Raw genomic sequence first — 55,479 nt, forward strand, 5'->3', positions numbered from 1 at the left:
CCAGTGCCGGTTACGATCTCTGTCCCGCGCGCTCGAACCCTAACAAAGCAAAAGGCGTCTGGCCCTAACGGGCCAGACGCCTTTTCTTTTGCAAAATGTCAGCGCCAACGCAGATATGAAGTCGTGCACCATCATGTTTGCTGCGCGACAGCGCAGCCCCAAGAGGGCTGGGTGATCTCCTACAGGTAATCGTATTGCGCAGGGTTGGGTGATCTCCTGCGCGAGCGAGTGGGTTCGATACGGTCAGTCAGCCGGGTGATCGCGCAGGAACACCAGGTGATCCGCCTTCGACTGCTCGGCACTGTAGTAGTACCCCTGCACATCGAACTGCTTGAGCTGCTGCGGGTCGTTGACCCGCTCCTGGATCACGAAGCGGCTCATCATGCCGCGGGCTTTCTTGGCGTAGAAGCTGATGATCTTGTACTGGCCGTTCTTCCAGTCCTTGAAGTCGACGTTGATTACCCGGCCCTTGAGGGCGCTGCGCTTCACCGCGCTGAAGTATTCGTTGCTGGCCAGGTTCAGCAGCAGGTCGTCACCCTGGTCGGCCAGGGCCTGGTTCAGCCATTCGCTGATGCGCGTGCCCCAGAAGGCGTACAGGTCCTTGCCGCGGGCGTTGGCCAGCTTGGTGCCCATTTCCAGGCGGTAGGGCTGCATCAGGTCCAGCGGGCGCAGCAGGCCGTAAAGGCCCGACAGCATGCGCAGGTGGTCCTGGGCGTAGCTGAAGTCATCGTCGGCCAGGGTTTCGGCGTCCAGGCCGGTGTACACGTCGCCCTTGAACGCCAGCAACGCCTGCTTGGCATTGGCCGGGGTGAAGTCCGGGGTCCAGCTGCCGAAACGCGCGGCGTTCAGGCCGGCGAGCTTGTCGGACAGGTGCATCAGTTCGCTGATCTGCGCCGGCGACAGCTCGCGCAGTTGCAGGATCAGTGCCTGGGAATCGTCCAGATACTGCGGCAGGGTGAAGCGGTCGGTGACCGGCTTGGTGTCGTAATCGAGGGTCTTGGCGGGGGAAATCACCGTCAGCATCGGGTCGGCTCCTGGCATCGTTGGCGGCAATTCTACGGGGTGGGCCCGGCAAGTCCAATCTATGCCGACGATAGTCACAGACCATCGCCTTTCCAGGCGCTATAGTGCCCGTTTGGCTGTCACGGAGAGACTCATCGTGCGTATTGCCGTTGCCTTGCTGGCCACCTTGCTGAGCCTGGCCGCCCAGGCCGCCCCCATTCCCCCCGCCAGCATCGACCGCAGCCTGTGGCCTGAACAGCTGGACAGCCCGGCCTTGTTCGATGTGGCTTCGCGTGCCGAAATCCTCTCCTTTGCCCGGGTGCTGCATGAAAGCGAGCTGCTCAGCGATGGCGCATTGGCTGCGCGCCTGGGCTTGCGCCAGATCAACTTGCAGAAGATCCGCGCCGTGCGGGCCCAGATGTGGCAGCGGCTGTGGCAGGGCTACCAGCAGGCGCAGCTTAGCTGCGAGCAGGATGCCTCGTTCTGCTACCTGGTCGACTCCATGGCGGATTTACGCACCAAAGCCGCCACATTCGCCACCGATGTCGGCGAGTTCTATACCGGGTGGGTCGAGCCCAGCCATCAGTTCCACGTTCGCTACCTGGACGAGCAACTGCGCAAGGCCGCGCTGCTTCCGCAAACCACCAGCGAGGTGGAGCGCCTTTCCAGCCGTGAGCGCAATGGCGATGAATTGAACGACCGCATGTTCCTGCTGACCTTCGTTGGCGGCCCAGGGCCCGATGGCGGCAGCACCGATGCCCTGGCCGAATACCTGCGCAGCCAGAAATTGCAGGGCACCTTCTTCGTGCTGGGCAACCGCGTGCAGCAACGCCGTGACAGCGGCCCGGCCAATGCGTTGGGGCAGTTGTATGCCGGGCAATGCGTGGGGATCCAGGGTTGGGAATACCGCTCGCACGCCCAGTGGCAAGGCTGGCAGGACTCGATCCGGCGCGCCCAGGCGCGGGTCCAGGCCGACTTGCCCGAGCAGTACGTGCCCTTGTTCCGCCCGCCCTACGGGCAGCGCCGGGCCGATGGCGAGGCGTTCATGGCCAGCCAGCAGTTGCAGGTTTCCCTGTGGGATATCGATGCCCAGGACGACGGCCCGCTGACCGCCGAGGGCTCGGCCCAGCGCGTGATCACCCTGATGCTGCTGTGGCGCAAGGGCGTGATCCAGCTGCACGACACCTTGCCCAATGCGCAACCGGCCGTGGAGTGGTTGCTGCGCAACACGGCGCAAAGCGGGATCGGTTGGGAGGACTGCCGCGATTACGCTTATCGCGAATAGGGGTATGACTTCTGACTGTAGACCCCCCAGGGGGCGTCGCCAAGGCCTCTTCGTCATTCGGAAAAATAAACTTCAAAAACACGTAAAAATGCTTTTTCCGGTCATGGCTTTTGCGGTATGAAGAAACCAGACAGCCGATTCCTGCAGCACAGGTGGCGTCATCCAGGCCCACCTCGGCAGGTTCGCTTCCCGCCCGTAACAACGCGGATACGGGAAGACCGGCAGTCACTCTGCGGCGCAACAGACCTCGCCGTGTGGCTTCGACATAAGGTGACCGAGTATGGATGACCAAGGACGCAACCCTTCCTCCAGCAAGCCAATCCTCTATGTGCTCGATACCAACGTCCTGATTCACGACCCCAACGCATTGCTCAACTTCGAGGAGCACCACGTCGCCATTCCCATGACGGTGCTGGAGGAACTCGACAAGCTCAAGACTGGCAAACAGACCATCGCCGCCGAATGCCGCCAGGCCATCCGCCTGATCGACCAGACCCTCGGTGACGCCTCGCCCAGCGATGTCGAGCAGGGCGTGCCGATCCAGCGGGGCAAGAGCGGGCCCAAGGGCTTCCTGTCGATTCTGATGAGCCCGCGCAACGAACCCAGCAAGTTGCTGCCCGAACACCTCAACGACAACATCATCATCAACACCCTGCTCGAAGTCCGTAGCCGGCGCACCGACCTGGACGTGGTGCTGGTCACCAAGGATATCAACATGCGCCTGAAGGCGCGTGCCTGCGGGATCGCCGCCGAGGACTACAGCACTGACCAGCTGGTTGACGACGTGTCCTTGCTGTCCAAGGGCTATCACTCGGTCAGCGGGTCGTTCTGGGACCGCGTGAGCAAGGTCGATACCCGCCAGGAGCGTGGCCGCACCTGGCATCGGGTGCAGATGATCGACAACCTGCCTGCGGTGCACATCAACGAGTTCATCATTGACGAGCAAGGGTTCGTCGGCTGGGTAAAAGGTATCCGCAACGACGAACTGCTGCTGCTCGACCTGCACCAGGAACCGCTGCTGCACCAGGAGGCCTGGGGCCTGAAACCTCGGGACATCCACCAGAGCCTGGCGCTGTTCGCCCTGCTTGACCCGGATATCCACCTGGTCAACCTGACCGGCGCCGCCGGTTCCGGCAAGACCATCCTGGCCCTGGCCGCGGCCATCGAGCAAACCATGGTCAGCAAGCGCTACCGGCGCATCATCGCCACCCGCAGCGTGCAGGGGCTGGACCAGGAAATCGGCTTCCTGCCGGGCACCGAGGCGGAGAAAATGGAGCCTTGGCTGGGCGCCATCACCGACAACCTCGAAGCCTTGCACATGGATGACGAGAGCACCCATGGCAGCGTGGAATACATCCTTGAGCGGGTACCGCTGCAGTTCAAATCGCTGAACTACATTCGCGGGCGCAGTTTCCAGCAGAGCCTGATCCTGATCGACGAGTGCCAGAACCTGACACCGCACCAGATGAAGACCATCATCACCCGGGCCGGCTCGGGCTCCAAGGTGGTGTGCCTGGGTAACCTGGCACAGATCGACACGCCGTACCTGTCCGCGACCAGCTCGGGCCTGACCTACCTGACCGAGCGCTTCAAGGACTTCCCCCATGGCGTGCACATCACCCTGCAGGGTGTGCCACGTTCGGTGCTGGCCGAGTACGCCGAGTCTCACTTGTAACCGCCTCTGGCCTCTTCGCGGGGCAAGCCCGCTCTTGTAGGAGCGGGCTTGCCCCGCGAAGAGGCCGGACCTGCCGATACATATCTCTGCGCAAACCTGACCCACGGGTTTACACTGCGGACTCCCTCCACAGGAGCAGAGCAGTGCTGACACATCTTGATTCCCAGGGGCGCGCCAACATGGTCGACGTCACCGAAAAGGCCGTGACCGAGCGCGAGGCCGTGGCCGAGGCGCGGGTGCGGATGTTGCCGCAGACCTTGCAGATGATCGTCGATGGCGAGCACCCCAAGGGCGATGTGTTCGCCGTAGCCCGCATTGCCGGCATCCAGGCGGCGAAGAAGACCAGCGACCTGATTCCGCTGTGCCATCCGCTGATGCTGACCAGCGTCAAGGTCGAGCTTGGCGCCGATGGCCAGGATGCGGTGCGCATCGTCGCCCGTTGCAAGCTGGCGGGGCAGACCGGGGTGGAGATGGAGGCACTGACAGCCGCCAGCGTAGCCGCGCTGACGATCTACGACATGTGCAAGGCGGTGGACAAGGGCATGGTCATCGAGCAGGTGCGCCTGCTGGAAAAAGTCGGTGGCAAGAGCGGCCACTACAAGGTGGAGGCGTGATGAAGGTCAAGGTGATGTATTTCGCCCGTTACCGGGAGTTGCTGGGCATCGATGCCGAGCGCCTGGACGGCGAGTTCAAGGTACTCGACGATGTGCGCCAGGCCCTGCTGGCCAAGGGTGGGCACTATGCGGTGCTGGCCGAACAGAACCTGATGTGCGCGCGCAATGAAGAGCTGTGCCGGCTTGACGAGCCGCTGGAGGAGGGCGACGACGTGGCGTTCTTCCCACCGGTGACCGGGGGTTGAGCATGGCCGTTCGAGTGCAAGAGGCGCCGTTCGACCCGGGGGCTGAAACCAATGCCATGCATGCGGCGAACGTGGGTGTGGGCGCCGTGGTCGGTTTCGTTGGCTATGTGCGCGATTTCAACGATGGCCGGGAAGTGGCGGGGATGTTTCTCGAACACTACCCGGGCATGACCGAGAAGGCCTTGGGCAAGATCGTGGCCGAAGCCGAGCAGCGTTGGCCGTTGCTCAAGGTCGAGGTGTTGCACCGCATCGGGGCGCTGGAGCCGGGTGAGCCGATCGTGTTCGTTGGCGTGGCCAGTGCTCACCGGCAGGCCGCGTTCGAGGCCTGCAACTTCATCATGGATTACCTGAAAACCCGCGCGCCGTTCTGGAAGAAGGAAACGACCCAGGAAGGGCCAAGGTGGGTGGAAGGCAGGCAAAGCGACCAGGACGCCGCTGGGCGTTGGTAGCCCCTGACAGGCAGACACAGATTCCGTAGGAGCGAGCGCAGCTCGCGATACGCCGCCAGGCGTTCAGCGCCGCTGCGCGGCGCATCGCGAGCTGCGCTCGCTCCTACCAGGCCAGGTAAGGCCGGGCTTTCAGTGGTGCTTGCGCGGTACTGGCTTCAACAGCTCGTCCGGCGGCATTTCGCACTTGATCTTGCGTCCCAGCAACTCCTCGATCGCCGGCAGCTGGTACGAGTCATCCTCGCCGGCAAAGCTGATCGACACACCGCTGCTGCCCGCACGGCCGGTACGGCCAATGCGGTGCACGTAGTCATCCGGGTCTTCCGGCAGGGTGAAGTTGATCACGTGGCTGATGCCATCGATGTGAATCCCACGCCCGGCCACGTCGGTGGCCACCAGCACCGTAATGCGCCCCTCGCGGAAGTTCTCCAGGGTACGAATACGCTTGTGCTGCGGCACGTCGCCCGACAGTTGCGCGGCATTGATGCCGTCGCGCACCAGCTTTTCCTCGATGCGCCGCACCTCGTCCTTGCGGTTGGCGAACACCATCACCCGTTCCCACTTGTTCTGGGTCACCAGGTTGTACAGCAGCTTGTACTTGTCGCTGCCGGCCACCGCATACACGTGCTGTTCCACGGTTTCGCTGGCAACGTTCTCCGGCTCGATCTCGACGATGGCCGGGTTGGTGGTCCACTGCTTGGCCAGGTTCATCACGTCATCGGTGAAGGTGGCGGAGAACAGCAGGGTCTGGCGCTCGCTCTTGGGCGGGGTCTGGCGGATGATCTGCCGCACCTGGGGGATGAAGCCCATGTCGAGCATGCGGTCGGCTTCGTCCAGCACCATCACCTCGACCATGTCCAGGTGCACCTCACCGCGCTGGTTGAAGTCCAGCAGGCGGCCCGGGGTGGCTACCAGGATGTCGCAGTGGCGCGCTTCCAGGGCCTTGAGCTGCTTGTCGAAGTCCATGCCGCCCACGAAGCTCATGACGTTCAGGCCGGTGTACTTGGTCAGGGCCACGGCGTCCTTGGCGATCTGGACCACCAGCTCGCGGGTTGGCGCGATGATCAGCGCCCGCGGCTCGCCCATGTAGCGTTCCTTGGGCGGTGGCGTCTGCTGCAGCTGGGAGATGATCGAGATCAGGAACGCGGCCGTCTTGCCGGTGCCGGTCTGGGCCCGGCCGATGGCGTCCTGGCCACGCAGGGTGAAGCCCAGCACCTGTGCCTGGATCGGCGTGCAGTACGGGAAACCGAGGTCGTGGATGGCGTGCATCAGCTCATTGGACAGCTTGAAGTCGTGGAAGCGGGTTTTCCCTTCCTGGGGCTCGACCACGAAATCTTCAGGCTTCCACAGGCTGGCCTGTGGCTTGGGCTTGCGTTCGCGGCGCGGTTTGTCCTTGGCTGGTTTTTCCACCGGGGCCTCGGCAGCGACCGGCACTTCAGCCTGGGCGGCGGGTTTGGCGCGAGGCGTGGCCGGCTTGGGGGCGGGGCTGGGCTCGGGCTGTGCGAGGGGCGCGGGCGCCGGTGGCGGCGTCACGCTGGCAGCAGGAGCGACGGCCTGCGGCGCGGCGTCTCCCTTGCCGAATATTTTCTTGAGTGCCTTGAGCACGATCGTCTCATCAACTGGTTAAGGAATGTACGCCGGGCAGTGTAATGCAAGAAATGGGCGCGGCGTAGCACAAAGCGCCCACAACGACAGGTGAACCGGCTTATTGCAACTGCTTGCTCAGCCAGTCATGGATGTCACCCAGTTCCTCGACCACCACTTCGTGCTCCATCGGGTATTCCTGCCAGCGCGCGGCCACGCCCCAGGTGTTCAGGTATTCGAACGCCGTGCGGCCCATGGACGGGATCACCACCGGGTCGTGCACGCCATGCAGGCACAGCGCCGGGGTGCGTTGCTGGCAGGCGCTGAGCTGGTGGCTGTCGCTGAAGGTCGGGGCATAGGTGGACAGGGCGATCACCCCGCCCAGCGCTTCCTGCCACTTCACGAAGGCAGTGTGCAGCACCACGGCGCCGCCCTGGGAGAAGCCGGCGAGGAAGATCCGCGACAGGTTGATGCCCTTGGCCTGTTCGGCCTTGATCAGGGCGATGACCTGCTCGGCCGATTCCTCCAGCTGCGCCTCGTCGATGGCACGGGCCGGGGTCATGGCCTTGATGTCGTACCAACTGGGCATGGCGTAGCCGCCGTTGATGGTCACCGGGCGGGTTGGGGCCTGGGGCATGATGAAGCGGGTGCTGAGCAGGCGTTCCTGCATGAATTCGGCCACAGGTAGGAAGTCGTAACGGTCGGCGCCCAGGCCGTGCAACCAGATCACACAGGCGTCTGCGGTTTTCTGTGGTTCGAGAATCAGCGGTTGGGTCATGACTGCTCCGAAAGTGTGCGTGCCTATATAAGGAGTGCGTGAAAAGAAGGCAGGGGATCTGATTGTCAGAAAAAGAATGTCGCAACGATACAACTTTTCCTACTTGACGAAAGCTTAAACGCTACAGCCGACAAATGTGGTATGCGCTTTGCTATTCAACCTTCGATGCACAGGGCGATTGCCGACGGTAACACCCTTTGCACGCGAAGGCTGTCATAGAACAGCCCATTGCGCCAATTGACCCAAGAACAAGCCAACAAGGGTCGGATGCGCCTCATAAGGGTGCGGTGCAATTCCGGCTCGTACAACAAGAGCGATTTGGAGGTTGTAGATGAAGATGTTGAAAACCACCCTGGCAGTCCTGACCGCTGCCGCCGCGCTGGGCGCCGTGAGCAATGCCCAGGCCGGCGCCACCCTGGATGCGGTAAAGAAGAAGGGCTTCGTCCAGTGTGGCGTGAGCGACGGTCTTCCAGGCTTCTCGGTACCTGATGCGCAAGGCAAGATCGTCGGCATCGACGCTGACGTGTGCCGCGCCGTGGCCGCCGCCGTGTTCGGCGACGCGACCAAGGTCAAGTTCAGCCAGCTCAACGCCAAGGAACGCTTTACCGCGCTGCAATCGGGTGAAGTCGACGTGCTGTCGCGCAACACCACCTGGACCAGCTCGCGCGATGCTGGCATGGGCCTGGTGTTCGCCGGTGTCACCTACTACGACGGCGTGGGCTTCCTGGTGAACAAGAAGCTCGGCGTTTCCAGCGCCAAGGAGCTCGATGGCGCGACCATCTGCATCCAGGCCGGTACCACCACCGAGCTGAACGTGTCGGACTTCTTCCGCGCCAACAACCTGAAGTACACCCCGATCACCTTCGACACCTCCGACGAGAGCGCCAAGTCGCTGGAATCTGGCCGCTGCGACGTGCTGACCTCGGACAAGTCGCAGTTGTTCGCCCAGCGCTCCAAGCTGGCTGCGCCGGCCGACTACGTGGTGCTGCCGGAAACCATTTCCAAGGAACCGCTGGGCCCGGTGGTGCGCAAGGGCGATGAAGACTGGTTCAGCATCGTCAAGTGGACCCTGTTCGCCATGCTCAACGCCGAGGAGGCCGGCATCACCTCGAAGAATGTCGAGGCCGAAGCCAAGGCCACCAAGAACCCGGACGTCGCCCGCCTGCTGGGGGCCGACGGTGAGTATGGCAAGGACCTCAAGCTGCCCAAAGACTGGGTAGTGCAGATCGTCAAGCAAGTCGGCAACTACGGCGAAGTGTTCGAGAAGAACCTGGGCCAGAGCACCGACCTGAAGATCGACCGTGGCATGAACGCCCTGTGGAACAACGGCGGCATCCAGTACGCGCCCCCTGTGCGCTGATGGTTGCACCTGCGGCGGCATTCCGCCGCCGCAGGTTGTTCGAATCCCTACTTTTCGGGGCACTTCATGCAAAATCAAATCGGCGCACGAAAGGGCTTGTCCCTGAGCGATCCACGTGTGCGCGCGTGGCTGTTCCAGGTTCTCACGATCATCTTCGTGGTGGGCCTGGGCTGGTACCTGTTCCACAACACGCAAACCAACCTGCAACACCGGGGCATCACCTCGGGCTTCGACTTCCTTGAACGCAGCGCCGGCTTCGGCATCGCCCAGCACCTGATTCCCTACGTGGAATCCGACAGCTATGCGCGGGTGTTCGTCATCGGCCTGCTCAACACCCTGCTGGTAACCTTCATCGGCGTGATCCTGGCTACCCTGCTGGGTTTCGTCATCGGTGTGGCGCGCTTGTCACCGAACTGGATGATCAACAAGCTGGCCACGGTGTATGTGGAAACCTTCCGCAACATTCCACCGCTGCTGCAGATCCTGTTCTGGTACTTCGCGGTGTTCCTGACCCTGCCGGGGCCACGGGGCAGCATCAATATCGACGACACCTTCTTCATCAGCAACCGCGGCCTGAACATGCCCGGTGCTTCCATGGCCGAGGGCTTCTGGCCGTTCGCGGTGGCCGTGCTGGTGGCGCTGGTGGCCGTGGTGGCGATGGTGCGTTACGCCAACCGGCGCTTCGACGAAACCGGTGAGCCGTTCCACAAGTTCTGGGTGGGGCTGGCGCTGCTCGTGGTGATTCCCGGCGCCTGCGCGCTGCTGTTCGGCAGCCCGCTGCACTGGGAAGTGCCGCAGTTGAAAGGCTTCAACTTCGTCGGTGGCTGGGTGCTGATTCCCGAACTGCTGGCGCTGACCCTGGCGCTGACCATCTACACGGCAGCCTTCATTGCCGAGATCGTGCGCTCCGGTATCCGCTCGGTGAGCCACGGCCAGACCGAAGCGGCCCACTCGCTGGGCCTGCGCGAGGGCCCAACCCTGCGCAAGGTGATCATCCCCCAGGCACTGCGGGTGATCATTCCGCCGCTGACCAGCCAGTACCTGAACCTGGCGAAGAACTCGTCGCTGGCAGCCGGTATCGGCTACCCAGAGATGGTTTCGCTGTTCGCAGGAACCGTGCTCAACCAGACCGGCCAGGCCATCGAGGTGATCGCCATCACCATGAGTGTCTATCTCGCCATCAGCATCAGCATTTCGCTGCTGATGAACTGGTACAACAAGCGCATCGCGCTGATCGAGCGGTGAGGATACGCCCGTGAATGCCCATGTTTTCAAACCCGACATGCCGCCACCGGTGAAAACCGTCGGCGTGCTCGCATGGATGCGTGCAAACCTGTTCTCCAGCTGGCTCAACACCCTGCTGACCCTGTTCGCCGTGTACCTGGTGTGGCTGATCGTGCCGCCGCTGGTGCAGTGGGCGTTGATCGACGCCAACTGGGTCGGCACCACCCGCGCCGACTGCACCAAGCAGGGCGCCTGCTGGGTGTTCGTGCAGCAGCGCTTCGGCCAGTTCATGTATGGCTACTACCCGGCCGAACTGCGCTGGCGCGTCGACCTCACCGTGTGGCTGGCGGTACTCGGCGCTGCGCCGCTGTTCATCAAGCGCTTCCCGCGCAAGGCCATGTATGGCCTGGGCTTTCTGGTGCTGTACCCGGTGCTGGCCTATACCCTGCTGCACGGCGGGTTGCTCGGCCTGAGCAACGTTGCCACCAGCCAGTGGGGCGGGCTGATGCTGACCCTGGTGATCGCCACCGTGGGGATCGTCGGCGCCTTGCCACTGGGCATCTTGCTGGCCCTGGGCCGACGTTCGCGAATGCCCGCGGTGAAAGTGGTGTGCGTGACCTTCATCGAGTTCTGGCGCGGCGTGCCGCTGATTACCGTGCTGTTCATGTCGTCAGTGATGCTGCCGCTGTTCCTGCCCGAGGGCATGAGCTTCGACAAGCTGCTGCGGGCGATGATCGGGGTCATCCTGTTCCAGTCGGCCTATGTGGCCGAGGTGGTGCGCGGCGGCTTGCAGGCCATTCCCAAGGGCCAGTACGAAGCGGCCGCGGCCATGGGCCTGGGCTACTGGCGGGCGATGGGCCTGGTGATTCTGCCGCAGGCGCTCAAGCTGGTGATCCCCGGCATCGTCAACACCTTCATCGCCCTGTTCAAGGACACCAGCCTGGTGATCATCATCGGCCTGTTCGACTTGCTCAACAGCGTCAAGCAAGCCGCTGCCGACCCGGCCTGGCTGGGCATGGCCACCGAGGGCTATGTGTTCGCTGCCTTGGTGTTCTGGATTTTCTGTTTCGGTATGTCCCGCTACTCCATGCACCTGGAGCGCAAGCTGGACACTGGCCACAAGCGTTAGGAGTTTGCAAATGAGTGAAGCGATCAAACAAGCGGCCGGCCCCGAAGGCATCATCCAGATGCAGGGCGTGAACAAATGGTACGGCCAGTTCCATGTGCTCAAGGACATCAACCTCAACGTGCGCCAGGGCGAGCGTATCGTGCTGTGCGGGCCGTCGGGCTCGGGCAAGTCGACCACCATCCGCTGCCTCAACCGCCTGGAAGAGCACCAGCAGGGGCGTATCGTGGTCGATGGCGTGGAGCTGACCAACGACCTCAAGCAGATCGAGGCGATCCGCCGCGAGGTGGGCATGGTGTTCCAGCACTTCAACCTGTTCCCGCACCTGAGCATTCTTGAGAACTGCACCCTGGCGCCGATGTGGGTGCGCAAGATGCCCCGGCGCAAGGCCGAGGAAATTGCCATGCACTACCTGGAACGCGTGCGCATTCCGGAGCAGGCGCACAAGTTTCCGGGGCAGTTGTCCGGTGGCCAGCAGCAGCGCGTGGCAATTGCCCGGGCGCTGTGCATGAAGCCGAAGATCATGCTGTTCGACGAGCCAACCTCGGCGCTGGACCCGGAAATGGTCAAGGAAGTGCTCGACACCATGGTCGGCCTGGCCGAAGACGGCATGACCATGCTCTGCGTGACCCACGAGATGGGCTTTGCCCGCACCGTGGCCAACCGGGTGATCTTCATGGACAAGGGGGAGATCGTGGAGCAGGCGGCACCGGATGATTTCTTCGACCGGCCGCGCAGTGACCGGACCAAGCTGTTCCTTAGCCAGATCTTGCATTGATGTGATTGGGGCCGCTTTGCGGCCCTTCGCGAGCTTTGCTCGCTCCTACCCTGGGGCGCCTACCCCTGTAGGAGCGAGCGTAGCTCGCGATAGCTTTACTTGTCTTCCGGGTTGGCAGCCGGTGCCGGCGGCGGGCGCAGCCCCACCTCGGCAATCAGCTTCAACTGCTGCCCGTTGCGCATCACTTCGATGCTGATCTTCTCGTTCGGCTTGATCCGCGCCACCTGGTTCATCGACTTGCGCCCGTCACCAGCCGGCTCGCCGTTGATGCTCAGAATCACGTCACCGAGCTGCAACCCGGCCTTCTGCGCCGGGCCATCGCGGAAGATGCCCGCCACCACGATACCCGGGCGGCCCTGCATGCCGAACGACTCAGCCAACTCCTGGCTCAGCGGCTGTACCTCGATGCCCAGCCAGCCACGGATCACCTGGCCGTGCTCGACAATCGATTTCATCACCTCAAGCGCCAGCTTGATCGGGATGGCGAAGCCAATGCCCTGGGAACCGCCGGACTTGGAGAAAATCGCTGTGTTGATGCCCACCAGGTTGCCGTTGGCATCGACCAGCGCGCCGCCGGAGTTGCCCGGGTTGATTGCCGCGTCGGTCTGGATGAAGTCTTCGTAGTTGTTCAGGCCCAGCTGGTTGCGGCCGGTGGCGCTGATGATGCCCATGGTCACGGTCTGGCCAACGCCGAACGGGTTGCCGATGGCCAGCACCACATCCCCGATATGGATGTTGTCGGAACGGCCGATGGTGATGGCCGGCAGGTTCTTCAGGTCGATCTTCAGCACCGCAAGGTCGGTTTCCGGGTCGCTGCCGATCACCCGGGCCAGGGTTTCGCGGCCATCTTTCAGGGCCACGACGATCTGGTCGGCGCCGCTGGTGACGTGGTTGTTGGTCAGCAGGTAGCCCTCGGGGCTCATGATCACCGCCGAACCCAGGCTCGACTCCCAGCGCCGCTGTTTGGGCAGGTTGTCGCCGAAGAAACGGCGGAACTGCGGGTCTTCGAACAAGGGGTGGGAGCTTTTGTTCACCACTTTGGTGGTGTACAGGTTGACCACCGCCGGGGCGGCCAGGGTCACGGCGTCGGCATAGGACACCGGGCCCTGCATGATGCGCGTGGTTTGCGGGGCTTGCTGCAGGTTGACGTCCTGGCTGGGCAGGCCGACCCACTCCGGGTAGCGCAGGATGATCAGCATGGCGATCAGCACGCCGGTGAGCAGGGGCCAGCCAAAGTAACGCAAAGCCTTGAACATGAACGAATCCTGGAAAAGAGCCGGCGCCTGTGGCCGCGCAGTGGGGCATGAACGCGCGCGACTATACACCGGTTCCCCCGATGCCGACGACGGCCCATAATGGCCGGCATTATACGGGCGTTCTTCAGGCGTTGCGCCCGAGAAAAGCGCAGTTTTCGAGGAGATTTTCATGGCCGTCGCTCTCAACACCCTGGTCGAGGAAGCCGAGCGCTACCTGGGCAGCGCGAAGATCCAGGACTATTGCCCCAACGGCCTGCAGGTCGAGGGCCGCCCGCAGGTCAGCCGCATCGTCAGCGGCGTCACGGCCAGCCAGGCGCTGCTGGACGCCGCGGTCGAGGCCCAGGCCGATCTGATCCTGGTGCACCATGGGTACTTCTGGAAGGGCGAGAACCCGTGTGTCACCGGCATTCGCCAACGCCGCCTGAAGACCCTGCTCAAGCACGACATCAGCCTGCTGGCGTTCCACCTGCCGCTGGATGTGCACCCTGAGGTCGGCAATAACGTGCAGCTGGCGCGCCAGCTCGACATCACCGTGGAAGGCCCACTGGACCCGGCCAACCCCAAGGTGGTCGGGCTGGTCGGTTCGCTGGCCGAGCCGGTCACCGCCCGTGACTTCGCCCGCCGCGTGCAGGAAGTGCTGGGGCGCGAGCCGCTGCTGGTCGAGGGCGATGAGATGATCCGCCGGGTTGGCTGGTGCACCGGGGGCGGGCAGGGGTATATCGACACGGCGATTGCCGCAGGCGTGGACCTGTACCTGACTGGCGAGGCCTCCGAGCAGACCTACCACAGTGCCCGCGAAAACGGCGTGAGCTTCATCGCCGCCGGGCACCATGCCACCGAGCGCTATGGCGTGCAGGCCCTGGGGGATTACCTGGCGCGGCGCTTTGCCCTGGAGCACTTGTTCATCGATTGCCCTAACCCGATCTGAGAGCGGCGTCGCCTGCTTCGCGGGGCGAGCCCGCTCCTACAAGGTTCGGTGTCAATCTTCAGGATGGCGCGGGCCTCTGTGGGAGCGGGCTTGCCCGCGAAGGGGGCGGGCCTGCAAGCCCAAACCCCTAGTCATATCGTTAGACCTTTTCGATCTAGCCCCCCGCCTAAATAGAATCAGCCGCTGTGATAAAGTGGCTCGCTCGAACACGGCCCGCAGGCCGTCCATAAGATCGTTTTTCGTGAGTAGCCATGGTCGACAAACTGACGCACTTGAAACAGCTGGAGGCGGAAAGCATCCATATCATCCGCGAGGTGGCCGCCGAGTTCGATAACCCGGTGATGCTGTACTCGATCGGCAAGGATTCCGCCGTGATGCTGCACCTGGCGCGCAAGGCCTTTTTCCCGGGCAAGCTGCCGTTCCCGGTGATGCACGTCGACACCCAGTGGAAATTCCAGGAAATGTACCGCTTCCGCGACAAGATGGTCGAGGAAATGGGCCTGGAGCTGATCACCCACGTCAACCCCGAGGGTGTGGCGCAGGGCATCAACCCCTTCACCCATGGCAGCTCCAAGCACACCGACATCATGAAGACCCAGGGCCTGAAGCAGGCGCTGGACAAGCATGGTTTCGACGCGGCCTTCGGTGGCGCGCGCCGCGATGAAGAGAAGTCGCGGGCCAAGGAGCGCGTCTACTCGTTCCGTGACAGCAAGCACCGCTGGGACCCGAAGAACCAGCGCCCAGAGCTGTGGAACGTGTACAACGGCAAGGTCAACAAGGGCGAGTCGATTCGCGTGTTCCCGCTGTCGAACTGGACCGAGCTGGACATCTGGCAGTACATCTACCTCGAAGGCATCCCGATCGTGCCGCTGTATTTCGCCGCCGAGCGTGAAGTCATCGAGAAGAACGGCACCCTGATCATGATCGACGACGACCGCATCCTCGAGCACCTGTCCGAGGAAGAGAAGGCGCGTATCGTCAAGAAGAAGGTGCGTTTCCGTACCCTTGGCTGCTACCCATTGACGGGCGCTGTCGAGTCGGAAGCCGAAACGCTCACCGACATCATTCAGGAAATGCTCCTGACGCGCACTTCCGAGCGCCAGGGCCGGGTCATCGACCACGATGGCGCCGGTTCCATGGAAGACAAGAAACGTCAGGGCTACTTCTAATTTTCAGGGTTACTCCATGTCGCACCAATCCGATTTGATCAGCGAAGACATCCTCGCTTATCTGGCTCAGCACGAGCGTAAAGAACTGCTGCGTTTCCTCACCTGCGGTAACGTGGATGACGGCAAGAGCACCCTGATCGGGCGCCTGCTGCACGACTCGAAGATGATCTACGAGGACCACCTCGAGGCCATCACTCGCGATTCGAAGAAGGTCGGCACCACCGGCGAGGAAGTCGACCTGGCGCTGCTGGTCGACGGCCTGCAGGCCGAGCGCGAGCAGGGCATCACCATCGATGTCGCCTACCGCTACTTCTCTACCGCCAAGCGCAAGTTCATCATTGCCGACACTCCGGGCCACGAGCAGTACACCCGCAACATGGCCACCGGTGCGTCCACCTGCGACCTGGCGATCATCCTGGTCGATGCCCGCTATGGCGTGCAGACCCAGACCCGCCGCCACAGCTACATCGCCTCGCTCCTGGGCATCAAGCACATCGTGGTCGCGGTCAACAAGATGGACCTCAAAGGCTTCGATGAAGGCGTGTTCGAGTCGATCAAGGCCGATTACCTGAAGTTCGCCGACGCCATCGACCTCAAGCCAAGCAGCCTGCACTTCGTGCCGATGTCGGCGCTCAAGGGCGACAACGTGGTCAACCACAGCGAGCGCTCGCCGTGGTACGCAGGCCCGACCCTGATGGAAATTCTTGAGACCGTCGAAGTCTCGGCCGACCGCAACTTCACCGACCTGCGCTTCCCGGTGCAGTACGTCAACCGCCCGAACCTGAACTTCCGCGGCTTTGCCGGCACCATCGCCAGCGGCGTGGTGCACAAGGGTGACGAAGTGGTGGTGCTGCCGTCGGGTAAGAGCAGCCGGGTCAAGTCCATCGTCACCTACGAAGGTGAACTGGAAAACGCCGGCCCAGGCCAGGCCGTGACCTTGACCATGGAAGATGAGATCGACATCTCCCGTGGTGACCTGCTGGTGCATGCCGACAACGTACCGCCAGTGACCGACCAGTTCGACGCCATGCTGGTGTGGATGGCCGAGGAGCCGATGCTTCCGGGCAAGAAGTACGACATCAAGCGCGCCACCAGCTATGTGCCGGGCTCGATTGCCAGCATCACCCACAAGGTTGATGTGAACACCCTGGAGCAGGGCGCTGCCAGTGCCCTGCAACTGAACGAGATTGGCCGGGTCAAGGTTGCCCTGGACACCTCGATCGCCCTGGACGGTTACGACAGCAACCGCACCACTGGCGCGTTCATCGTCATCGACCGCCTGACCAACGGCACCGTCGGCGCCGGCATGATCATCGCGCCGCCAGTGCTGCCCCATGGCAGCACCGGCCAGCATGGCAAGCAGGCTCACGTGGCCACCGAAGAGCGCGCCCTGCGCTTCGGCCAGCAGCCGGCCACCGTGCTGTTCAGCGGCCTGTCCGGCGCTGGCAAGAGCACCTTGGCCTACGCCGTGGAGCGCAAGCTGTTCGACATGGGCCGTGCGGTGTATGTGCTCGATGGCCAGAACCTGCGCCACGACCTGAACAAGGGCCTGCCCCAGGACCGCGCCGGCCGCACCGAGAACTGGCGCCGCGCCGCCCATGTGGCGCGCCAGTTCAACGAAGCCGGCCTGCTGACCCTGGCGGCCTTCGTTGCCCCGGACGCCGAAGGCCGCGAGCAGGCCAAGGCGCTGATCGGCAAGGACCGCCTGGTGACCGTTTACGTACAGGCCTCGCCACTGGCCTGCCGCGAGCGCGACCCACAGGGCCTGTATGCCGCCGGTGGCGACAACATCCCGGGTGAGAGCTTCCCGTTCGATGTGCCGCTGGATGCTGACCTGGTGATCGATACCCAGAACACCAGCGTTGAGGAAGGCGTGAAACAGGTGCTGGATGTGCTGCGTCAGCGTGGCGCGATCTAAGCATTGCTGAAGATGAAAAACCCCGCTTCGGCGGGGTTTTTTGTACCTGTTGAATGACTGCCTGGTTTACGTTTAGACAAATTGACAAGTTGACAGGTATCGCAAGGCATCCTAGCCTATCCGCACAGGGGCTATTCAGGCCCTGAGGAGGCCCCATGAGTGTGATCACCCACGATGCCATGCATCCTGCGCTCGCGCATGTCGAGGCGGCCAAGGCAGCCTTGCGGGAGCGCTTCGAGGAGCATCTTGAACGAGCGTCAGCGGTTGTGGTGTTGAAGGCCGTGGCGCTCGCTGACGAAAAGGCATTTGCAGCCCTCGCCAAGGTGGAGGTCGAGGCCAAGCGCAGTATCGCAACGCGCAATCAAGAGGCTGTGGCCCGGATGAAGGCGCGGGCCTTCGAGCGGGTGGCCAGCCGTTGTGAACTGCTTGATGCCAAAGCGGCTTGCGAGATCCTGGGTATTACCAAGCAAGCATTGAGTCAGAAGGCCAAGGCTGGGAAGCTGCTGGCATACACCAACACAGGCAATCGCAGAAAGTTCTACCCATCGTTTCAATTTTCGGGAAACAAGCCAAGGCCGGTTATCGAGGCATTGATTTCATCGTTGGATGTCGATCCTGCTGATACCGAAGCGATGAATACGCTTGTTCAGCATCTGGTGGGCAGGATGGACTATTCCGACCCAGGCGAGCCGAGTAACGTTATGCCGCGTTTCGAAGTGCTGGATGACCCTGTGGCGTTGGAAATCATCACGCGTGATTACCGCAATGCGCTGATGGCGGGGCAGTGAAGGCGGGCTTCGTGGGAGGTCCGCCAGGTGCTCACTCCAGCACTACACCTAGGCTTTCCAAAAGCTCTATGGCTGTTTCGCCATTGGATAGCAACGCTTCCATTACCCGCTGGTGGCTAACTGCTTCGACTTGACGCTTCCGGCCCTCGAACAGGACAAGATTGCATCCGTCCAGCGAACCGGTCACGGTGTAGACTGCTGACTGGTAAAGAAGACCATCGACCTCGGCGATCGCCATGCACGCTTGGCTTAAGTTTTGGGTAAGTGCGTATCCCTCACGCCCCTGTCCCTTGGCTTGCACGATATCTCGCACTTTATGGTAAGTGGCTCTGTTTGCCAGCGCTGCCACGTCGACCACGTTCAGCACGCGTGCTGTCTTGAGCCGATGCAGAGACGTTTGCTGAAGTTGCCGAAGGCTGACGGACTGGTCGTCGACGCCTTGCCCAGGCTGGAAAGATTCGGCGATCGCAACTGCTTCGGTAAAACCCAGATAGTAGACCCCAACCTGCTTGGTGGGATCGGCATAGCGCGTATCGGAGTCAGCGCGATAGTGCACGGGGTTGGCATCGTAGCGAGAGGGCTGAACGCGGTGCAGTACTGTACCTCCGGCTAACTGACGCACCAGTTCCGGATAGCATTTCAGGGTTTCCAGTACTTGCCTGGCGATTGTGTTTTCGGGCTGCATTGCCGTCTTGCTCATGCGATACCTCCGATCAATCGCGGCGGTGTCGGCAGAGTGTGCGAATTGAATGACATAGATTACCTAGCCCTTCTTGCCCTCGACGGACTTGAAGTGCCGATCATAGTCACTTCGCCGTTCGCACCCTTGTTTGTAGGGGTCCATGTCGCAGGCAAATTTCAGGTCCTGCTGGCTGGGCAACAGAAAGAAATCGCCATTGGTACAACCCGAGAGAAGCAACAGCAGCATCCATACCGGCGTTTTCATTGCGCGTCCTTGAACAGGGGAAGGCCCTTTGATTTTCGCCAGGCAATGATACGTGCGATCACACCCATGGCGCAGCCCTCCAGTTCATTGGCTGGGTAATAGAGCAGGTCCGAGCCACCCGGGTGCTCGGTGATGTCGATGAAGTGCTCAAGCAGCCGATCCTGCCAGGCCGAGGTACCAGAGGCCTGGAGCAGTTCCTCGATCACCACCTTGAACTCGGCGCAGGTGTAATCGGCAAGGCTGTACTTTTGACTGATCACCACTGCACCTCCGACGACAGCGCGTACTGCAGGGCGCTCATGATTCGCAGGTTTTCAGCGCTGTACATCGCACCGCCGAAGGCGGGTGGGTCCAGGTGGCAGACCTGATAGTTGCGCACGCCTTTGGCGGTTTCACCGAACGGCGCGCGGGGTGGCCAGCCTTGCTTGAGGCGGTTGAGTTGCGAGGTGACGAATTGCTTGGAGTAGACCGGGTCCTCGGCGAGGGCCATCCAGAAGGACTGGGAGAAATCGTCGAAACTGGCGAAGGTTTGCTCTGCCAGCTTGGTTGCGATGTGCTCTGGGAGGTGCATGGCCATGACCGCGGTTCTCTCTTGAAGTGATGCATGGATCATGGCTTTGCTGGTTTGGGATGGGAATATTCACCGTGCTGCATTTGGCGTAAGGTTTTTTTGATGACATTGTAGGAATGTTCCTTCAGCTGAAAGCACTCCGCCAAACTCAAGGCCGCAGGATCGATGATGTCGGGCATTTATTATTGTTGTTTATCGCGATGTTTTAATCAGTAAAGGTATCCTCACTGCATCGGATAGTTCGATTCAAATATGCGTTTCAGACACAGGAATCACCCGTTTTTCCTTAACCGCCTTGTAGGAAAAACTTGAGTAGATCTCTTTCACCCCCGGCAGCCGCTGCAGCACTTCGCGGGTAAATTCCCCAAACGATTCCAGGTCCCGTGCCAGTATCTCCAACAGAAAGTCATACCGCCCGGAGATGTTATGGCACGCCACGATTTCGGGAATTTCCATCAGCCTGCGCTCGAACGCCAGGGCCATGTCCTTGGTATGTGAGTCCATCATGATGCTGACGAACGCCGTCACCCCAAACCCCAGCGCTTTGGGCGACAGGATGGCCTGGTAGCCGGTGATGTAGCCGTTGTCTTCCAGCAGCTTGACCCGCCGCCAGCAGGGCGAGGTGGTCAGCGCGACCTGGTCGGCCAGTTCCGATACGGTCAGGCGGGCATTGTTCTGCAGGGCTGCGAGCAGGGCGCGGTCGGTGCGGTCGAGGCTTGAAGGCATGCTTTGCCCTCCTGGGGCGGTTTTTATTGTGTTCTTTCCAAGGCAAGCCAGAAACCGTGGGCAAGTTTGGAAAAATTCTGCTGGCCTGGTGGCATAAGCTTAGAACAAACCACCAGAGGCTGTTGCCATGCGCGACTCCCATAACAACACCGGTTTTTCCACCCGCGCCATTCACCACGGCTACGACCCGCTTTCCCATGGCGGCGCCCTGGTGCCACCTGTGTATCAAACCGCAACCTATGCCTTCCCAACCGCCGAGTACGGCGCTGCCTGCTTTGCCGGGGAGGAGGGTGGGCACTTCTATAGCCGCATTTCCAACCCGACCCTGGCGTTGCTGGAGCAGCGCATGGCGTCGCTGGAGGGTGGCGAGGCGGGCTTGGCGCTGGCCTCGGGCATGGGGGCCATAACCTCGACCTTGTGGACCCTGCTGCGCCCGGGTGATGAATTGATTGTCGGGCGGACGGTGTATGGCTGCACCTTTGCCTACATGCACCACGGCATCGGGGAATTCGGGGTCAAGGTGCGGCATGTGGACCTCAACGATGCCGAGGCGCTGAAAGCTGCGATCACCCCAAAAACCCGGATGATCTACTTCGAAACACCGGCGAACCCGAACATGCAGTTGGTGGATATCGCGGCGGTTGCTCAGGCCGCGCGGGGGCACGACCTGCATATTGTCGTCGACAACACCTACTGCACGCCGTACCTGCAACGGCCACTGGAACTGGGGGCTGACTTGGTGGTGCACTCAGCCACCAAGTACCTCAACGGCCATGGTGACATCACCGCAGGCCTGGTGGTCGGGCGCAAGGCGCTGATCGACCGGATTCGCCTGGAGGGGCTCAAGGACATGACCGGCGCGGTGCTCTCGCCCCACGATGCGTCGCTGTTGATGCGCGGGATCAAGACCCTGGCCCTGCGCATGGACCGCCATTGTGCTAATGCCCAGCAGGTGGCCGAGTTTCTGGCCGGGCAGCCACAGGTGGAGCTGATTCATTACCCGGGGCTGGCATCGTTTGCCCAGCACGCGCTGGCGCAGCGGCAGATGCGCCTACCGGGCGGGATGATCGCTTTCGAGCTCAAGGGCGGGATCGAGGCGGGGAGGCGCTTCATGAACGCGCTGCAGCTATTTGCCCGTGCCGTAAGCCTGGGCGATGCCGAGTCGTTGGCGCAGCACCCGGCGAGCATGACCCATTCCAGCTATACGCCTGAACAACGGGCGCATCACGGGATATCCGAGGGGTTGGTGCGGTTGTCGGTGGGGTTGGAGGATGTGGAGGATTTGTTGGCGGATGTGGCGCAGGCGTTGGCGGCTTGCCTGTAGGAGCGGGCTTGCCCCGCGAAGCAGGCGACGCGGTGGCTGGCACCGGCTGCGCCGGTGTTTGCGGGGCAAGCCCGCTCCTACAAGGGGCGAGGATCGTGCGCAAGAAAAAGGCCTCTTTCGAGGCCTTGTTCATTTCAGCGAATCAGCGCTTGAGCCCGTAGCTCTCGTCGAGCATGCCCGGCGAGTTCGGCGCTTTTGGCGCGTAGTCACGGGGTACTTCGGCGGTGTCCTTCGGCGGGGTCAGGCGATCACGCGGGCCCTGGGTGCCTTCGGAATGCAGCGCGGCCAGCAGGCGCTGGCGGGTCAGGTCGTCGAGCGCCAGGTGGTTGGCGCCGTCGGCCAGGTGGTCCTGCACGTCCTGGTAGCTCTGGGTCAGCTTCTTGACCAGTACCGCGGTGCTGTTGAAGTGGGTAACCACCTGGTTCTGGTAGTTGTCGAAGCGCTGCTGGATGTCATCCAGCTGACGCTGGGTGCTGCTGGGCGCCGCGTTGGGCAACAGGCGGGCCACGATGAAACCGACCGCCACACCGATGACCAGGGCCAGGGTTGGCAACAACCAAACAAGGAGCGAGAGTTCCACGAGTCCTTCCTCTATAAACGGCTTTGCTTTACGTTAACGGCTCAGACCTGCGCTGTATACCGCGAGCGATCGCAAATCAGAACAGAATTCCTCACCTAGACGAATCGACCCCCTTCGAGGTCACGGAGTAGTGCCTTGCTTGTCCGCGAAACCCCCTTGTTCATCGACGGCCCGATGGGCCAGCTGGAAGCCTTGTACCTGGACGTGGCCGATGCCCGCGGTGCGGTGCTGATCTGCCACCCCAACCCGGTCCAGGGCGGCACCATGCTCAACAAGGTGGTTTCGACCCTGCAGCGCACCGCCCGCGATGCCGGCTACGTGACCTTGCGCTTCAACTACCGCGGCGTCGGCGCCAGCGCCGGCAGCCATGACATGGGCGCCGGCGAGGTGGCCGATGCCGAGGCTGCCGCGGCCTGGCTGCGCGACAAGCACCCGCAGTTGCCGCTGGTGCTGATGGGCTTCTCGTTCGGCGGCTTCGTCGCGACCAGCCTGGCCGGGCGCCTGGAAGCGCAAGGCGCGCAGTTGCAGCAGCTGTTCATGATCGCCCCAGCGGTGATGCGCCTTGGCGCCGAATTCCCGTTGCCGCAGCAATGCCCGATCACCGTGGTGCAGCCCGACGCCGACGAAGTCGTCGACCCACAGCTGGTTTACCAATGGTCTGAAACACTGGGCCGCCCCCATGAGCTGCTGAAAGTGGCAGAATGCGGACACTTCTTCCATGGCAAGCTGACCGATCTGAAGGATCTGCTGCTGCCGCGCCTTTCGAACTGAGCCAAGCCTGAATAAGCGAACACCCATGACCACGCGCATCCTCACCGGTATCACCACCACCGGCACCCCGCACCTGGGCAACTACGCCGGCGCCATTCGCCCGGCGATCGTCGCCAGCCAGCAGCCCGGTGCCGACTCGTTCTACTTCCTGGCCGACTACCACGCCCTGATCAAGTGCGACGACCCGCTGCGCATCCAGCGTTCGCGCCTGGAAATCGCCGCCACCTGGCTGGCTGGCGGCCTGGACCCGGCGAAGGTGACCTTCTACCGCCAGTCCGACATCCCTGAGATTCCTGAGCTGACCTGGCTGCTGACCTGCGTGGCGGCCAAGGGCCTGCTCAACCGCGCGCACGCCTACAAGGCCTCGGTGGACAAGAACCTGGAAACCGGTGAAGACCCGGATGCCGGCGTGACCATGGGTCTGTACAGCTACCCGGTGCTGATGGCTGCCGACATCCTGATGTTCAACGCCAACAAGGTGCCGGTTGGCCGTGACCAGATCCAGCACGTGGAAATGGCGCGGGACATCGGCCAGCGTTTCAACCACCTGTTCGGCCAAGGCAACGACTTCTTCGCCCTGCCGGAGGCGGTGATCGAGGAAAGCGTGGCGACCCTGCCGGGCCTGGACGGGCGCAAGATGTCCAAGAGCTACGACAACACCATTCCGCTGTTCACCAGCGCCAAGGACATGAAAGACGCCATTTCGCGCATCGTCACCGACTCGCGCGCACCCGGCGAAGCCAAAGACCCGGACAACGCCCACCTGTTCACCCTGTTCCAGGCCTTCTCGACGCCGGCGCAATGCGCCGAGTTCCGCGAAGAGCTGCTGCAGGGCCTGGGCTGGGGTGAAGCCAAGCAGCGCCTGTTCCAGCTGCTGGACGGCCAGCTGGCGGAAAAACGCGAGCACTATCACCAACTGATCTCGCGCCCGGCCGACCTGGAAGACATTCTTCTGGCCGGCGCCGCCAAGGCCCGCAAGATTGCCACCCCGTTCCTTGAGCAGCTGCGCGAGGCCGTTGGCCTGCGTTCGTTCCGCAGCAGCGTGCAGGCCACCACCGAAGTGAAGAAAAAAGCCGCCAAGAGCGCGCGTTTCGTCAGCTTCCGCGACGAGGACGGCAGCTTCCGCTTCCGCCTGCTGGCCGCCGATGGCGAGCAGTTGCTGCTGTCGCGCAGCTTTGCCGATGGCAAAAGCGCCGGCGCTGTAAGCAAGCAGCTGCAGCAGGGCGTAGACGCCGATGTGCGCGTCGAAGGCCTGGGCTTCAGCCTGTGGCTGAACGACGAGCAAGTGGCCGAAGGCCCGCAGTTCGACAGCGCCGAAGCCCGTGATTCGGCCATCCAGAGCCTGCGCGAAGCCCTGGCACCCCAGCAGGACTGAAGGCCAAAATCTCCAGGCCGGCACCACCCCGGTAGGAGCGAGCGTAGCTCGCGATGGGGCGCGCAGCGGCCCTTGGGTTTCAGCATTGCGGCCCATAACAGCGGGGCTGCTTTGCAGCCCATCGCGAGCTGCGCTCGCTCCTACAGGTGCAGCGTGTGCGCTGGCAAAGCCGGCGCCATACAGCGCAAAACGGCCTTGAATGAGGCATATTGACGCAAGTCGCATTGCCATTAAGCGGGCCTGTCGCTACAGTGACGGCCCGTTTTTTGTTGCCTCGCTAACGAAATCATGACGCCCCTAGAACGATATCAAGCAGATCTGAAACGTCCCGACTTCTTCCATGACGCGGCGCAGGAAACGGCGGTGCGTCACTTGCAGCGCCTGTACGACGACCTCGTGCACGCGCAGAACAACAAGCCGGGCGTGTTCGGCAAGCTGTTCGGCAAGAAGGAGCAGACGCCGGTCAAGGGCCTGTACTTCTGGGGTGGAGTAGGGCGAGGCAAGACCTACCTGGTCGATACCTTCTACGAGGCGCTGCCGTTCAAGCAGAAGATGCGCACGCACTTCCACCGCTTCATGAAGCGTGTGCACGAGGAGATGAAAACCCTCAAGGGCGAGAAGAACCCGTTGACCATCATCGCCAAGCGCTTCAGCGAAGAAGCCAAGGTGATCTGCTTCGACGAATTCTTCGTTTCCGACATCACCGATGCCATGATCCTCGGCACCCTGATGGAAGAGCTGTTCAAGAACGGTGTGTCGCTGGTGGCTACCTCCAACATCGTTCCCGACGGCCTGTACAAGGACGGCCTGCAGCGCGCACGCTTCCTGCCGGCCATCGCCATGATCAAGCAGTACACCGACGTGGTGAACGTCGACAGTGGTGTGGACTACCGCCTGCGCCACCTGGAACAGGCCGAACTGTTCCACCACCCGCTCAACGATGCCGCGCACCAGAGCATGCGCGCCAGCTTCAAGGCGCTGACGCCCGAATGCACCCAGGCGGTCGAGAACGACACGCTGATGATCGAGAACCGGCCGATCCAGGCCCTGCGCACCTGCGACGACGTCGCCTGGTTCGACTTCCGCGCCCTGTGCGATGGGCCGCGCAGCCAGAACGACTACATCGAGCTGGGCAAGATTTTCCACGCCGTGCTGCTGAGCAACGTCGAGCAGATGGGCGTTGCCACCGACGACATCGCCCGCCGCTTCATCAACATGGTGGACGAGTTCTACGACCGCAACGTCAAGCTGATCATCTCGGCTGAGGTGGAGCTCAAGGACCTGTACACCGGCGGGCGCCTGAGCTTCGAGTTCCAGCGCACCCTGAGCCGGTTGCTGGAAATGCAGTCCCACGAATTCCTGTCGCGGGCGCACAAGCCGTAGGGATTTCAGGGCCGCTTTGCGGCCCTTTCGCTGTGTGGGCCCTCAGGCCTCCTGCATGAACTGCTGCCGATACTGGTTCGGCGACAATTCCGTGTGCTGGCGGAACAACCGGGCAAAGAAACTGGCATCGTCATAGCCCACCTCGTAGCTGATGGTCTTGATGCTCTTGCGCGTGCTCGACAGCAGCCCCTTGGCCGTCTCGATACGTAGCCGCTGCAGATAGTGCAACGGCTTGTCGCCGGTCGCGCCCTGGAACCTGCGCATGAAGTTGCGGATGCTCATGCCGTGGTTGCGGGCCACGTCCTCGAAGCGGAACTTGTCGGCGAAGTGCTCCTCCAGCCAGTGTTGGATCTGCAGGATGATCAGGTCCTGGTGCAGCTTCTGGCCGCCGAAGCCCATGCGCCCCGGGGTGTAGTTGCGCTGCACTTCGTAGAGGATGTCGCGGGCCACGGCGCGGGCCACGTTGGCCCCGCAGAAACGCTCGATCAGGTAGATGTACAGGTCGCAGGCCGAGGTGGTGCCGCCGGCGCAGTACAGGTTGTCGGCGTCGGTCAGGTGCTTGTCCTGGTTCAGGCGCACCTTCGGGAAGCGCTCGGCGAAGCTGTCGAAGAAGCGCCAGTAGGTGGTCGCTTCCTTGCCGTCGAGCAGGCCTGATTCGGCCAGCCAGAACACCCCGCTGGCCTCGGCGCACAGCACCGCGCCACGGGCATGCTGGGCGCGCAGCCAGGGCAGCACCTGGGGGTAGCGTTGCTGGAGGTTGTCGAAATCGTCCCAGAAGGCCGGGAGGATGATGATGTCGGCATCGTCGAGGGCGCCCTCGACCGGCAGCTGCACATTGCTGAAGCTGTCCACCGGCTTGCCGTCGGGGCTAACCAGGCGGATCTCGAACATTGGCTGCAAGCCAAGGCCCAGTTGCTTGCTGTAACGCAGGCTGGCGAGGTGGAAGAAGTCCTTGGCCTGCATCAAGGTCGAAGCAAAGACCTTGTCAATGGCCAGGATGCTGACGCGCCGCAGCGACGCGGAGGGTTGGGTAAACATCATTGTCATTGTTCTTATAGGGTAGAGTGGTCAATCACCGGCTGGATCGTCTTATTTTTTGGCGATTGTGTCTACCCCGCAGCACCGGGTCGCATTGTTCGCCGGCAAGCCCGCTCCCACAGGCAGTGAGATCCCTGTAGGAGCGGGCTTGCCCCGCGAAGCCGGCGACGCCGCACCTAGCTCAAGGCGCCGGGTTCGGCTGCTCCTGGTGCAGCGCCTCGATGGCCGCCAGCAGCTCGTCGCTGAGGTTCAGCTGCAAGCTGTCGAGGTTGCTCTGCAGCTGCGCAGTATCGGTGGCGCCAATGATGTTGCTGGTCACGAACGGCTGGCGTGTGACAAAGGCCAGGGCCATCTGCGCCGGGTCCAGGCCGTGTTCCCGCGCCAGCTGCACATACCGGCTACAGGCGGCCACGGTCTGTGGGTTGGAATAGCGGGCGAAGCGGCTGAACAGGGTCAGGCGGCCTTTCTCCGGGCGGGCGCCGTTCTCGTACTTGCCCGAAAGCATGCCGAACGCCAGCGGGGAATAGGCCAGCAGGCCGCACTGCTCGCGAATCGCCACTTCCGCCAGGCCCACCTCGAAGCTGCGGTTGAGCAGGTTGTAGGGGTTCTGGATCGACACCGCACGCGGCCAGCCACGGGCCTCGGCCAGTTGCAGGAACTTCATGGTGCCCCACGGCGTTTCATTGGACAGCCCCACATGGCGGATCTTGCCGGCGCGAACCTGCTCGTCAAGCACCTCAAGGGTTTCTTCCAGCGGCGTGAACAGGTCGCTGGCCTGGTGCTGGTAGCCCAGTTTGCCGAAGAAGTTGGTGCTGCGCTCTGGCCAGTGCAACTGGTACAGGTCGATACGGTCGGTCTGCAGGCGCTTGAGGCTTTCGTCCAGCGCCGCCACGATGTGCTGGCGGTTGTGCCGTAGCTGGCCGTCGCGGATGTGGCTGATGCCGTTGCCGGGGCCGGCCACCTTGCTGGCCAGTACCCAGTCGTCGCGGTCACCGTTGGCGCGGAACCAGTTGCCGATGATGCGCTCGGTGGCTGCGTAGGTTTCCGGGCGCGGTGGCACGGGGTACATTTCGGCGGTGTCGATGAAGTTGACGCCGCGGGCCTTGGCCAGGGCAATCTGCGCGAAGGCTTCGTCCTGGGTGTTCTGCTCACCCCAGGTCATGGTGCCCAGGCACAGGGCGCTGACGTCGAGATCGGTACGGCCGAGCTTGCGGTATTCCATCGAAAAGACACTCCTTGGCAAAGACGCCCATAAAAGCAGGTTGAAATTTTTCGCGCAATCTGGATAATTCGGCACCTCTCCGTGTGGCGGAAGTGATGCACCACCACTCAGGAAGAACCCCGTCGAACATTGGCGTGCCCGACCCGAGCCCCCAAAAGCGTCAGCGTTCGGCTGCGCGTTTGCCCTTGGCAAGCTGTGCACTATCCAGTAAGATTCGCCGTCTATTTTTCGCTGGGCGGCCTCTGAGGCTTTAGAGAATGAAAACTTTTACTGCTAAACCGGAAACAGTAAAGCGCGAGTGGTTCGTAGTCGACGCCGCTGGCCAGACCCTGGGTCGTCTGGCTACCGAAATCGCTACCCGTCTGCGTGGCAAGCACAAACCAGAATACACCCCTCACGTTGACACCGGCGACTACATCGTCGTCATCAACGCCGAGCAGGTTCGTGTAACTGGCGCCAAGTCTTCCGACAAAATGTACTACTCCCACTCCGGTTTCCCAGGCGGCATCAAGGAAATCAACTTCGAGAAGTTGATCGCCAAGGCCCCTGAGCGTGTTATCGAAACCGCGGTCAAAGGCATGCTGCCTAAGAACCCGCTGGGTCGCGACATGTACCGTAAGCTGAAAGTGTACGCGGGTGCTGCTCACCCACACACTGCTCAGCAGCCTCAAGAACTGAAGATCTAACGGGAAAGTTCATTATGTCGGCGACTCAAAATTACGGCACTGGCCGTCGCAAGACCGCAACCGCTCGCGTTTTCCTGCGTCCGGGTACTGGTAACATTTCCATCAACAACCGTTCTCTGGACGTGTTCTTCGGTCGCGAAACCGCTCGCATGGTTGTTCGCCAGCCGCTCGAGCTGACCGAAACCGTTGAGAAGTTCGACATCTACGTCACCGTTTCCGGTGGCGGTGTCAGCGGTCAGGCCGGTGCGATCCGTCACGGTATCACCCGCGCTCTGATGGAATACGACGAAACCCTGCGTGGCGCTCTGCGTCGTGCTGGCTACGTCACCCGCGACGCTCGTGAAGTCGAGCGTAAGAAAGTGGGTCTGCGTAAAGCGCGTAAGCGTCCTCAGTACTCCAAGCGTTAATACCGCTTCGGCAGTCGAAAAAAGCCCGGTTCCTTGGAACCGGGCTTTTTTTATGGCTTGAACTAACCTGTCAGCATGTCCGTGGCGGCATGGCACATAGACGCAGATCAAGCAAAGCGCGGGTTGTGGCCCTTGGAGGGGCTAATCACCTTGTCACTGTGTGGATTTGTTTCTTACCATGGCGGCCAATTTTTAACGCCACAGACACAACCTAAGTACAGGCCAGATACAACTGGCCAAGCAAGCTGATGGGAGAGGACTGAATGAGCAATGACGGCGTCAACGCAGGCCGGCGCCGCTTCCTCGTAGCCGCGACATCCGTGGTCGGGGCGGCGGGGGCAGTGGGGGCTGCGGTACCGTTCGTGGGGTCATGGTTTCCCAGTGCCAAGGCAAAGGCTGCCGGTGCACCGGTGAAGGTGAACATCGCCAAGGTGGAGCCTGGGCAGCAAATGGTCGCCGAATGGCGTGGCCAGCCGGTGTTCATCGTGCGGCGAACGCAGGAGATCCTCGGCAATCTAAAGAAGATCGAGGGCGACCTGTCCGACCCGCAATCGAAAAACTCGGTGCAGCCGGCCTATGTCGACCCCGAGGTTCGCTCGATCAAACCGGAAATTCTCATTCTCGTCGGCCTGTGCACGCACCTGGGCTGCTCGCCGACCTTCCGCCCGGAAGTTGCGCCCGCTGACCTGGGGCCCAAGTGGGTCGGTGGCTATTTCTGCCCCTGCCACGGCTCCCACTACGACCTCGCCGGGCGCGTCTACAAATCCCAGCCGGCGCCGCTCAATCTGCCAGTGCCGCCACACTCTTACGAGACGGACGACCTCATTGTCATCGGCGTCGACCAGGAGAAAGCATGATGAGCAAGTTCATGGACTGGATCGACGCGCGCTTCCCCGCCACCAAAATGTGGGAAGACCACCTCAGCAAGTACTACGCGCCCAAGAACTTCAACTTCCTGTATTTCTTCGGCTCGCTGGCCCTGCTGGTGCTGGTCAACCAGATTGTCACTGGCGTGTGGCTGACCATGAGTTTCACCCCATCGGCCGAAGAGGCGTTCGCCTCGGTCGAATACATCATGCGTGATGTGGAGTACGGCTGGATTCTGCGCTACCTGCATTCCACCGGTGCTTCGGCGTTCTTCATCGTGGTCTACCTGCACATGTTCCGTGGCCTGCTCTACGGTTCGTACCAGAAGCCCCGTGAGCTGGTATGGCTGTTCGGCATGCTGATCTACCTGGCGCTGATGGCCGAGGCCTTCATGGGCTACCTGCTGCCCTGGGGCCAGATGTCGTACTGGGGCGCCCAGGTAATCATCTCGCTGTTCGGCGCCATTCCGGTGATCGGCGGCGACCTGACCCAGTGGATCCGTGGTGACTACCTGATTTCCGGTATCACCCTGAACCGCTTCTTCGCCCTGCACGTGGTGGCCTTGCCCATCGTAATCCTTGGCCTGGTGGTGCTGCACATCCTGGCCCTGCACGAAGTGGGTTCAAACAACCCCGATGGCGTGGAAATCAAGAAGCACAAGGACGAGAACGGCATCCCGCTCGACGGTATTCCGTTCCACCCTTACTACACCGTGAAGGACATTGTCGGGGTGGTGGTATTCCTCTTCGTGTTCTGCGCCGTGGTGTTCTTCTTCCCGGAAATGGGCGGTTACTTCCTGGAAAAACCCAACTTCGAACAGGCCAACGCCTTCAAGACGCCGGAGCATATCGCCCCTGTGTGGTACTTCACGCCGTTCTACGCGATTCTGCGTGCGGTGCCTGACAAGCTGTTCGGCGTCATCGCCATGGGCGCGGCAATCGCCGTGCTGTTCGTGCTGCCCTGGCTCGACCGCAGCCCAGTGCGCTCCATGCGCTACAAGGGCTGGATCAGCAAGGTCTTCCTGCTGGTGTTCTGCATTGCCTTCGTGATCCTCGGCATTCTCGGCGTGCTGGCCCCCACCCCTGAGCGCACCTTGGTGTCGCAGGTGTGCACGGTGCTGTATTTCGCCTACTTCCTGCTGATGCCGTTCTACACAAGGCTTGAGAAGACCAAACCGGTTCCGGATAGGGTGACTGGCTGATGAAAAAGTTGATTGCAGTATTTTTGCTGGCAGTGATGCCTGCCTTTTCCTTCGCTGCCGAGCATGGTCTGGAGCTGGACAAGGTCGATATCGACCTCACCGACAAGGCCGCCATGCAGGACGGTGCGCGCACCTTCGCCAACTATTGCATGGGGTGCCACAGCGCCAAGTTCCAGCGTTACGAGCGGGTGGCCGATGACTTGGGCATCCCCCACGAGCTGATGCTTGAGAAGCTGGTGTTCACCGGTGCCAAGATCGGCGACCACATGCAGATCGGCATGCAGCCCAATGACGCCAAGACCTGGTTCGGCGCCGCTCCGCCTGACCTGACCCTGGTTGCCCGGGTGCGTGGCACCGACTGGCTGTACACCTACCTGCGCAGCTTCTACGAAGACCCGTCGCGCCCGTACGGGGTCAACAACCGGGTATTCCCGAACGTCGGCATGCCCAACGTGCTGGTCGGCCTGCAGGGTAACCAGGTGGTTGGCTGCAAGCAGGTGCAGATGGTGGTCGATGGCAAGAAGCAATTCGACCCGTTGACGGGCAGCCCGTTGACCCATGAGGCCTGCGACCAGCTGACCATTACGCCGAATTCCGGTACCCTGACCACTGAGCAGTTCGACGAGAAGGTCAAGAACCTGGTGACCTTCCTGGCCTATTCGGCCAACCCGGTCAAACTGGAAAGCCAGCGCATCGGTACCTACGTGTTGCTGTACCTGGCTTTCTTCTTCGTGTTCGCCTATTTGCTCAAGCGCGAATACTGGAAGGACGTGCACTGATCACGCAGTAGTTCTGGTAGTTGAACGCGCCCGGGGCGCCCGGCCATGTTGGCCGGGGCGCCCCGGGCGCGTTTTCATTTAGAGTTTTACAAGCATCCCTGCGAGGAGGCGCTACATGGGCGCAACCAACCGGTTAGCCTGCTATTCCGACCCTGCTGACCATTATTCTCATCGGGTACGCCTCGTGCTCGCCGAGAAGGGGGTCAGCGTGCAGGTCATCGACGTCGACCCTGCGCGTTTGCCGGCCAAGCTGGCCGAAGTGAACCCGTATGGCAGTGTGCCGACCCTGGTCGACCGTGACCTGGCGTTGTATGAATCGACCGTGGTGATGGAATACCTCGAGGAGCGTTACCCGCATCCGCCGCTGATGCCGGTGTACCCGGTGGCCCGTGGCAACAGCCGCCTGTTGATGCACCGTATCCAGCGTGACTGGTGCGCGCTGGCCGATACCATTCTCGACCCGCGCAGCAAGGATGCCGCCCGCGCCGAGGCGCGCAAGGCGCTGCGCGAGAGCCTGACCGGTGTTTCGCCGCTGTTTGGCGAGTTCGCTTGCTTCATGAGCGAGGAGCAAAGCCTGGTCGACTGTTGTCTACTGCCCATACTATGGCGTTTGCCGGTACTGGGTATCGAATTGCCGCGGCAAGCCAAGCCGCTGCTGGATTACATGGAGCGGCAGTTCGCCCGCGAGCCTTTCCTGGCGAGCCTGTCCTCCGTTGAACGTGAAATGCGCAAGCTTTAAGGAGCCGTTGATGAACTCCAGTCGCCCCTATCTGGTTCGAGCACTGTACGAGTGGATCGTCGACAACGATTGCACGCCCCATATGCTGGTCAATGCCGAATACCCGGCTGTCCAGGTGCCACAAGGTTTTGCCAGTGATGGCCAAATCGTTCTGAATATTTCGCCAAGCGCCGTGCGCAACCTGCACATGGACAACGACGCGGTCAGCTTCGAGGGGCGCTTCAGTGGCGTTGCCCATTCGCTGTTCGTGCCGGCCGGCGCCATTCTGGGCATCTATGCCCGTGAGAATGGCCAGGGCATGGTCTTTGAGCTGGAGCCGCCGTTGATGGAGGACGAGGAGCTTGAAGACGAAGCGGTCGAGCCCGATGACGATGGCCCGCCGGAAGGCGGTGGCCAGCCGCCACGCCCAAGCGGGCGGCCGAGCCTGAAGGTGGTCAAGTAACGAAAAAGGCGATCCAACTGGATCGCCTTTTTTGTGCGCCGCTCCCCACGCGATGCGCGCCTCGTAGGAGCGAGCGCAGCTCGCGATGAGGCCAGCCCAGGCTAGTCGATATACTCGAACAGCTTAACGATCTTCTGCACCCCGGAAACGCCCTGAACCACGGCAGTAGCAGAGTTAGCCTCCTGCTGGGTCACCAGGCCCAACAGGTAAACGATGCCGTTCTCGGTAATCACCTTGATGCGCGAGCTGGGCACGGCATTGTCGGTGAGCATCTGGGTCTTGATCTTGGTGGTCAGCCAGGCGTCGTTGTTGCGTGCGAGGATGGAGGAGGGCTGCATCACCTGCAGCTCGTTATGCACCTTCTTCACCCGCTGTACCTGGCCAGCGGTTTGTTCGGCCAGGCTCTTGAGGTCGGCGCGCGGGGTTTGCCCGGCGAGCAGGACAATGCCGTTGTAGCTGCTGACGACGATGTGCGAACCCTGGTCCAGGTCGGGGCTGGCCTTGGCGATGTTCACCGAAGCCTTGGTTTCGATCAGCGAGTCGTCGATCTTGCTGCCAATGGTGCGCGTGCCGCGATCGTCCTCGATCGGCGAATTGCGAGTCGAGGTCAGCACCGAGCTGCAACCGGTGACGCTCAGGCACAGGGTCAGGGCCATCAGGCCGAGGCGGATGGGGGTCATTCTTCACTCCCGAACAGTTGGCTGTCGATCAGATCGCACAGGCAGTGGATCGCCAGCAGGTGGACTTCCTGGATACGAGCGGTGACCGTCGACGGCACGCGGATCTCCACGTCCTCGGGCAGCAGCAGCGACGCCATGCCGCCGCCGTCGCGACCAGTCAATGCTACGACAATCATTTCACGATCATGTGCGGCCTGGATCGCTTGAATCACGTTGGCCGAGTTGCCGCTGGTGGAAATCGCCAGCAGCACGTCGCCGGGCTGGCCCAGGGCGCGAATCTGCTTGGAGAAGATTTCGTTGTAGCTGTAGTCGTTGGCAATCGAGGTCAGCGTCGAGCTGTCGGTGGTCAGGGCGATCGCCGGCAGGCTCGGGCGCTCGCGCTCGAAGCGGTTGAGCAGCTCGGAGGAAAAGTGCTGCGCATCGCCGGCCGAGCCGCCGTTGCCGCAGGCGAGCATCTTGCCCTCGTTGAGCAGTGCATTGACCATGACCAGGCTGGCCTGCTCGATGTGCGGTGCCAGGATGTCCATTGCCTGCTGCTTGGTGTCGATGCTGGCCTGGAACAGCCGGCGAATTCGGGATTGCATGTCCATCTGGTGACCTTAAGTGGGGCGGTGGCCGGCGCTACGCGCAACAACGACCAGCCCGCGATACATAGAGCAAAAAAATCGGAATGGGTTCAGCATTCGAAGGCGTTTTTCAGCCATTGAAGCGGTCGGCCTGCGTGCTGGCTTCCCTGCAGGGCGACAACGTCGAAGCGGCAGGGGTAACTGGCCCAGCGGGCCTCTTTCTGCAGGAACAGGGTGGCGGCAAGCACCAGCCGTTTCTGTTTGCGCCCGTCGATACTGCCGAGGGCGCCGCCGAAGCCCGCGTGCAGCCGGTAGCGGACTTCGACGAATACTACTGTATCGGCATCGAGCATGACCAGATCAAGCTCGCCGCCTTTGCATCGCCAATTGCGCGCCAGCAGCTGCAAACCGTGCCCCTGAAGGTAGTCGAGGGCTTGGCTTTCTGCAGCCTGGCCGGCGCGGGTTGGCGATGCCTCGGGCATCAGTGGGCGGTGTCCGGCAGGCGCTTGACCTGGCCGCCTTCGAACTGGGCCCACGGCAGCTGACGCTCGACGCGCTGGCTGGCGTTGATGCTCAGGCTACCCGACAGGCCTTGCACGCGGTTGTCCGGCAGGGCCTTCAGCTGGCCCAGGCGCGGCGCCAGGCTGTAGGCGTCGACGCCCATGGCGTACAGGCGGCCGAGGCTGCCGGCGGCCTGTGGCCATTGTTGCACCACCTGCTGGCGCAGGCTGTTGCTGGTGTCGAGCAGCCAGGGCGTTTCGCAGAAGCGGATGCCGTTCATGTCGTTGTACTGGTTCACGTCACCGCTGGCGCTGTACAGGTTCGAGGTGGCGTATACCGGCACGTCACCGGCGTACTGGAAGTTCAGGGTTGGCTTGATCTGCTGCGCCTGCTGCGGGGTGGAGGCGAGGAAGATGAAGTCGATGTCCTGGCGGCGCGACGGCTGCGCGGCGATGTTGCCGCCCACGGTGCTTTGCAGGCTTTGCGCACGGCCTTCGCTCTGGCGCAGCTGGAACAGGTTGGCGATCTGCTGGGCCAGGGCCACTGGCTGGGCGATGCGCTCGGCGGCAATGATGGTGCCGCCGTTGCCTTCCCAGTCCTGGCGGAAGGCGGCCAGCACGCGGTCGCCCCACTCACCGCTCGGAACCAGGGCCACGGCGCGGACCATGCCGTCGGCGCGGGCGCGGCGGGCCACTTCGCGGGCTTCGTCCTCGGCGGCGAGGCCGAACTGGAACAGTTGCGGCGGGGCTTTCTGCCCGGCGTCGGCGTAGTTCAGCGCAAGGGTGGTGATGGGCAACTGGGCGTTGCCGGCCAGTTGCTTGACCAGGGGTTTTTCCAGCGGGCCGACCACCAGTTGCACGCCATCGGCCTGGGCCTGGCGGTAGAAGGCGTCCAGCGAGCCGATGCGCGAGCTGTCATACACCTGCACCGCCGGTGCTGGCTGGCCACCTTGCTGGGCCTGGAAGTGGGCGGCCATGAAGCCGTCGCGCAGGGCGCGGGCAACGTTGGCCAGCGGGCCTTCCTGGGGTAGCAGCAGGGCGATCTTGGTCAGCGGCTGGCTGGCCAGCTCCTTGAGCTTGGTCAGGGCTTGCGGCAGTTGCTGCGCGGCCGGGTGGTCGGGGTGCTGTTTGCGCCAGGCGTCGATGGCAGCCTGCTGCTGCTCAAGGGTGCCGGCGCTTTTCACCGCCAGGGCCAGGCTGGTCCAGCCGGCCAGGGTCTGGTCGTTGGCCGGTTGCTGCAGTTGCTCGGCCGGCAACGAAGCGACCAGGGCCCAGATCGCGTCATTGTTGGCGCTGGCCGCCTGGCCGCTGAGCAGCGGGGCCAGCAGCACGCGCTGCTGGGCTGCCGGCAGGGCCTGACCATCGGCCTCGAAGGCGGCAGCGTGCACGCTGTAGGTACGCACCTGCTGCTCGGCCGGCAGTTCGCCGACATGAGCCAGGTTGGGGTTGGCCAGGGCCGCCAGGGCCGCCTTGGGCTGGTTGCGGCTCATCGCAAGCTCAGCGCCCAGGGTGGCGGCGAAGATCTGCTGGGCCGGCTTGAGCGTGTCCATCGGCACCTGTTCAAGGATGCGTGCGGCGCGTGGGAAGTCCTTCTGCTTGTAGGCCAGGTCGGCAGCGCTCAGGCGCAGCAGCGCGGCATCTTCCGCGGACTTGCTGGAGGCGGCCTTCTCGAGCAGTTGCTCGATGCTGGCGTCCGGGGTGCGTGGCAGTTCGCCCAGGCTGGATGAGGGCGAGCTGGCGCAAGCTGCCAGCAGGGCAGCGAGGCAGAGGGCTGTGAGCAGCCGCAGGCAAGCGATCATGTAAAGGTCCTGTTACTCGATCAAGTTGGCCGACGATTGTACCCAAGCGGCAGCCCGGGCGCGATGTTGCTGATGGTCGAACCTTCACTATAGGTGCCCGGCCGGGGGCTGCCGATGAAGTTCTTTGCGCCCTGTTACCGGTGCTCGGGCTACAATGGCGCCTTTGATCCGAAAGACAGGTGCGTGCAGTGACTGATGTGGCAGGGGCTTCGAAATCCACCGTGGGGACGCTTTATGTGGTCGCGACCCCCATCGGCAACCTCGACGACATGAGCGCCAGGGCGCTGAAGGTGCTGGCCAATGTCGCCCTGATCGCGGCCGAGGACACCCGGCACTCGATCCGCCTGCTGCAGCACTTCGGCATCGATACGCCGCTGACCGCCTGCCATGAGCATAACGAGCGCGACGAGGGTGGCCGCTTCATCACCAAGCTGCTGGCCGGTGAAGACGTGGCGCTGGTGTCCGATGCCGGCACGCCGCTGATCTCCGACCCCGGCTACCACCTGGTGCGCCAGGCGCGTGCCGCCGGCGTCAGCGTGGTGCCGGTGCCGGGTGCCTGTGCGCTGATCGCCGCACTGTCGGCAGCGGGCCTGCCCTCGGACCGTTTCATCTTCGAAGGCTTCCTGCCGGCCAAGGCTGCCGGCCGTCGGGCGCGTCTGGAGCAGGTAAAGGAAGAGCCGCGCACGCTGATTTTCTATGAGGCCCCGCACCGCATCCTCGAATGCCTGGAAGACATGGAGCTGGTGTTCGGCGCCGAGCGCCCGGCGCTGCTGGCCCGCGAGCTGACGAAAACCTTCGAGACGCTCAAGGGCCTGCCGCTGGGTGAACTGCGCGCCTTCGTGGCTGGTGACAGCAACCAGCAGCGCGGTGAGTGCGTGGTACTGGTAGGGGGCTGGAGCGCGCCGGAAGGCGAGGATGCGATCAGCGCCGAGGCGCAGCGAGTGCTCGACCTGTTGCTGGCCGAGTTGCCGCTCAAGCGCGCGGCTGCCCTGGCGGCGGAAATTACCGGTGTGCGCAAGAATCTTTTGTATCAGGCGGCCCTGGAAAAACAGAAATCCCAGTAGTGGCCAATTGATATAGTTTGCGGTATCGCTTGTTCTTGCGCGCGCGTGCCGTTAACCTTGTCGGCGGAGAGTCGATCGGACAGTCGCTGCCTGCGTTTGTTCCGCAACTTTTTGTTGCGAAACAGCAGGGGGAGGAAAGTCCGGGCTCCATAGGGCAGAGTGCCAGGTAACACCTGGGAGGCGCGAGCCTACGGAAAGTGCCACAGAAAATAACCGCCTAAGCACTTCGGTGCCGGTAAGGGTGAAAAGGTGCGGTAAGAGCGCACCGCACGGCTGGCAACAGTTCGTGGCTAGGTAAACCCCACTCGGAGCAAGACCAAATAGGGTTCCATCAGGCGTGGCCCGCGTCGGAACCGGGTAGGTTGCTAGAGGCGTCCAGTGATGGCCGTCGTAGAGGAATGACTGTCCTCGACAAAACCCGGCTTACAGATCGACTCTCCACTTCTTCCCCTCCTGCTTGAATCGATAGCAGATGCCTCTTGGTAATACCAAAAAAATCTTACTCTTAATAAATCACTTTAACTTCGAACGGCATCCGTTTGAGGCGGTTTGATTTTTCTCATGTTTTTTCCCGTCAGGTACTCCTTCCGCATTCCTTTGTTGCGCTAAATCGCGGTCACGTAAGGGTTTTCCTTATGAACGTGCCTTGACGGTGCAGCGGGCGGATTCCTATAGTGTGCGCAAGTGGCAGAAAGTGGGACGAAGTGGGTTTTCTGCGACAAAAAAGCTAACATTGTGGGGGATCGCTACCGTGTTTCGCGGAGCCAACGCCGTCAGCCTCGACGCCAAGGGCCGTCTCGCCATGCCGAGCCGGTACCGTGACGAGCTCGATTCGCGTTGCAATGGTCAGCTGATCGTGACCATTGACGCCGTAGACCCCTGCTTGTGTGTTTATCCCCTCGATGAGTGGGAACAGATTGAAGCCAAGTTGCGTGCCTTGCCGTCGTTGCGTGAGGAAAACCGCCGCCTTCAGCGCCTGCTGATCGGTAACGCGGTTGACCTGGAGCTCGATGGCAGTGGGCGTTTCCTGGTGCCGCCCCGCCTGCGTGAGTACGCCAAGCTGGACAAGAAGGCGATGCTGGTGGGGCAATTGAACAAATTCCAGCTGTGGGACGAGGATGCCTGGAACGCGGTTTCGGCAGCCGACCTTGCAGCTATCCAACAACCGGGCGCCATGCCCGACGATTTGCGTGACCTGATCCTGTGACCATAGATAGCGGCTTCAACCACATCACCGTCCTGCTCGACGAAGCTGTCGAGGCATTGGCCCTGCGCGCCGACGGTTGCTATCTGGACGGCACCTTCGGACGTGGCGGCCATAGCCGCCTTATTCTCAGCAAGCTCGGCCCCCAGGGGCGGCTGCTGGGCTTCGACAAAGATCCTCAGGCGATTGCCACAGGGCAAGCGCTGGCGGCCGAAGACGGCCGCTTTGTCATTGTGCAGCGCAGCTTTGCCGAGCTGGGCGCGGAAGTGGCCGAGCGCGGCCTGCATGGCAAGGTCAGCGGCATCCTGCTTGACCTGGGCGTGTCTTCGCCGCAACTGGACGACCCCGAGCGCGGCTTCAGCTTCCTCAACGACGGCCCGCTGGACATGCGCATGAACCCCGACCAGGGCATCAGCGCTGCCGAGTTCATTGCCACCGCGCCCGTCGAAGAAATTGCCCGTGTGTTCAAGGAGTACGGCGAGGAGCGCTTTGCCGGGCGCATGGCACGTGCCGTGGTCGAGCGCCGCGAGCAGCAGCCGTTCACCCGTACTGCCGACCTTGCCGAAGTGCTCAAGGTTGCCAACCCAGCCTGGGAAAAGGGCAAGAACCCGGCAACCCGCGCCTTCCAGGGCCTGCGTATCCACGTCAACAACGAGCTGGGCGACCTTGAGGCCGGCCTTGAAGCGGCGCTCGATGCCCTGGAAGTCGGCGGCCGCCTGGCGGTCATCAGCTTCCACTCGCTGGAAGACCGCATCGTCAAGCTGTTCATGCGCAAGCTGGTCAAGGGCGAGGCCGATAACCTGCCGCGCAACCTGCCAGTGCAGCACAAGGCGTTCGAGCCGAAGGTCAAGCTCATCGGCAAGGCCCAGTTCGCCTCCGACGCCGAACTCAAGGCCAACCCGCGGTCGCGCAGCGCCGTGATGCGGGTGGCGGAGAAGCTTCGGTGAGCCGGCTCTTTGCCAAGCCCCTGCCTGGCGGGAGCTTCCTCATGCTTTTGCTGTTCGTTGGCGTGCTGGTTTCGGCCATCGCGGTGTCCTACAGCGCGCACTGGAACCGCCAACTGCTCAATACCCTGTACGGTGAATTGAACGAGCGTGACAAGGCCCAGGCCGAATGGGGCCGGTTGATCCTCGAACAAAGCACCTGGACCGCCTCCAGCCGCATCGAGAACCTGGCTTCCGAGCAGCTGAAGATGCGCGTGCCTGCCGCTGACGAAGTGCGGATGGTGGCGCCATGATGAAGCTCGAAGGCGCACTCTATCCCTGGCGCTTCCGGGTGGTGATCGGCCTGCTGGCACTGATGGTCGGTGCCATCTGCTGGCGCATCATCGACCTGCAGGTGGTCGACCGCGACTTCCTCAAGGGCCAGGGCGACGCCCGTAGCCTGCGGCATATCCCGATTCCGGCACACCGCGGGTTGATTACCGACCGCAACGGCGAGCCGCTGGCCGTGAGTACCCCGGTCACCACCCTGTGGGCCAACCCCAAGGAAATGCAGGCCGCCAAGGACCGCTGGCCACAGCTGGCCGCAGCCCTGGGCCAGAACGCCCAGCAGCTGACCGAGCGCCTGACCCAGCAGGCCAACAAGGAATTCATCTACCTGGTCCGCGGCCTGACCCCGGAGCAGGGCCAGCACGTGCTCGACCTCAAGGTGCCGGGTGTGTACGGCCTGGAGGAGTTCCGCCGCTTCTACCCAGCCGGTGACGTGACCGCGCACATGGTCGGCTTCACCGACCTCGACGACCACGGCCGTGAAGGCGTGGAGCTGGCCTATGACGAATGGCTCGCCGGGGTGCCCGGCAAGCGGCAAGTGATCAAGGACCGGCGTGGCCGGCTGATCAAGGACATCCAGGTCACCAAGAACGCCAAGGCCGGCAAGACCTTGGCGTTGTCGATCGACCTGCGCCTGCAATACCTGGCCACCCGCGAGCTGCGCAACGCCATTGCCGAGCAGGACGCCAAGGCCGGCAGCCTGGTGATCATGGACGTGAAAACCGGCGAAGTGCTGGCCATGGTCAACCAGCCGACCTACAACCCCAACAACCGCCGCAGCATGTTCCCGGCGGCCATGCGCAACCGGGCGATCATCGACGTGTTCGAGCCAGGCTCCACGGTCAAGCCGATCTCCATGAGCGCGGCGCTGCAGAGTGGCCGCTGGAAGCCGACCGACAAGGTCGAGGTGTACCCGGGCAGCCTGCAGATCGGCCGCTACACCATCAAGGACGTGTCCAAGAGCGAGGGGCCGATCCTCGACCTGACCGGCATCCTGATCAACTCCAGTAACGTGGGCATGAGCAAGATCGCCTTCGATATCGGCGGCGAGGCCATCTACCGGGTGATGTCCCAGGTTGGCCTGGGCCAGTACACCGGCCTTGGCTTCCCCGGCGAGCGCGTTGGCAACCTGCCCAACCACCGCGAGTGGCGCAAGGCCGAAACCGCCACCCTGTCCTACGGCTATGGCGTGTCGGTGACCGCCTTGCAGCTGGTGCATGCCTACGCGGCGCTGGCCAACGACGGCAAGATGGTGCCGCTGTCGATCCTCAAGGTCGACAAGGCGCCAGAAGCGGTACAGGCCATTCCGAAGGAAACCGCCGAAACCATCCAGGGCATGCTGCAGCAGGTGATCGAAGCACCGCGCGGTGTGTTCCGTGCCCAGGTGCCGTTCTATCACGTGGCCGGCAAGTCCGGTACTGCGCGCAAGGCCACCGTCGGCTCCAAGGGCTACACCGAAAACGCCTACCGTTCGCTGTTCGCCGGCTTCGGCCCGATGAGCGACCCACGCTACGCCATCGTCGTGGTGATCGACGAACCGGGCAAGGGCGGCTACTTCGGTGGCCTGGTTTCGGCACCGGTATTCAGCAAGGTCATGTCCGGCACCCTGCGCCTGATGAACGTGCCGCCAGATAACCTGCCGCCACCAACCGACCCGCAGCAGGCCAGTGCAGTACCCGCCAAGGGAGGGCGTGGATGATGACGATGCCATTGAGCAAACTGTTCGCCAACGCCAGCCAGGATCCACTGATCCGCGAACTGACCCTGGACAGCCGTCAGGTGCGTCAGGGCGACCTGTTCCTGGCCGTGCCCGGCGCCAAGGTCGATGGCCGCGAGCACATCGCCGATGCCCTGGCCCGTGGTGCCGCCGCCGTGGCCTACGAAGAGCACGGCGCCAACGTGCTGCCGCTGACCGACGTGCCGCTGATTCCGGTGAAAGGCCTGATTGGCCAGCTGTCGCAGATCGCTGGCCGCTTCTATGGCGAGCCGAGCCGCCAGCTGCACCTGGTCGGTGTCACCGGCACCAACGGCAAAACCAGCGTGACCCAGCTGGTGGCCCAGGCGCTCGATGCGCTGGGCCTGCGTTGCGGCCTGATCGGCACCCTTGGCACGGGCTTCTATGGTGAGCTGCAGAGCGGCCGCCTGACCACGCCCGACCCCATCGCCGTGCAGTCCACCCTGAACGACCTGAAGAAGGGCGGCGCCAAGGCCGTGGCCATGGAAGTGTCTTCCCATGCCCTGGAGCAGGGCCGGGTGGCCGCGCTGGAATTCGACATCGCGGTGATGACCAACCTGTCGCGCGACCACCTGGACTACCACGGCAGCATGGAGGCCTACGAGGCCGCCAAGGCCAAGCTGTTCGCCTGGCCGAGCCTGCGCTGCCAGGTGGTCAACCTGGACGATGGGTTCGGTCGTCGCCTGGCCGAGGATTTTGCCCGCCGCCCGGTTGCCGACCATATCGAAACTCGGCTGCTCAGCTATAGCCTGGAAAACCCGGACGCTTCGCTGTTCTGCCGTGAAGCCCACTTCGATGACGATGGCGTGCGCGCCATCCTCGTCACCGCCCAGGGTGAGCGTACCCTGCGCAGCCAGCTGCTTGGGCGCTTCAACCTGAGCAACATGCTGGCTGCCGTGGCCACCTTGCTGGCGCTGGACTACCCGCTGGACGAAATTCTCAAGGTCACGCCGAAACTGCAGGGCCCCGTGGGGCGCATGCAGCGCCTGGGCGGCGGTGACAAGCCGCTGGTGGTGGTCGACTACGCCCACACCCCGGATGCCCTGGAGAAAGTGCTCGAAGCCCTGCGCCCGCACGCCCATGGCCGGCTGCTGTGCCTGTTTGGCTGTGGCGGTGACCGCGACCGCGGCAAGCGTCCGCTGATGGCCGAAGTGGCCGAGCGCCTGGCCGACCGCGTGCTGGTCACCGACGACAACCCGCGCAGCGAAGACCCGCTGCGTATCTTCGACGACATTCGCCCTGGTTTCGCCAAGCCCGCCGACGTCGAGTTCGTCGCCGGCCGTGGCGAGGCCATCGCCCACCTGATCGCCACTGCTGCTGCCAACGACGTGATCGTGCTGGCCGGCAAGGGGCATGAGGATTACCAGGAAATTCATGGCGAGCGCCATGCCTTTTCCGACCTGATCGAAGCCGACAAGGCACTTGCAGCCTGGGAGGCTCCACATGCTTAAGCCCATGATACTCAGCCAGCTGACCGAGGCACTGAACGCGCGCCTGGTCGGTGCCGACGCAAGCTTCACCGGCGTCAGTATCGACAGCCGCACGGTCGGCGCCGGGCAGCTGTTCGTTGCCCTGGCCGGCCCGCGCTTCGATGGCCACGACTACCTTGCCGACGTGCAGGCCAAGGGCGCCGTCGCTGCCCTGGTTGAACGCGAGGTCGCAGGGGTCGACCTGCCGCAGTTGCTGGTTGCCGACTGCCGCATCGCCCTTGGCCAGCTGGGCGCCCTGAACCGCGCCGGCTTCGACAAGCCCGTGGTGGCCATCACCGGCTCCAGCGGCAAGACCACGGTCAAGGAGATGCTGGCCAGTATCCTGCGTACCCGTGGCCTGGTGCACGCTACTCGCGGCAACCTCAACAACGACCTCGGCGCGCCGCTGACCCTGCTGGAAATCGCCCCGGAGCACAGCGCCGCGGTGATCGAGCTGGGCGCCTCGCGCATCGGCGAAATCCGCTACACCGTCGGCCTCACCCGGCCGCAGGTGGTCATTATCAACAACGCTGGCACCGCCCACGTGGGTGAGTTCGGCGGCCCGGAGAAGATTGTCGAGGCCAAGGGCGAAATCCTCGAAGGCCTGGGCGAGGGCGGTATCGCCATCCTCAACCTGGACGACAAGGCATTCGCCACCTGGCAGGCCCGCGCCGGTGCGCACACGGTGGTCAGCTTCGCCCGCAGCGACGCCCGCGCCGACTTCCACGCCAGCCACATCGACCGTGATGCCCGCGGCTGCCCGTCGTTCACCCTGCATGGCGCTGGTGAGTCGGTGGCCGTACAGCTCAACGTTCTCGGCGAGCACAACGTCAGCAACGCCCTGGCCGCCGCCGCCGCCGCCCATGCCGTTGGTCTGAGCCTCAACGGCATCGCTGCCGGGCTCAATGCCGTGCAACCGGTCAAGGGCCGCACTGTGGCGCAAATCGCCGCGAACGGCGTGCGCGTGATTGATGACAGTTACAATGCAAATCCCACCTCGATGTGCGCGGCCATTGATATACTCCGCGGCTTTTCCGGGCGCACCGTTCTGGTGCTGGGGGATATCGGCGAACTGGGCCAGTGGGCGGAAGAAGGTCACCGTCAGGTGGGCGAGTACGCGCGCGGCAAGGTCGATGCCCTGTATGCAGTGGGTTCCAACATGATTCATGCGGTATCGGCGTTCGGCGCCGATGGCCGTCATTTCGCCACCCAAGCTGAGCTGATCGACGCCGTTCGTGCCGAGACAGCCAGTGATACCACCATTTTGATCAAAGGCTCGCGCAGTGCTGCGATGGAAAACGTCGTGGCCGCTCTGTGCGGTGCCAGCGGGGAGAAACATTAATGCTGCTGCTGTTGGCTGAGTATCTGCAACAGTTCCACAAGGGCTTCGCGGTCTTCCAGTACCTGTCCCTGCGCGGGATTCTTGGCGTACTGACCGCGTTGTCGCTGGCGCTGTGGCTGGGCCCGTGGATGATCCGTACCCTGCAGATCCGCCAGATCGGTCAGGCCGTTCGTAACGACGGCCCGCAATCGCACCTGTCCAAGTCCGGCACCCCGACCATGGGCGGTGCCTTGATCCTGTCCGCCATCGGCATCAGCACCCTGCTGTGGGCCGACCTGTCCAACCGCTATGTATGGACCGTGCTGATCGTGACCCTGCTGTTCGGGGCCATCGGCTGGGTCGACGACTACCGCAAGGTGATCGAGAAGAATTCCCGTGGCCTGCCGAGCCGCTGGAAGTACTTCTGGCAATCGGTGTTCGGCCTGGGTGCTGCGGTGTTCCTGTACATGAGTGCGCCCACCAGCGTCGAAACCACGCTGATCGTGCCGTTCCTCAAGGACGTTACCATTCCGCTGGGCATCGGTTTCGTGGTGCTGACCTACTTCGTCATCGTCGGCTCCAGCAACGCGGTCAACCTCACCGATGGCCTCGACGGCCTGGCGATCATGCCCACGGTGATGGTCGGCGGTGCCCTGGGCATTTTCTGCTACCTGTCGGGCAACGTGAAGTTCGCCGACTACCTGCTGATTCCGTACGTACCCGGTTCCGGCGAGCTGATCGTGTTCTGTGGCGCGCTGATCGGCGCAGGCCTGGGCTTCCTGTGGTTCAACACTTACCCGGCCCAGGTGTTCATGGGCGACGTCGGTGCCCTGGCACTGGGCGCAGCGCTGGGCACCATCGCGGTGATCGTGCGCCAGGAAATCGTGCTGTTCATCATGGGTGGCATCTTCGTGATGGAAACCCTGTCGGTGGTGATCCAGGTGGCCTCGTTCAAGCTCACCGGCAAGCGCGTGTTCCGCATGGCGCCGATTCACCACCACTTTGAACTCAAGGGCTGGCCCGAGCCGCGCGTGATCGTCCGCTTCTGGATCATCACCGTGATTCTGGTGCTGATCGGCCTGGCAACCCTGAAACTGAGGTAGATGAGCGTGTCTTTGATCGCTTCCGACCAATTCCGCATCGTTGTCGGCCTCGGCAAGAGCGGCATGTCCCTGGTTCGCTTCCTGGCGAACCGGGGCATTGCCTTTGCGGTCGCCGACACCCGTGAGCAACCGCCGGAACTGGAAACCCTGCGCCGTGATTACCCGCAGGTGGAAGTGCGCTGTGGTGAACTGGACGTGGACTTCCTGTGCCGCGCCAGCACGCTGTACGTAAGCCCGGGCCTGGCCCTGGCCACGCCTGCCCTGCAGCAGGCAGCGGCACGTGGCGTGCAACTGTCTGGTGACATCGAGCTGTTCGCCCGCTATGCCAAGGCGCCAATCGTGGCGATCAGCGGCTCCAACGCCAAGAGCACCGTCACCACCCTGGTCGGCGACATGGCCGCCAAGGCCGGCAAGCGCGTGGCCGTGGGTGGCAACCTCGGCACCCCGGCGCTCGACCTTTTGAGTGACGAGGTGGAGCTGTACGTGCTGGAGCTGTCGAGCTTCCAGTTGGAAACCACCGACCAGCTCAACGCTGAAGTGGCCACGGTGCTGAACATCAGCGAGGACCACATGGACCGCTACAGCGGCCTGCCGGCCTACCACCTGGCCAAGCACCGGATCTTCCGTGGCGCCCGCCAGGTGGTGGTCAACCGCCAGGACGCCCTCAGCCGGCCGCTGCCTGTGGAAGGCCGCCCGTGCTTCACCTTCGGCCTCAACCAGCCCGATTTCAAGGCCTTCGGCCTGCGTGAAGTCGACGGCGAAAAATACCTGGCATACGAGTTCCAGGCGCTGATGCCGGTGCGCGAACTGAAAGTGCGCGGTGCCCACAACCAGAGCAACGCCCTGGCCGCCCTGGCCCTGGGCCATGCCGCAGGCCTGCCGTTCGCGCCAATGCTCGACGCCCTGCGCGAGTTCGGTGGCCTGGCCCACCGCTGCCAGTGGGTGCGCGAGCGCAACGGGGTGAACTGGTACGACGATTCCAAGGCCACCAATGTCGGGGCTGCCCTGGCCGCCATCGAAGGCCTGGGCGCCGATATCGAAGGCAAGCTGGTGCTGATTGCCGGCGGTGATGGCAAGGGCGCTGATTTCGCCGCCCTGCGCGAGCCGGTTCAGCGCTTCTGCCGCGCCGTGGTGCTGCTTGGCCGTGACGCCGAGCGCCTGGCCCAGGCCCTGGGCGATGGCGTGCCGCAGGTCAGGGTCAAGACCCTGGACGACGCCGTGCAGCAGTGCGCCGAGCTGGCCCGCCCGGGCGATGCCGTGTTGCTGTCGCCGGCCTGCGCCAGCCTCGACATGTTCAAGAACTTCGAAGAGCGTGGGCGCCTGTTCGCCCAGGCGGCGGGAGGGCTGGCATGATCTTCGGCGTCTTCAAGCCTTACCCGTCGCCGCTGATCAGCGGCCGTGGCATCGACCTCGACTTCCCGCTGCTGGCCGGTTGCCTGGCACTGCTGGGCCTTGGCCTGGTGATGATCACCTCGGCGTCCTCGGAAGTGGCCGCCGTGCAGTCCGGCAACCCGCTGTACCACATGTTCCGCCATCTGGTGTACGTGTTCCTCGGCCTGGTCGCCTGCGGTGCGACCATGATGGTGCCGATCGCCACCTGGCAGCGTATGGGCTTCATGATGCTGATCGGCGCCTTCGGCCTGCTGGTCATGGTGCTGTTGCCGGGCATTGGCCGTGAGGTGAACGGTTCGATGCGCTGGATCGGGTTCAGCTTCTTCAACGTGCAGCCTTCGGAAATCGCCAAGGTGTTCGTGGTCATCTACCTGGCCGGTTACCTGGTGCGGCGCCAAACCGAAGTGCGTGAAACCTGGATGGGCTTCTTCAAGCCGTTCATCGTGCTGCTGCCGATGGCTGCCTTGCTGCTGATGGAGCCGGACTTCGGCGCCACCGTGGTGATGATGGGCGCCGCCGCGGCGATGCTGTTCCTTGGCGGGGTGGGGTTGTTCCGCTTCAGCTTGATGGTGGTGCTGGCGGTGTTCGCGGTGTTCGTGCTGGTGCAGGCGCAGCCGTACCGGATGGCGCGCCTGATTACCTTCACCGACCCCTGGTCCGACCAGTTCGGCTCCGGCTACCAGCTGACCCAGGCACTGATCGCCTTCGGCCGTGGCGAGTGGCTGGGCGTGGGCCTGGGCAACAGCGTGCAGAAGCAGTTCTACCTGCCGGAGGCGCACACCGACTTCGTGTTCTCGGTACTGGCCGAGGAACTGGGCGTGGTCGGCTCGCTGGTGACCATCGCGCTGTTCGTGTTCGTCACCATTCGTGCCCTGTACATCGGCCTGTGGGCCGAGAAGGCCAAGCAGTTCTTCTCCGCCTACATGGCCTTTGGCCTGGCGTTCCTGTGGATCGGCCAGTTCCTGATCAACATCGGGGTGAACGTCGGCCTGCTGCCGACCAAGGGCCTGACCCTGCCGTTCCTCAGTTACGGCGGTTCATCGCTGGTGATCTGCTGCGCCTGCGTGGGCTTGTTGCTGCGTATCGAGTGGGAAAGCCGCACGCACCTGGGCAGCGAGGAACACGAATTCAATGAAAGCGATTTTGCCGAGGAGACCAGTCATGGCCGCTGACGGCAAGAACGTACTGATCATGGCTGGCGGCACCGGGGGCCATGTGTTCCCGGCCCTGGCCTGCGCCCGTGAGTTCCAGGCACGCGGCTACACCGTGCACTGGCTGGGCACCCCGCGTGGCATCGAGAACGAACTGGTGCCACAAGCCGGCCTGCCGCTGCACCTGATCCAGGTCACGGGCCTGCGCGGCAAGGGCAAGCTGTCGCTGCTCAAGGCGCCGTTCACCCTGGTCAAGGCGGTGCTGCAGGCGCGGCGCATCGTGCGCCAGCTCAAACCTGTGTGCGTGGTCGGCTTTGGCGGCTATGTGACCGGCCCCGGTGGTGTGGCTGCGCGCCTGTGCGGCGTGCCGCTGGTGATCCATGAGCAGAACGCCCGCGCCGGCACTACCAACCGCCTGTTGCTGCCACTGGCAGCGCGGGTGTGCGAGGCCTTCCCGGCCACCTTCGCCAGCAGTGAAAAGCTGCGTACCACCGGCAACCCGGTGCGCCCTGAACTGTTCATGGACGCCGTGCGCGCCCCCCTGGCCGAGCGCCGTGCGCGGCTGTTGGTCATGGGCGGCAGCCTGGGTGCGGAACCATTGAACAAATTGTTGCCTAAGGCCCTGTCGGAAGTGCCGGCAAGCCTGCGCCCGGAGGTGTTTCACCAGGCCGGGAAGAACCATGGGCCAGTCACCGCCGAGCGCTATCGCGAAGCCGGTGTCGAGGCTCAGGTCGAGCCGTTCATCAAGGACATGGCCCATGCCTATGGCTGGGCCGACATGGTGGTGTGCCGGGCCGGTGCCCTGACCGTCAGCGAGCTGGCGGCAGCGGGCCTGCCCTCGATGCTGGTGCCCTTGCCCCACGCCATCGACGACCACCAGACCCACAACGCCCAATATCTGGCCCAGGAAGGCGCAGCCTTCCTCATGCCACAAGCGACAACTGGCGCAGCGCAGCTCGCTGAACGCCTGAACGAGGTGCTGATGCAACCCGAGAAACTCAACACCATGGCTGGCACCGCACGGCGCCTGGCCAAACCTGCTGCAACCAGCACCGTGGTCGATATCTGCCTGGAGGTGGCCCATGGTTGAAAGCCAGAAAGCCATGCCCCAACCGAAGATGGGCCGTATCAACCGCATCCACTTCGTCGGTATCGGCGGCGTGGGCATGTGCGGTATCGCCGAAGTGCTGCTGAACCTGGGTTACCAGGTGTCCGGTTCCGACCTCAAGGCCTCGCCGGTTACCGAGCGCCTGGAGTCGTTCGGTGCCGAGATCTTCGTTGGCCACCGCGCCGAGAACGCCGCCAATGCCGACGTGCTGGTGGTGTCCAGCGCCATCAACCCGGCCAACCCGGAAGTCGCCACTGCCCTGGAACGCCGCATTCCCGTGGTGCCGCGCGCCGAAATGCTGGCCGAGCTGATGCGCTATCGCCATGGCGTGGCGGTTGCCGGCACCCACGGCAAGACCACCACCACCAGCCTGCTGGCCTCGGTGTTCGCCGCCGGCGGCCTGGACCCGACCTTCGTCATCGGTGGCCGCCTGACCGCCGCCGGCACCAACGCGCAGCTGGGCACCAGCCGCTACCTGATTGCCGAAGCCGATGAAAGCGACGCCAGCTTCCTGCACCTGCAGCCCATGGTTGCCGTGGTCACCAACATCGACGCCGACCACATGGCCACCTACGAAGGCGACTTCAACAAGCTGAAGAAAACCTTCGTCGAGTTCCTGCACAACCTGCCGTTCTACGGCCTGGCCGTGGTGTGCCTGGACGACCCGGTGGTGCGCGAGATCCTGCCGCAGGTCAAGCGCCCGACCGTTACCTATGGCTTCACCGAAGAGGCCGACATCCGCGCCATCAACGTGCGCCAGCAGGGCATGCAAACCCATTTCACCGTGCTGCGTCGCGACCGCGAGCCGCTTGAGGTGTCGGTGAACATGCCGGGCAATCACAACGTGCTCAACGCCCTGGCCACCATCGCCATTGCCACCGATGAGGGCATCAGCGATGAAGCCATCGTCCAGGGCCTGTCCTGCTTCCAGGGCGTCGGCCGGCGCTTCCAGGTGTACGGCGAGCTGCCGGTCGAGGGTGGCAGCGTGATGCTGGTGGACGACTACGGCCACCACCCGACCGAAGTGGCCGCGGTGATCAAGGCCGTGCGCGGTGGCTGGCCAAGCCGGCGCCTGGTGATCGTCTACCAGCCGCACCGCTATAGCCGTACCCGCGACCTGTACGACGATTTCGTGCAGGTACTGGGCGATGCCAACGTGCTGCTGCTGATGGAGGTCTACCCGGCCGGTGAAGAGCCAATCCCCGGTGCCGACAGCCGCCAGCTGTGCCACAGCATTCGCCAGCGCGGCAAGCTGGACCCGATCTACATCGAACGTGGCGCCGAGCTTGCGCCGCTGGTCAAGCCGCTGCTGCGTGCCGGCGACATCCTGATCTGCCAGGGTGCCGGTGACGTTGGCGGCCTGGCCCCGCAACTGATGAAAAGCCCGCTGTTCGCAGGCGCCAAGCAGGAGAAGTCGAAATGACCAGCGCCTACGCAACCTTGCACTCGACCCTGGACGTCAAGGCGTTCGGCCGCGTCGCCGTGCTGTACGGCGGCAAGAGCGCCGAGCGTGAAGTGTCGCTGAAATCCGGCGCCGCCGTGATCGACGCGCTGACCAGCGCCGGTGTCGACGTGGTCGGCATCGACGTCGGTGACGACCTGCTGGCGCGCCTGCAGGCCGAGAAAATCGACCGCGCCTTCATCATCCTCCACGGCCGTGGCGGTGAAGACGGCAGCATGCAGGGCCTGCTTGAGTGCCTGGGCATCCCCTACACCGGCAGCGGCATCCTTGCCTCGGCCCTGGCCATGGACAAGCTGCGCACCAAGCAGGTGTGGCAGAGCCTGGGTATTCCAACCCCGCGCCACGCGGTGCTGGCAAGCGCCGAGGATTGTGTTGCAGCCGGCACGGAACTGGGCTTCCCGCTGATCGTCAAACCAGCCCATGAAGGCTCTAGCATCGGCATGGCCAAGGTGAACAGCGAGCAGGAACTGGTCGCTGCCTGGCAAGACGCCGCCAACTACGATTCGCAGGTTCTGGTCGAGCAATGGATTCACGGCCCGGAGTTCACCATCGCGGTACTGCGCGGCCAGGTGCTGCCGCCGATCGCGCTGGGCACCCCGCACGTGTTCTACGACTACGACGCCAAGTACATCGCCAATGACACCCAGTACCGCATCCCGTGCGGCCTGGACAGTGCCAAGGAGCAGGAACTGATCGACCTGACCGCGCGCGCCTGCGATGCCATCGGCATCGAAGGCTGGGGCCGGCTGGACGTGATGCAGGACGAGCAGGGCCGGTTCTGGCTGCTCGAAGTCAACACCGCACCAGGCATGACCGACCACAGCCTGGTGCCCATGGCGGCCCGTGCGGCCGGCCTGGACTTCCAGCAACTGGTGCTGGCAATCCTGGCCGACAGCGTCGTGACGCGAGGTTAAGACCATGCAAGGCGCAATGATACGTCAGCAGCAACCCGTTACCGGCCGTAGCAAGCCGGTGCCGCGTGGTGCCAGCCGACTGGTGGCCGACGAGCCCGTATCGGCGCGCCTGCCGCGGCCCAGCCTGGGTGGCCTGAAGCGCTTGCTGTGGCCGATCGTGCTGGTGGCTGCCGGCTTTGGCGCCTACGAAGGTGCCATTCGCCTGATGCCCTATGCCGACCGGCCGATCACCAAGATCGACGTGCAGGGCGACCTCAGCTACATCAGCCAGCAGTCGGTGCAGCAGCGCATTGCCCCCTACGTGGCGGCGAGCTTCTTCAGCGTCGACCTGACGGCGATGCGCGCCGAGCTTGAGCAGATGCCGTGGATCGCCCATGCCGAAGTGCGCCGCGTGTGGCCCGATGAGGTGGTGATTCGCCTGGAAGAACAGCTGCCGGTGGCGCGCTGGGGCGACGAGGCCTTGCTCAACAACCAGGGCCAGGCCTTTACCCCGCGCGAGCTGGCCAACTATGAGCACCTGCCGCAGCTGTTCGGGCCGCAGCGTGCCCAGCAACAAGTCATGCAGCAGTATCAGGTATTGAGCCAGATGCTGCGCCCCTTGGGCTTTTCCATCGCTCGCCTGGAGCTGCGCGAGCGAGGCAGCTGGTTCCTGACCACCGGTGCCGGTAGCACCGGGCCGGGCATCGAGCTGCTGCTGGGGCGCGACCATCTGGTGGAGAAGATGCGCCGTTTCATTGCCATTTACGACAAGACGCTCAAAGAGCAGATCACCAATATCGCCCGCATTGATCTGCGTTATTCCAACGGACTTGCCGTTGGTTGGCGGGAACCGATTGCACCGACGACGGCCAAACCCGCCGTTGCGAAGAATTAGAGAGAGGCAGGACCATGGCAAACGCGCATAGCGGCAAAATGATCGTCGGGCTGGACATCGGCACCTCCAAGGTGGTGGCGCTGGTGGGTGAAGTGGGCCAAGACGGCACCCTCGAGATCGTGGGTATCGGCACCCACCCGTCCCGCGGCCTGAAAAAAGGCGTGGTGGTGAACATCGAGTCGACCGTGCAGTCGATCCAGCGCGCGGTGGAAGAGGCCCAGCTGATGGCCGGCTGCCGCATCCACTCGGCGTTCGTCGGCGTGGCCGGCAACCACATCCGCAGCCTGAACTCCCACGGCATCGTCGCGATTCGTGACCGCGAGGTCAGCCTGGCGGACCTGGAGCGTGTGCTCGACGCCGCCCAGGCCGTGGCCATTCCGGCCGACCAGCGCGTGCTGCACACCCTGCCGCAGGACTACGTGATCGACAACCAGGAAGGCGTGCGCGAGCCGCTGGGCATGTCTGGCGTGCGCCTGGAAGCCAAGGTCCACGTGGTTACCTGCGCGGTCAACGCGGCGCAGAACATCGAGAAGTGCGTGCGCCGTTGCGGCCTGGAAATCGACGACATCATCCTTGAGCAGCTGGCATCGGCCTACTCGGTGCTGACCGATGACGAGAAAGAGCTGGGCGTGTGCCTGGTGGACATCGGCGGTGGCACCACCGATATCGCCATCTTCACCGAAGGCGCCATCCGCCACACCGCGGTGATCCCGATTGCCGGCGACCAGGTGACCAACGACATCGCCATGGCCCTGCGCACGCCCACCCAGTACGCCGAGGAAATCAAGATCCGCTACGCCTGCGCCCTGGCCAAGCTGGCCGGTGCCGGCGAAACCATCAAGGTGCCAAGCGTGGGCGATCGCCCACCGCGCGAACTGTCGCGCCAGGCCCTGGCCGAAGTGGTGGAGCCGCGTTACGACGAGCTGTTCACCCTGATTCAGGCTGAACTGCGCCGCAGCGGCTACGAGGACCTGGTGCCTGCCGGCATCGTCCTCACCGGCGGCACCGCGAAAATGGAAGGCGCCGTGGAACTGGCCGAGGAAATCTTCCACATGCCGGTACGCCTGGGCGTGCCGCACAGCGTTCGGGGGCTGAGCGACGTGGTGCGCAACCCGATCTATTCCACCGGCGTGGGCTTGCTCACCTACGGCCTGCAGAAGCAGTCCGAGGACTTGCCCCTGACCGGTAACATCAGCAGCAACAGCTATGGCGATGAACCGAAGGCCCCAGTGCTTGAGCGCTTCAAGCGGTGGGTTCAGGGCAACTTCTAAGTTTCAAAGCAGTAGTGGTAGGCGCGACAACTAGAGAACTGTAAGGAGAGGGAAAATGTTCGAGCTCGTAGACAACGTCCCGCAAAGCCCGGTCATCAAAGTGATCGGCGTCGGCGGTGGCGGCGGCAACGCCGTCAACCACATGGTGAAGAGCAGCATCGAAGGCGTCGAGTTCATCTGCGCCAACACCGATGCCCAGGCGCTGAAAAACATTGGCGCACGCACCATCCTGCAACTGGGTACCGGCGTAACCAAAGGGCTGGGTGCCGGTGCCAACCCGGAAGTCGGCCGCCAGGCCGCGCTGGAAGACCGTGAGCGCATCGCCGAGGTGCTGCAGGGCACCAACATGGTGTTCATCACCACCGGCATGGGCGGCGGTACCGGCACCGGTGCGGCGCCGATCATCGCCGAAGTGGCCAAGGAAATGGGCATCCTCACCGTTGCGGTGGTGACCCGTCCGTTCCCGTTCGAAGGCCGCAAGCGCATGCAGATCGCCGATGAAGGCATCCGCATGCTGGCTGAAAGCGTCGACTCGCTGATCACCATCCCCAACGAGAAGCTGCTGACCATCCTGGGCAAGGATGCCAGCCTGCTGTCTGCCTTCGCCAAGGCCGACGATGTACTGGCCGGTGCCGTGCGTGGTATCTCCGATATCATCAAGCGCCCGGGCATGATCAACGTCGACTTCGCCGACGTGCGTACCGTGATGGGTGAAATGGGCATGGCGATGATGGGTACTGGCTGCGCCAGCGGCCCGAACCGCGCCCGCGAAGCCACCGAGGCGGCGATTCGCAACCCGCTGCTCGAAGACGTCAACCTGCAGGGCGCCCGCGGCATCCTGGTGAACATCACTGCTGGCCCGGACCTGTCGCTGGGTGAGTACTCCGACGTGGGTAGCATCATCGAAGCCTTCGCCTCCGACCACGCGATGGTCAAGGTCGGCACCGTGATCGACCCGGACATGCGCGACGAACTGCACGTGACCGTGGTTGCCACTGGTCTGGGCGCGCGCATCGAAAAACCGGTGAAAGTGGTCGACAACACCCTGCAGACTGCCCAGCAGGTGTACGAGTCTTCCAACCCGGCGCCGGTTCGCCAGGAGCAGCCAGCCGTCAACTACCGCGACCTAGAGCGCCCGACGGTAATGCGCAACCAGGCTCACGCCGGTGCTGCGGCAGCCGCCAAGCTCAACCCACAGGACGACCTGGATTACCTCGACATTCCAGCCTTCCTGCGTCGTCAGGCCGATTGATGGAATTTATCAGGGGTATAAGGGTGATTGGTGTTCAGCAAAGGCCGGGTCTGTTATTATTCCCAGCCTTTGTTGATACCTGTTCGCAATTAGCGCTGAAGCGGCCAATG

The 55,479-nt window shown here is 63.2% G+C and carries 57 protein-coding genes and 1 other RNA gene; 41 read left to right on the forward strand and 17 right to left on the reverse strand.

Going from position 1 to position 55,479, the window contains the following annotated elements:
• Positions 1–243 precede the first annotated feature (243 nt).
• The gene (gene yaaA, locus F3J45_RS10430) at positions 244–1,023 is read right to left on the reverse strand and encodes a peroxide stress protein YaaA (RefSeq protein WP_167061300.1); all 780 of its coding nucleotides are present in this window, start codon (positions 1,021–1,023) and stop codon (positions 244–246) included.
• 136 nt (positions 1,024–1,159) lie between these two features.
• On the opposite strand from yaaA, the gene F3J45_RS30080 reads away from it, so the two are divergent.
• The 5 genes from F3J45_RS30080 (at position 1,160) to moaE (ending at position 5,270) form a co-directional block, all read left to right on the forward strand.
• Positions 1,160–2,287, forward strand: coding sequence for a polysaccharide deacetylase family protein (locus F3J45_RS30080; protein WP_167061303.1), 1,128 nt, complete (start codon positions 1,160–1,162; stop codon positions 2,285–2,287).
• A 280-nt stretch (positions 2,288–2,567) separates the two neighbouring features.
• Positions 2,568–3,962: a PhoH family protein gene (locus F3J45_RS10440; protein ID WP_167061306.1), complete on the forward strand. Its 1,395-nt coding sequence runs from the start codon at positions 2,568–2,570 to the stop codon at positions 3,960–3,962.
• Positions 3,963–4,105: 143 nt separating this feature from the next.
• A complete protein-coding gene (gene moaC, locus F3J45_RS10445) occupies positions 4,106–4,576 on the forward strand; it encodes a cyclic pyranopterin monophosphate synthase MoaC (RefSeq protein ID WP_167061309.1) in 471 nt (156 codons plus the stop codon).
• Positions 4,576–4,821 (forward strand): MoaD/ThiS family protein, encoded by a 246-nt coding sequence (locus tag F3J45_RS10450; RefSeq protein ID WP_167061945.1) that lies wholly within the window; start codon positions 4,576–4,578, stop codon positions 4,819–4,821. The genes moaC and F3J45_RS10450 overlap by 1 nt, the downstream gene beginning before the upstream one ends.
• Positions 4,822–4,823: 2 nt before the next feature.
• Complete coding sequence (gene moaE / locus F3J45_RS10455) at positions 4,824–5,270, forward strand: molybdopterin synthase catalytic subunit MoaE (protein ID WP_167061312.1); 447 nt, start codon at positions 4,824–4,826, stop codon at positions 5,268–5,270.
• A 129-nt stretch (positions 5,271–5,399) separates the two neighbouring features.
• Here the strand turns inward: moaE and rhlB are convergent, their stop codons facing one another.
• On the reverse strand, positions 5,400–6,872 hold the full coding sequence (gene rhlB / locus F3J45_RS10460) for an ATP-dependent RNA helicase RhlB (protein ID WP_167061315.1): 1,473 nt from the start codon (positions 6,870–6,872) through the stop codon (positions 5,400–5,402).
• Between the two features lie 100 nt (positions 6,873–6,972).
• Positions 6,973–7,629, reverse strand: a complete 657-nt coding sequence (locus F3J45_RS10465; protein WP_167061318.1) for an alpha/beta hydrolase — start codon at positions 7,627–7,629, stop codon at positions 6,973–6,975.
• Between the two features lie 337 nt (positions 7,630–7,966).
• Between F3J45_RS10465 and F3J45_RS10470 the strand changes: the two genes are divergently transcribed.
• From F3J45_RS10470 to F3J45_RS10485, 4 genes are all read left to right on the forward strand, one after another.
• On the forward strand, positions 7,967–8,989 hold the full coding sequence (locus F3J45_RS10470; RefSeq protein WP_205299742.1) for an amino acid ABC transporter substrate-binding protein: 1,023 nt from the start codon (positions 7,967–7,969) through the stop codon (positions 8,987–8,989).
• Positions 8,990–9,055: 66 nt separating this feature from the next.
• Complete coding sequence (locus tag F3J45_RS10475; protein WP_167061324.1) at positions 9,056–10,234, forward strand: amino acid ABC transporter permease; 1,179 nt, start codon at positions 9,056–9,058, stop codon at positions 10,232–10,234.
• A gap of 37 nt (positions 10,235–10,271) precedes the next feature.
• Positions 10,272–11,342 carry an amino acid ABC transporter permease gene (locus F3J45_RS10480; RefSeq protein ID WP_205299741.1) on the forward strand — a complete coding sequence of 357 codons (1,071 nt, stop codon included), beginning with the start codon at positions 10,272–10,274 and terminating at the stop codon, positions 11,340–11,342.
• Between the two features lie 58 nt (positions 11,343–11,400).
• The gene (locus tag F3J45_RS10485; protein ID WP_370526366.1) at positions 11,401–12,117 is read left to right on the forward strand and encodes an amino acid ABC transporter ATP-binding protein; all 717 of its coding nucleotides are present in this window, start codon (positions 11,401–11,403) and stop codon (positions 12,115–12,117) included.
• 95 nt (positions 12,118–12,212) lie between these two features.
• Here the strand turns inward: F3J45_RS10485 and algW are convergent, their stop codons facing one another.
• Positions 12,213–13,373 (reverse strand): Do family serine endopeptidase AlgW, encoded by a 1,161-nt coding sequence (gene algW / locus F3J45_RS10490; protein WP_167061333.1) that lies wholly within the window; start codon positions 13,371–13,373, stop codon positions 12,213–12,215.
• 169 nt (positions 13,374–13,542) lie between these two features.
• Here algW and F3J45_RS10495 point away from each other — a divergent pair, with 169 nt between their 5' ends.
• The 4 genes from F3J45_RS10495 (at position 13,543) to F3J45_RS10510 (ending at position 18,176) form a co-directional block, all read left to right on the forward strand.
• The gene (locus F3J45_RS10495) at positions 13,543–14,301 is read left to right on the forward strand and encodes a Nif3-like dinuclear metal center hexameric protein (RefSeq protein WP_167061336.1); all 759 of its coding nucleotides are present in this window, start codon (positions 13,543–13,545) and stop codon (positions 14,299–14,301) included.
• Between the two features lie 251 nt (positions 14,302–14,552).
• On the forward strand, positions 14,553–15,470 hold the full coding sequence (gene cysD, locus F3J45_RS10500; RefSeq protein WP_054884652.1) for a sulfate adenylyltransferase subunit CysD: 918 nt from the start codon (positions 14,553–14,555) through the stop codon (positions 15,468–15,470).
• 16 nt (positions 15,471–15,486) lie between these two features.
• Complete coding sequence (gene cysN, locus F3J45_RS10505) at positions 15,487–17,388, forward strand: sulfate adenylyltransferase subunit CysN (RefSeq protein WP_167061339.1); 1,902 nt, start codon at positions 15,487–15,489, stop codon at positions 17,386–17,388.
• Positions 17,389–17,543: 155 nt separating this feature from the next.
• Entirely contained in the window at positions 17,544–18,176 is a 633-nt protein-coding gene (locus tag F3J45_RS10510; protein WP_205300472.1) for a hypothetical protein, read from the forward strand.
• 31 nt (positions 18,177–18,207) lie between these two features.
• Here the strand turns inward: F3J45_RS10510 and F3J45_RS10515 are convergent, their stop codons facing one another.
• From F3J45_RS10515 to F3J45_RS10540, 6 genes are all read right to left on the reverse strand, one after another.
• Complete coding sequence (locus F3J45_RS10515) at positions 18,208–18,876, reverse strand: RES family NAD+ phosphorylase (protein WP_205300473.1); 669 nt, start codon at positions 18,874–18,876, stop codon at positions 18,208–18,210.
• 63 nt (positions 18,877–18,939) lie between these two features.
• Positions 18,940–19,122, reverse strand: coding sequence for a hypothetical protein (locus F3J45_RS10520; RefSeq protein ID WP_167061341.1), 183 nt, complete (start codon positions 19,120–19,122; stop codon positions 18,940–18,942).
• Entirely contained in the window at positions 19,119–19,382 is a 264-nt protein-coding gene (locus F3J45_RS10525) for a bacteriocin immunity protein (RefSeq protein ID WP_205299717.1), read from the reverse strand. The genes F3J45_RS10520 and F3J45_RS10525 overlap by 4 nt, the downstream gene beginning before the upstream one ends.
• Positions 19,379–19,735, reverse strand: a complete 357-nt coding sequence (locus tag F3J45_RS10530; RefSeq protein ID WP_370526365.1) for a hypothetical protein — start codon at positions 19,733–19,735, stop codon at positions 19,379–19,381. Before F3J45_RS10530 ends, F3J45_RS10525 begins: the two co-directional genes overlap by 4 nt.
• Positions 19,732–19,872, reverse strand: a complete 141-nt coding sequence (locus tag F3J45_RS10535; protein ID WP_167061350.1) for a hypothetical protein — start codon at positions 19,870–19,872, stop codon at positions 19,732–19,734. The genes F3J45_RS10530 and F3J45_RS10535 overlap by 4 nt, the downstream gene beginning before the upstream one ends.
• Before the next feature lie 67 nt (positions 19,873–19,939).
• Positions 19,940–20,419, reverse strand: a complete 480-nt coding sequence (locus F3J45_RS10540) for an Lrp/AsnC family transcriptional regulator (protein ID WP_167061353.1) — start codon at positions 20,417–20,419, stop codon at positions 19,940–19,942.
• A gap of 127 nt (positions 20,420–20,546) precedes the next feature.
• Between F3J45_RS10540 and F3J45_RS10545 the strand changes: the two genes are divergently transcribed.
• Entirely contained in the window at positions 20,547–21,743 is a 1,197-nt protein-coding gene (locus F3J45_RS10545; RefSeq protein ID WP_167061356.1) for a methionine gamma-lyase, read from the forward strand.
• A 142-nt stretch (positions 21,744–21,885) separates the two neighbouring features.
• Here F3J45_RS10545 and F3J45_RS10550 read toward each other — a convergent pair whose 3' ends face one another.
• The gene (locus F3J45_RS10550; protein ID WP_167061359.1) at positions 21,886–22,323 is read right to left on the reverse strand and encodes a ZapG family protein; all 438 of its coding nucleotides are present in this window, start codon (positions 22,321–22,323) and stop codon (positions 21,886–21,888) included.
• 135 nt (positions 22,324–22,458) lie between these two features.
• Between F3J45_RS10550 and F3J45_RS10555 the strand changes: the two genes are divergently transcribed.
• From F3J45_RS10555 to zapE, 3 genes are all read left to right on the forward strand, one after another.
• Entirely contained in the window at positions 22,459–23,094 is a 636-nt protein-coding gene (locus F3J45_RS10555; protein ID WP_167061362.1) for an alpha/beta hydrolase, read from the forward strand.
• Between the two features lie 25 nt (positions 23,095–23,119).
• Positions 23,120–24,469, forward strand: coding sequence for a tryptophan--tRNA ligase (locus F3J45_RS10560; protein ID WP_167061365.1), 1,350 nt, complete (start codon positions 23,120–23,122; stop codon positions 24,467–24,469).
• Between the two features lie 288 nt (positions 24,470–24,757).
• Positions 24,758–25,852, forward strand: coding sequence for a cell division protein ZapE (zapE, locus tag F3J45_RS10565; protein ID WP_167061367.1), 1,095 nt, complete (start codon positions 24,758–24,760; stop codon positions 25,850–25,852).
• A 42-nt stretch (positions 25,853–25,894) separates the two neighbouring features.
• Here zapE and F3J45_RS10570 read toward each other — a convergent pair whose 3' ends face one another.
• Both F3J45_RS10570 and F3J45_RS10575 read right to left on the reverse strand, forming a co-directional pair.
• Positions 25,895–26,890, reverse strand: coding sequence for a GlxA family transcriptional regulator (locus F3J45_RS10570; RefSeq protein WP_167061955.1), 996 nt, complete (start codon positions 26,888–26,890; stop codon positions 25,895–25,897).
• A gap of 181 nt (positions 26,891–27,071) precedes the next feature.
• Positions 27,072–28,112 carry an NADP(H)-dependent aldo-keto reductase gene (locus tag F3J45_RS10575; RefSeq protein WP_167061370.1) on the reverse strand — a complete coding sequence of 347 codons (1,041 nt, stop codon included), beginning with the start codon at positions 28,110–28,112 and terminating at the stop codon, positions 27,072–27,074.
• Between the two features lie 257 nt (positions 28,113–28,369).
• Between F3J45_RS10575 and rplM the strand changes: the two genes are divergently transcribed.
• From rplM to F3J45_RS10610, 7 genes are all read left to right on the forward strand, one after another.
• Positions 28,370–28,798 (forward strand): 50S ribosomal protein L13, encoded by a 429-nt coding sequence (rplM, locus tag F3J45_RS10580; protein ID WP_003251819.1) that lies wholly within the window; start codon positions 28,370–28,372, stop codon positions 28,796–28,798.
• A 14-nt stretch (positions 28,799–28,812) separates the two neighbouring features.
• Positions 28,813–29,205 (forward strand): 30S ribosomal protein S9, encoded by a 393-nt coding sequence (rpsI, locus tag F3J45_RS10585; RefSeq protein ID WP_003260797.1) that lies wholly within the window; start codon positions 28,813–28,815, stop codon positions 29,203–29,205.
• A gap of 263 nt (positions 29,206–29,468) precedes the next feature.
• Entirely contained in the window at positions 29,469–30,062 is a 594-nt protein-coding gene (gene petA / locus F3J45_RS10590) for a ubiquinol-cytochrome c reductase iron-sulfur subunit (protein ID WP_167061373.1), read from the forward strand.
• Entirely contained in the window at positions 30,059–31,273 is a 1,215-nt protein-coding gene (locus F3J45_RS10595) for a cytochrome bc complex cytochrome b subunit (RefSeq protein WP_205299716.1), read from the forward strand. Before petA ends, F3J45_RS10595 begins: the two co-directional genes overlap by 4 nt.
• A complete protein-coding gene (locus F3J45_RS10600) occupies positions 31,273–32,052 on the forward strand; it encodes a cytochrome c1 (RefSeq protein WP_167061379.1) in 780 nt (259 codons plus the stop codon). The genes F3J45_RS10595 and F3J45_RS10600 overlap by 1 nt, the downstream gene beginning before the upstream one ends.
• A 115-nt stretch (positions 32,053–32,167) precedes the next feature.
• Complete coding sequence (locus tag F3J45_RS10605) at positions 32,168–32,791, forward strand: glutathione S-transferase N-terminal domain-containing protein (RefSeq protein ID WP_167061381.1); 624 nt, start codon at positions 32,168–32,170, stop codon at positions 32,789–32,791.
• 10 nt (positions 32,792–32,801) lie between these two features.
• Positions 32,802–33,233 (forward strand): ClpXP protease specificity-enhancing factor, encoded by a 432-nt coding sequence (locus F3J45_RS10610; RefSeq protein WP_167061384.1) that lies wholly within the window; start codon positions 32,802–32,804, stop codon positions 33,231–33,233.
• A gap of 101 nt (positions 33,234–33,334) precedes the next feature.
• Here F3J45_RS10610 and F3J45_RS10615 read toward each other — a convergent pair whose 3' ends face one another.
• The 4 genes from F3J45_RS10615 to F3J45_RS10630 form a co-directional block, all read right to left on the reverse strand.
• Positions 33,335–33,913: a BON domain-containing protein gene (locus tag F3J45_RS10615; protein WP_167061387.1), complete on the reverse strand. Its 579-nt coding sequence runs from the start codon at positions 33,911–33,913 to the stop codon at positions 33,335–33,337.
• The gene (locus tag F3J45_RS10620; RefSeq protein WP_008097558.1) at positions 33,910–34,503 is read right to left on the reverse strand and encodes a phosphoheptose isomerase; all 594 of its coding nucleotides are present in this window, start codon (positions 34,501–34,503) and stop codon (positions 33,910–33,912) included. Before F3J45_RS10620 ends, F3J45_RS10615 begins: the two co-directional genes overlap by 4 nt.
• 86 nt (positions 34,504–34,589) lie before the next feature.
• Positions 34,590–34,961 (reverse strand): YraN family protein, encoded by a 372-nt coding sequence (locus F3J45_RS10625; RefSeq protein ID WP_167061390.1) that lies wholly within the window; start codon positions 34,959–34,961, stop codon positions 34,590–34,592.
• The gene (locus F3J45_RS10630; protein ID WP_167061392.1) at positions 34,961–36,778 is read right to left on the reverse strand and encodes a penicillin-binding protein activator; all 1,818 of its coding nucleotides are present in this window, start codon (positions 36,776–36,778) and stop codon (positions 34,961–34,963) included. The genes F3J45_RS10625 and F3J45_RS10630 overlap by 1 nt, the downstream gene beginning before the upstream one ends.
• A 197-nt stretch (positions 36,779–36,975) precedes the next feature.
• On the opposite strand from F3J45_RS10630, the gene rsmI reads away from it, so the two are divergent.
• The 17 genes from rsmI (at position 36,976) to ftsZ (ending at position 55,369) form a co-directional block, all read left to right on the forward strand.
• On the forward strand, positions 36,976–37,842 hold the full coding sequence (gene rsmI / locus F3J45_RS10635) for a 16S rRNA (cytidine(1402)-2'-O)-methyltransferase (protein WP_370526367.1): 867 nt from the start codon (positions 36,976–36,978) through the stop codon (positions 37,840–37,842).
• 67 nt (positions 37,843–37,909) lie between these two features.
• Positions 37,910–38,284, forward strand: an RNA gene (rnpB, locus tag F3J45_RS10640) — RNase P RNA component class A.
• 309 nt (positions 38,285–38,593) lie between these two features.
• Positions 38,594–39,049, forward strand: coding sequence for a division/cell wall cluster transcriptional repressor MraZ (mraZ, locus tag F3J45_RS10645; protein ID WP_011535546.1), 456 nt, complete (start codon positions 38,594–38,596; stop codon positions 39,047–39,049).
• Complete coding sequence (gene rsmH / locus F3J45_RS10650; protein ID WP_167061397.1) at positions 39,046–39,993, forward strand: 16S rRNA (cytosine(1402)-N(4))-methyltransferase RsmH; 948 nt, start codon at positions 39,046–39,048, stop codon at positions 39,991–39,993. Before mraZ ends, rsmH begins: the two co-directional genes overlap by 4 nt.
• Positions 39,990–40,283 carry a cell division protein FtsL gene (gene ftsL / locus F3J45_RS10655; RefSeq protein ID WP_054899260.1) on the forward strand — a complete coding sequence of 98 codons (294 nt, stop codon included), beginning with the start codon at positions 39,990–39,992 and terminating at the stop codon, positions 40,281–40,283. Before rsmH ends, ftsL begins: the two co-directional genes overlap by 4 nt.
• On the forward strand, positions 40,280–42,016 hold the full coding sequence (locus F3J45_RS10660; protein ID WP_167061401.1) for a penicillin-binding protein 2: 1,737 nt from the start codon (positions 40,280–40,282) through the stop codon (positions 42,014–42,016). Before ftsL ends, F3J45_RS10660 begins: the two co-directional genes overlap by 4 nt.
• A gap of 5 nt (positions 42,017–42,021) precedes the next feature.
• On the forward strand, positions 42,022–43,503 hold the full coding sequence (locus F3J45_RS10665; protein WP_205300474.1) for a UDP-N-acetylmuramoyl-L-alanyl-D-glutamate--2,6-diaminopimelate ligase: 1,482 nt from the start codon (positions 42,022–42,024) through the stop codon (positions 43,501–43,503).
• Entirely contained in the window at positions 43,496–44,863 is a 1,368-nt protein-coding gene (murF, locus tag F3J45_RS10670; RefSeq protein WP_167061407.1) for a UDP-N-acetylmuramoyl-tripeptide--D-alanyl-D-alanine ligase, read from the forward strand. The genes F3J45_RS10665 and murF overlap by 8 nt, the downstream gene beginning before the upstream one ends.
• On the forward strand, positions 44,863–45,945 hold the full coding sequence (mraY, locus tag F3J45_RS10675) for a phospho-N-acetylmuramoyl-pentapeptide-transferase (RefSeq protein WP_167061410.1): 1,083 nt from the start codon (positions 44,863–44,865) through the stop codon (positions 45,943–45,945). The genes murF and mraY overlap by 1 nt, the downstream gene beginning before the upstream one ends.
• 12 nt (positions 45,946–45,957) lie before the next feature.
• Positions 45,958–47,298, forward strand: a complete 1,341-nt coding sequence (gene murD, locus F3J45_RS10680; protein WP_255432020.1) for a UDP-N-acetylmuramoyl-L-alanine--D-glutamate ligase — start codon at positions 45,958–45,960, stop codon at positions 47,296–47,298.
• Positions 47,295–48,509, forward strand: coding sequence for a putative lipid II flippase FtsW (ftsW, locus tag F3J45_RS10685; protein ID WP_167061415.1), 1,215 nt, complete (start codon positions 47,295–47,297; stop codon positions 48,507–48,509). Before murD ends, ftsW begins: the two co-directional genes overlap by 4 nt.
• Positions 48,499–49,578: an undecaprenyldiphospho-muramoylpentapeptide beta-N-acetylglucosaminyltransferase gene (murG, locus tag F3J45_RS10690; RefSeq protein ID WP_167061418.1), complete on the forward strand. Its 1,080-nt coding sequence runs from the start codon at positions 48,499–48,501 to the stop codon at positions 49,576–49,578. Before ftsW ends, murG begins: the two co-directional genes overlap by 11 nt.
• Positions 49,571–51,019 (forward strand): UDP-N-acetylmuramate--L-alanine ligase, encoded by a 1,449-nt coding sequence (gene murC, locus F3J45_RS10695; protein WP_167061421.1) that lies wholly within the window; start codon positions 49,571–49,573, stop codon positions 51,017–51,019. The genes murG and murC overlap by 8 nt, the downstream gene beginning before the upstream one ends.
• Positions 51,016–51,972, forward strand: a complete 957-nt coding sequence (locus F3J45_RS10700; RefSeq protein WP_167061424.1) for a D-alanine--D-alanine ligase — start codon at positions 51,016–51,018, stop codon at positions 51,970–51,972. The genes murC and F3J45_RS10700 overlap by 4 nt, the downstream gene beginning before the upstream one ends.
• A 4-nt stretch (positions 51,973–51,976) precedes the next feature.
• Positions 51,977–52,846, forward strand: coding sequence for a cell division protein FtsQ/DivIB (locus F3J45_RS10705; protein ID WP_167061427.1), 870 nt, complete (start codon positions 51,977–51,979; stop codon positions 52,844–52,846).
• Positions 52,847–52,860: 14 nt separating this feature from the next.
• A complete protein-coding gene (gene ftsA / locus F3J45_RS10710) occupies positions 52,861–54,117 on the forward strand; it encodes a cell division protein FtsA (RefSeq protein ID WP_167061430.1) in 1,257 nt (418 codons plus the stop codon).
• Positions 54,118–54,172: 55 nt separating this feature from the next.
• Positions 54,173–55,369, forward strand: coding sequence for a cell division protein FtsZ (gene ftsZ, locus F3J45_RS10715; protein ID WP_027917991.1), 1,197 nt, complete (start codon positions 54,173–54,175; stop codon positions 55,367–55,369).
• Positions 55,370–55,479: the final 110 nt, after the last annotated feature.

It is taken from the genome of Pantoea sp. Ap-967 (assembly GCF_011752565.1).
Taxonomy (GTDB): Bacteria; Pseudomonadota; Gammaproteobacteria; order Pseudomonadales; family Pseudomonadaceae; genus Aquipseudomonas.

Bases quoted from the DNA above. Each gene is read 5' to 3' on its own strand.
- yaaA (WP_167061300.1), bottom strand. From the start codon at position 1,023: ATGCTGACGGTGATTTCCCCCGCCAAGACCCTCGATTACGACACCAAG.
- F3J45_RS10440 (WP_167061306.1), top strand. From the start codon at position 2,568: ATGGATGACCAAGGACGCAACCCTTCCTCCAGCAAGCCAATCCTCTAT.
- F3J45_RS10450 (WP_167061945.1), top strand. From the start codon at position 4,576: ATGAAGGTCAAGGTGATGTATTTCGCCCGTTACCGGGAGTTGCTGGGC.
- moaE (WP_167061312.1), top strand. From the start codon at position 4,824: ATGGCCGTTCGAGTGCAAGAGGCGCCGTTCGACCCGGGGGCTGAAACC.
- F3J45_RS10465 (WP_167061318.1), bottom strand. From the start codon at position 7,629: ATGACCCAACCGCTGATTCTCGAACCACAGAAAACCGCAGACGCCTGT.
- F3J45_RS10470 (WP_205299742.1), top strand. From the start codon at position 7,967: ATGTTGAAAACCACCCTGGCAGTCCTGACCGCTGCCGCCGCGCTGGGC.
- F3J45_RS10475 (WP_167061324.1), top strand. From the start codon at position 9,056: ATGCAAAATCAAATCGGCGCACGAAAGGGCTTGTCCCTGAGCGATCCA.
- F3J45_RS10480 (WP_205299741.1), top strand. From the start codon at position 10,272: ATGCCGCCACCGGTGAAAACCGTCGGCGTGCTCGCATGGATGCGTGCA.
- F3J45_RS10485 (WP_370526366.1), top strand. From the start codon at position 11,401: ATGCAGGGCGTGAACAAATGGTACGGCCAGTTCCATGTGCTCAAGGAC.
- algW (WP_167061333.1), bottom strand. From the start codon at position 13,373: ATGTTCAAGGCTTTGCGTTACTTTGGCTGGCCCCTGCTCACCGGCGTG.
- F3J45_RS10495 (WP_167061336.1), top strand. From the start codon at position 13,543: ATGGCCGTCGCTCTCAACACCCTGGTCGAGGAAGCCGAGCGCTACCTG.
- cysD (WP_054884652.1), top strand. From the start codon at position 14,553: ATGGTCGACAAACTGACGCACTTGAAACAGCTGGAGGCGGAAAGCATC.
- cysN (WP_167061339.1), top strand. From the start codon at position 15,487: ATGTCGCACCAATCCGATTTGATCAGCGAAGACATCCTCGCTTATCTG.
- F3J45_RS10510 (WP_205300472.1), top strand. From the start codon at position 17,544: ATGAGTGTGATCACCCACGATGCCATGCATCCTGCGCTCGCGCATGTC.
- F3J45_RS10515 (WP_205300473.1), bottom strand. From the start codon at position 18,876: ATGAGCAAGACGGCAATGCAGCCCGAAAACACAATCGCCAGGCAAGTA.
- F3J45_RS10520 (WP_167061341.1), bottom strand. From the start codon at position 19,122: ATGAAAACGCCGGTATGGATGCTGCTGTTGCTTCTCTCGGGTTGTACC.
- F3J45_RS10530 (WP_370526365.1), bottom strand. From the start codon at position 19,735: ATGATCCATGCATCACTTCAAGAGAGAACCGCGGTCATGGCCATGCAC.
- F3J45_RS10535 (WP_167061350.1), bottom strand. From the start codon at position 19,872: ATGCCCGACATCATCGATCCTGCGGCCTTGAGTTTGGCGGAGTGCTTT.
- F3J45_RS10540 (WP_167061353.1), bottom strand. From the start codon at position 20,419: ATGCCTTCAAGCCTCGACCGCACCGACCGCGCCCTGCTCGCAGCCCTG.
- F3J45_RS10545 (WP_167061356.1), top strand. From the start codon at position 20,547: ATGCGCGACTCCCATAACAACACCGGTTTTTCCACCCGCGCCATTCAC.
- F3J45_RS10560 (WP_167061365.1), top strand. From the start codon at position 23,120: ATGACCACGCGCATCCTCACCGGTATCACCACCACCGGCACCCCGCAC.
- zapE (WP_167061367.1), top strand. From the start codon at position 24,758: ATGACGCCCCTAGAACGATATCAAGCAGATCTGAAACGTCCCGACTTC.
- F3J45_RS10570 (WP_167061955.1), bottom strand. From the start codon at position 26,890: ATGTTTACCCAACCCTCCGCGTCGCTGCGGCGCGTCAGCATCCTGGCC.
- F3J45_RS10575 (WP_167061370.1), bottom strand. From the start codon at position 28,112: ATGGAATACCGCAAGCTCGGCCGTACCGATCTCGACGTCAGCGCCCTG.
- rplM (WP_003251819.1), top strand. From the start codon at position 28,370: ATGAAAACTTTTACTGCTAAACCGGAAACAGTAAAGCGCGAGTGGTTC.
- rpsI (WP_003260797.1), top strand. From the start codon at position 28,813: ATGTCGGCGACTCAAAATTACGGCACTGGCCGTCGCAAGACCGCAACC.
- petA (WP_167061373.1), top strand. From the start codon at position 29,469: ATGAGCAATGACGGCGTCAACGCAGGCCGGCGCCGCTTCCTCGTAGCC.
- F3J45_RS10595 (WP_205299716.1), top strand. From the start codon at position 30,059: ATGATGAGCAAGTTCATGGACTGGATCGACGCGCGCTTCCCCGCCACC.
- F3J45_RS10600 (WP_167061379.1), top strand. From the start codon at position 31,273: ATGAAAAAGTTGATTGCAGTATTTTTGCTGGCAGTGATGCCTGCCTTT.
- F3J45_RS10605 (WP_167061381.1), top strand. From the start codon at position 32,168: ATGGGCGCAACCAACCGGTTAGCCTGCTATTCCGACCCTGCTGACCAT.
- F3J45_RS10610 (WP_167061384.1), top strand. From the start codon at position 32,802: ATGAACTCCAGTCGCCCCTATCTGGTTCGAGCACTGTACGAGTGGATC.
- F3J45_RS10615 (WP_167061387.1), bottom strand. From the start codon at position 33,913: ATGACCCCCATCCGCCTCGGCCTGATGGCCCTGACCCTGTGCCTGAGC.
- F3J45_RS10620 (WP_008097558.1), bottom strand. From the start codon at position 34,503: ATGGACATGCAATCCCGAATTCGCCGGCTGTTCCAGGCCAGCATCGAC.
- F3J45_RS10625 (WP_167061390.1), bottom strand. From the start codon at position 34,961: ATGCCCGAGGCATCGCCAACCCGCGCCGGCCAGGCTGCAGAAAGCCAA.
- F3J45_RS10630 (WP_167061392.1), bottom strand. From the start codon at position 36,778: ATGATCGCTTGCCTGCGGCTGCTCACAGCCCTCTGCCTCGCTGCCCTG.
- F3J45_RS10660 (WP_167061401.1), top strand. From the start codon at position 40,280: ATGATGAAGCTCGAAGGCGCACTCTATCCCTGGCGCTTCCGGGTGGTG.
- F3J45_RS10665 (WP_205300474.1), top strand. From the start codon at position 42,022: ATGCCATTGAGCAAACTGTTCGCCAACGCCAGCCAGGATCCACTGATC.
- murF (WP_167061407.1), top strand. From the start codon at position 43,496: ATGCTTAAGCCCATGATACTCAGCCAGCTGACCGAGGCACTGAACGCG.
- mraY (WP_167061410.1), top strand. From the start codon at position 44,863: ATGCTGCTGCTGTTGGCTGAGTATCTGCAACAGTTCCACAAGGGCTTC.
- ftsW (WP_167061415.1), top strand. From the start codon at position 47,295: ATGATCTTCGGCGTCTTCAAGCCTTACCCGTCGCCGCTGATCAGCGGC.
- murG (WP_167061418.1), top strand. From the start codon at position 48,499: ATGGCCGCTGACGGCAAGAACGTACTGATCATGGCTGGCGGCACCGGG.
- murC (WP_167061421.1), top strand. From the start codon at position 49,571: ATGGTTGAAAGCCAGAAAGCCATGCCCCAACCGAAGATGGGCCGTATC.
- F3J45_RS10700 (WP_167061424.1), top strand. From the start codon at position 51,016: ATGACCAGCGCCTACGCAACCTTGCACTCGACCCTGGACGTCAAGGCG.
- F3J45_RS10705 (WP_167061427.1), top strand. From the start codon at position 51,977: ATGCAAGGCGCAATGATACGTCAGCAGCAACCCGTTACCGGCCGTAGC.
- ftsA (WP_167061430.1), top strand. From the start codon at position 52,861: ATGGCAAACGCGCATAGCGGCAAAATGATCGTCGGGCTGGACATCGGC.
- ftsZ (WP_027917991.1), top strand. From the start codon at position 54,173: ATGTTCGAGCTCGTAGACAACGTCCCGCAAAGCCCGGTCATCAAAGTG.